The sequence below is a fragment of the Marivita sp. genome (assembly GCF_965656765.1).
GTDB lineage: Bacteria > Pseudomonadota > Alphaproteobacteria > Rhodobacterales > Rhodobacteraceae > Marivita.
Genome location: NZ_CBFHLV010000001.1, coordinates 1 through 56,615, shown reverse-complemented (window position 1 = coordinate 56,615; position 56,615 = coordinate 1). Strand labels below are relative to the sequence as shown.

Sequence of the window (56,615 nt, the reverse complement as noted above, 5' to 3'; positions counted from 1 at the left end):
CGGATGCACGACGAAGCACTGACCTATTCCCGCTTCATAAACGGCCTGAACCTGGCCGGGATTGAAGTGGACCGCAAAGTGCTGGCCGATCTGGCCGTTCACGAACCCGAAGCTTTCGGTGCCATCGTGGATCAAGCCAAAGGCGCGCTGGCCGCGTAAGCGACCCAATTTGCGAAATTAGGAAAGCCTCGCTGGATCAGCGGGGCTTTTTTCGTTGGCGATGGGGTAAAAAACGCTGATCGCGCAACACGACCAAAGTTTCCCTGGCGTCACAGGATCACTGTTGGCACTCTCAGATCACAAAAGCACAAAAATTCTGGGAGGAAATTATGCTCGACTCGACACTGTCCGACACAACGCAGGCGTTTCTCGATGAATTCGGGAAGGCGCTGGAAGACGGCGACATCGCCCGCGCCCGCGAGATGTTCGCGGATGATTGTTACTGGCGGGACCTTGTGACCTTTACATGGAATATCAAAACAGTCGAAGGCAAGGATCAGGTTGAGGATATGCTGAAGCATCAGCTTACCACGACCAAACCGCACAACTGGGCCCTCTCCGAGGGTGACGTTGTGACCGAGGACGGTGGCGTCGTCACCGCTTGGATTACGTTCGAGACCGATGTGGCTCGAGGCTATGGTTTGCTCCGTTTGCGGGATGGTAAGATCTGGACGTTGCTCACAACGATGGTCGAACTTAAGGGCTTTGAGGAACCAAAAGGGTTTGATCGTCCACTGGGTGCCAAGCACGGCGCGGGCAAGAATCGCGAAACCTGGGCCGAAGAGCGTGAGCGAGAGGCCAAGGAGCTTGGCTACACGACCCAGCCTTACACGCTTATCATTGGTGGCGGGCAAGGCGGCATCGCGCTTGGGGCGCGTCTGCGCCAATTGGGAGTGCCGACCATCATCGTCGAACGCAACGACCGGCCTGGCGACAGCTGGCGCAAGCGCTACAAGTCGCTTTGCCTGCATGACCCGGTTTGGTACGACCATCTACCTTACATCAAATTCCCGGAAAACTGGCCCGTCTTTGCGCCGAAGGACAAGATCGGTGACTGGCTTGAGATGTATACCAAGGTGATGGAGCTCAATTATTGGACCCGTACCACCGCCAAATCAGCGACTTATGACGAGGCGAAGCAGGAATGGACCGTCGTGGTCGACCGCGACGGAGAGGAAGTCACCTTGCGGCCTAAGCAGTTGGTTATGGCGACGGGCATGTCCGGAAAAGCGCGTATGCCCGATTTCCCGGGAATGGACACGTTCAAAGGCGATATCCATCACTCCTCACAACACTCTGGCCCCGACAAGTACAAAGGTAAGAAATGTGTTGTCGTGGGGTCGAACAATTCGGCCCACGATATCTGCGCCGCACTTTGGGAGCATGAAGCCGATGTGACGATGGTGCAGCGGTCCTCGACCCATATCGTGCGGTCTGACACGTTGATGGAGATCGGTTTGGGCGATCTGTATTCAGAGCGTGCGGTTAATGCCGGTGTGACCACCGAAAAGGCCGACCTGATCTTCGCCTCATTGCCCTATGCGATCCTGCACGAGTTCCAGATCCCGGCCTATGCAGCGATGAAAGAACAAGACAAAGAGTTCTACGATGGTCTGGAGAAGGCAGGCTTCTGGTTGGATTGGGGTGATGACGAGTCCGGTCTCTTTATGAAGTATCTTCGGCGCGGCTCTGGCTATTACATTGATGTAGGCGCAAGCCAGCTCATCATTGACGGTGAGGTCAAACTGAAACGCGGGCAGGTAACCGAGATCGTCGAAGATGGGGTGATCCTTGATAATGGCGAAAAGCTCGAAGCGGACTTGATCGTCTTTGCCACCGGGTACAACTCCATGAATGGTTGGGTCGCGGACCTGATGGGCCAAGAGATGGCTGATAAGGTTGGAAAGGTTTGGGGCCTTGGCTCTGATACCACCAAAGACCCGGGCCCTTGGGAAGGCGAGCAGCGCAATATGTGGAAACCCACGCAGCAGGATAACCTGTGGTTCCACGGCGGCAACCTGCACCAGTCCCGGCACTATTCGCAGTTCCTAGCGTTGCAGCTTAAAGCCCGGATGGAGGGCATTCCGACGCCGATTTATGCGCTGCAAGAGGTGCATCACCTGTCGTAAGGAGTCTTGGAAGCGGGCATAGCTGCCCGCTTTCTGCACGTAGACGTGAACCTCATCCGCTGGACGTGGAGTGCAAAGGTTTTACACCTTGTGACATGACCAGTCGTAGAACTTTTATTTGCACCGCCGCTTCTGCGCTGTGCTTGCCCTATATCAGCAGTGCTCAGACAGATGATCTGCAAAGCGCGATTGATGCGCTGCCGCAATTGCATTCACTTCAGATCAGCCGGGGCAATGACACGCTCTTCGCCCAAGCACCGCGAGGGCCGGGTCTGGACCGTCTTGCCAACATCAAATCCTGCTCCAAAAGCCTTGTGGCGCTTTTGCTTGGTGCTGCGATTGACCGGGGTGATGTGGAGTCTGTGAACGCGCCGCTGTCTGAGGTGGCGCCGAACATCCTGCCTTCGAACGCCACCACCGGTGCTGGCGATATCACGCTGGAAGATCTTGTCACCTTGCGCGCCGGTCTCGAACGCACTTCGGGCCCGAACTATGGTGCTTGGGTGAATTCCGGGAACTGGCTGGCCAACGCCCTGTCCCGTCCGATGGTGGCCGAACCCGGAGGGCGCATGCTGTATTCCACCGGATCGACTCACATCCTTGGCGCGGCCTTGTCCGAGGCAACAGGAAAAAGTCTCTTGGCTCAGGCGCGCGAACGGCTGGGTGACCCCCTCGGGATAGAGATGCCGCCGTGGACGCGCGACCCGCAGGGGTATTACATGGGCGGCAACAACATGGCCCTGCGCCCGACCGCGATGCTAAAGATCGCCAAGCTGATGCGCGATCATGGACAATACGAAGGTGAGCAGGTCATCGCGCAAAGTTGGATCGCGGCTTCGACGGTGCCATATGCCCGGTCCCCGTGGTCAGGACTGGGATATGGGTATGGCTGGTTCTTGTCATCCTCTGGCTACACCTTGGCCCGAGGTTATGGTGGCCAGATCATCGCGTCGCACCAAGCACGCAACCTTGCTGTTGCCATCACCTCGGACCCGAACCAACCGGCGCGGTCCGGTGGTTATTTCGGCGATTTGATGCGGCTGCTTGAAGGGCCGGTTCTGGCTTTGGCCTAGCGTTAAGGTCTCTTGCCTTCGCGGCCTGCACACGCAAGATGGGTGCAACAACCACGTTGCGAGGCACATATGCCCATAGCGCCACTTTGGCTGCTTGTTGCTCTTCAAGCCACCGTTTCTGCCGCCTCTATGGTTGTCGAGATTGTCGCTGGGCGGATGCTTGCGCCCTATGTCGGCATGTCGCTTTATACGTGGACATCCGTGATCGCTGTGGTGCTGGCCGGGTTTTCAGCTGGGCATTGGTGGGGCGGGCGTCTGGCGGATCGTCCGGGCATTAACCCCATGTCGGCAACGGGGTGGGCATTGGCTGCCGCGGCTGCAACTACAGCCCTGGCGGGGGTGGCCTTGCGGGTGTCCGCAGGTCCGGTTTTGACAGCTTTTCCGCAACCGGTTTGGGGTATCACCGGTCTGACTTTGGCCGCGTTCTTCCTGCCGTCCCTGTTTGCTGGCATCCCGGCACCGCTGCTGACACAAGTGTCGCTGGCTGGCCCTTCGCGACAGGGGCAGGCATTGGGCGCGATGTTCGCGTCGGGCGCGATTGGCGCAATCCTAGGAACGCTGTTGGCCGGGTTTGTGTTCATCTCGTGGCTTGGCAGCGTCTGGACATTGGCCATTGTAACACTTGCCTACATCGCGGGTGCGACGCTGTGTTTCTGGCTCGCGAAACAACTTCGAGCGATGCAGAGCGTGACGCTTTTGGGGCTGGCGGCGCTTGCGATTGCCACAAGCCTATCGCCGGGGCCATGCACTGTTGAAAGCCGCTATTTCTGTTTGCAGTCAGTGGATGTTTCGGCTGACACATCGCGGCCGACCCGGGCAATGGTGATTGATCATCTTGTTCATGGCATATCCGCAGAGGATGCGCCCGAGGTGATGTTCACTGATCATACCGCGATGTTGGATGCTTTGACACAATTGCGAACCCAAACAGCTGATCCGTCCAGCTTTCTGATTGGGGGTGGGAATTATGCTCTGCCGCGGGCCTTTGCCGAACGGGGGATCACCAAGACCACCGTGGCAGAGATTGATCCTGCTGTGACAGCTCTTGCCGCGCGCGATTTCTGGTTTGACCCAGAAACAGCGCATATTCTGCACCAAGACGCTCGGCGGGCGCTGCTTGGGGATCAAACTCGGTATGACGTGATTATTGGCGATGCCTTTACAGATACCGCGGTCCCTCAGCATTTGGTGACCCGCGAATTCTTTGATCTGGTGCAAAGCCGCCTGTTGCCGGATGGCAGCTACCTTATGAACGTAGTCGACTACGCTGATCGGATGCAGGCAGTTGGCAGCCTTGTTCGGACCTTGCGCGAGGTCTTTCCCGTGGTCGAAGTTTGGACCGAAGCGCGCCGCCCTGAACCGGGCGAACGGGTCGTCATGGTGATCGCGGCTGGAACTGCGGAAACGCGTCGAAACAGCTTTACCGTGCCTGCGCCGGAACGGACGACATTCGCAGTGCTTGGGGCAGGCTTTGTCGATCAGATCGCTGCGGCAGGTGTTTACCTAACTGACGATTATGCGCCAATTGATCGCTTGGTCGGGCCGCGCGATTGACGCGACCCGACCAAGCTCATGCCAGCGCCCCCCGCCGGAGAGGCGCTGGATATTTGTATTACGCCGCCTTGAGCAGCATTTGCGGTGTGGTCACCGCCATGCCGAGCGCCTGCCCGACCGCGTCATAGGTCAATTTGCCCGCGTGCACATTTAACCCGGCCATCAAGTGCGGATCATCCGCGCAAGCTTGCTGCCAGCCTTTGTCAGCCAAGGCCAGCATGAAGGGCATTGTGGCGTTGCCCAAAGCGATGGTCGAGGTGCGTGCCACGGCGCCCGGCATGTTCGCGACGCAATAGTGCTGGATGCCGTCTACGTCGTAGATCGGATGTTCATGTGTGGTGGCTTTCGAGGTTTCAAAACATCCACCCTGGTCAATTGCCACGTCCACTAGCACCGAACCCGGCTTCATAGTCGCAAGATCAGCCCGACTGACCAGCTTTGGTGCAGCGGCACCGGGGATCAGAACGGCGCCGACAACCATATCTGCTTGTGTAATCATTTCGGCAATATTGGCCTTGCTGGCATAGCGTGTGTGGAAGGTGCCACCAAAGACATCATCCAGATAGCGCATGCGGGGTAGCGAGCGGTCGAGCACGGTCACATCTGCACCCATGCCAGCGGCCACACGGGCCGCGTGCGTGCCGACGACGCCGCCGCCGATCACGACGACTTGCGCAGGCCCGACGCCGGGTACGCCGCCCATCAGAACGCCGCGGCCGCCATTGGCTTTTTGCAGTGTCCACGCACCCATTTGAGGCGCGAGCTTGCCTGCCACCTCGGACATCGGGGCAAGTAGCGGAAGGCCGCCGCTGCGATCTGTCACGGTTTCATAGGCGATGGCGGTGCAGCCCGACGCAAGCAGGTCTTTGGTCTGTTCCGGATCTGGCGCGAGGTGCAGATACGTGAATAGCAGCTGGCCTTCACGTAGCATCTTGCGTTCTACCGCCTGCGGTTCCTTAACCTTGACGATCATGTCGGCCGTCGCGAACACCTCTTCTGCAGTGTCGATGATTTGCGCACCGGCGGCTGAATAATCCGCATCCTCAAAGCCAGCGCCGATACCAGCACCCTTCTGCACCAGAACGGTGTGACCATGAGCAACGGCTTCTTGCGCAGCACTGGGCGTGACGCCGACGCGAAATTCCTGTGGTTTGATTTCTTTAGGGCAACCGATCTTCATGACTGTCTCCTCCGATTCTGACTGTTCGTAAGATGTGCCCAATTTCGTGCAATTGTGTGTGGATCTTTGGCAGCTATATGGGCATCTTGCGAAGACCCTTCGAATAAAAGGGTATGTTTCGGAAGAAAGTGAGCGTCATGGCTTTGGATGATACGGATCGCCGGATTCTACGTGTGTTGCAGCGTAAAGGGCGTATCTCTAACGCTGAACTGGCCGAGGCCGTAAACCTGTCAGCGTCGGCCTGTCACCGCAGGGTACAGCGGTTAGAGGCGGATGGCTTTATTCGGGATTACGTCGCACTTTTGAATGCGCGCAAGCTAGGGATGCCGACCACTGTTTTTGTTGAGATCAAGCTCAGCAGCCAGGCCGATGACCTACTTGAGGCGTTCGAAAAAGCAGTGTCTCGGGTTCCGGACGTTCTTGAATGTCACCTGATGGCGGGGACGGCAGATTACATCCTCAAGGTGGTGGCCGAGGATACCGAGGATTTTGCCCGCATCCACCGACAATATCTGACGCGGCTGCCCGGGGTTGCGCAGATGCAGAGTTCATTTGCCCTCCGGACGGTCTTCAAGACCACGGCTCTTCCTGTCTGACTCAGCGTGCGCTCTGCTGCTGACTGGCCCTATGCCGCCATGCCAAGATCAAATGTCGCTTGAGGGTTGATTTGTGTCTTTGGGCATCCCTTGATAAACTTGGCACACGCGATGGAGCACCCGCCAGAGATGCGGCCTCCCACACTCATCCCCCCATATACGGAGCATTCATGACTCAGGTAAAAACGGGCGATACCGTTTCCATTCACTACACCGGCACATTGACTGACGGTTCGACATTCGACAGCTCTGCCGGACGTGACCCGTTGGAGTTCACCGTTGGCGCGGGGCAGATCATTCCCGGCCTCGATCAGGCGATCCCCGGTATGGCCGTTGGCGATACAAAAAAGGTCGATGTGCCTGCCGATCAGGCCTATGGACAGCGCGACCCGAATGCACAACAAGCCGTGCCCCGCGCAGATATTCCTGCTGATATCCCGCTCGAGCCGGGCACACAGCTTCAGATGCAGACACCGACCGGACAAGTTGTTCCGGTGATGGTCGCCGAGGTCAACGAGACCGAAGTCACGCTGGATGCAAACCATCCGCTGGCCGGTCAAGACCTGACCTTCGACGTCGAATTGGTCGATATCAAAGCAGCCTGATTCGGGCTTTGGGCTAAGCTGCGACGCGCAGCTTGGCCCTACATGCGCAGATGATCGCGGTCATTCTGTCATTAGAATGGAAACGATTTGGTCGATCGCGGCACGGATTGGCGGATCGTGTCGTGCGTCCTGATGTACAACCAGCCAAGAATCGTGCTGCAGGTCGGCAATAGCCTCTGATTGACGTGCTAAAGTGTTCAAGCCGTCTCCAACGAATGTCGGTAAAACAATCTGTCCATGCCCAGCTTCGGCCAGATCAAGGCATAGCCTGGGGTCGCTAGCTGACGCCTTGATGGCGTCACCGTAATTTGCATGCAGCCAGCGCTGCGACGGCACATCAGGTAGGGACGCCACAAAGCCGCGTATTCCAGGAATTCCGTAAATCGCAAATTGAATAGGCGCGAGCTGCTGTCGTGCCAGCCATGCATGATCTGGCGGTGCATTGCGTATCCCGATATCGGCCTCGCGGCGGGCCACGTCGAGCATGGCATTCGCGGGGACAAACCTTGGTTGCCAGGCGCGGTCAGGATCGGGCGGCAAAGCGCGGGCGATTTGGCGGGAGGTCCAAAACCCGGCCGTGATCCGAACCGGTGTGCTGTCGTCACCGGCTGCAAGCCACCGCTCAAGTTTGCGACGTGTGTCGGACAGACCGGTCAATTCCGCCGACAGGGTCCGCCCATCTGCAGTTAGCGCATAGCCTTTCGGTCCGCGTTGAAACAGCGTGCGCCCCAAGCTGCGTTCCAGCGCGGCCATGCGGCGGGACAATGTGGGCAGCGGAATGCCGGTTGAGCGGCTCGCGGCGCTAAGTGATCCAGCCTGAGCTACAGATGCAAAAAGGACAAGGTCATCTAATGAAGGTTGGGTTTCATTCATGAAACTCATGTTGCGCAGATCATGGCGTCACGAGCAAGCTTTTGTGGCCTAAATCAATGTCACCCTTTCAGGAGTGATACCAATGGGCCTTTACAACAGCTATGCCTGCCGCGCTTCGCATCCAGTAACTGAACGAGACCTCATCATGGCGCGTGTGCGCAGCCATCGTAAATGGGCGCGCCGCCGGTTTTGGCTCCGATTGCGCGCGACCGTTTTTGGCAGGCGTCAGGTGCGAACCCCGGCAAAATGTTCTTGCCAGCCTGCACGTTCATCATCGCTGATCTTGCGAAACGTCACCTCGGGCACGGCAAAGCTATGACCAACCGGCATCGCTGTAATCGCCGTGGCGACATCCTTTGGCCATGTGGCGTCTTCGGCGTTCATCGCGGTCAAGAGCTGTGCCGAGGCGTCTGGAATGAACGGGCTTGAGATGACCGCGTAGAATCGGATCAGGTTTAAGGCAATGCGGATCTGCATCGCAGCAGCGTCCGGGTCTTCCTTAAAGGTTGTCCACGGTGCCACGTCTTGCAGGTATTCGTTGCCCAGTGCCCAAAGGCCGCGCAAGGCTGCTGCGGATTTTCGGACTTCAATAGCGTCCATATGTGCTTCGTATTCGCGCAAGCCCTTTTCCAAGTCAGCAATCAGCTTGTCTTCGCGATCACCGGGGTTGCCGTTTGATGGCACCGCTTCGCTGAATTTGGAGCGACAGAACTTGGTCACGCGACTCGCGAAATTGCCCAGCACATCGGCAAGGTCTTTGTTGACCGAACCTTGGAAATTCTCCCATGTGAATTCACTGTCTGAGCTTTCGGGTGCATGGCTCAGAAGCCACCAACGCCAATAGTCGGCGGGAAGGATTTCAAGCGCCTGATCCATGAAGACGCCGCGCCCTTGTGACGTGCTGAACTGGCCGCCATCGTAATTCAAATAGTTGAATGATTTGATGTAATCGACCAGCTTCCATGGCTCGCCGGACCCGAGGATGGTCGTTGGGAAGCTAAGCGTATGGAAAGGTACATTGTCCTTGCCCATGAACTGAGTGTAGCGCACGTCGTCCGCGCCCTTGTCGGTGCGCCACCAGCGCTCCCAATCCGCATCGGTTTTGCTGTGCGCCTCGGCCCATTCGCCGGCGCAGGCGATGTATTCGATGGGTGCGTCGAACCAGACGTAGAAAACCTTACCTTCCATCCCAGGCCAGTCCTCTTGGCCCTTCTTGACCGGTATACCCCAGTCCAGATCGCGCGTAATGCCCCGATCCTGGAGGCCGTCACCATCATTCAGCCACTTCTTAGCGATGGAAGTCGTCAGCACGGGCCAATCGGTCTTGCTGTCGATCCACTCCTGCAGCTTGCCGCGCATGTCGGATTGGCGCAGGTACAGGTGCTTGGTTTCGCGGACTTCAAGGTCCGTCGACCCAGAGATCGCCGAGCGTGGCTCAATCAGATCAGTGGGGTCCAGCTGTTTGGTACAATTTTCACACTGGTCGCCACGCGCCTTGTCGTAGCCGCAGTTGGGACAGGTGCCTTCGATATAGCGATCGGGCAGGTAGCGTTTGTCAGCGTTGGAATAAACCTGTTTTTCGCTCACCTCCCGGATGAGCCCTGCATCGGCAAGGCGGCCAGCGAAGTGCTGCGTCAACCGGTGGTTCTGCTTGCTCGACGACCTGCCAAAATGGTCGAATGACAAGCGAAACCCTTTCGCGATTTCAGCCTGAATAGCCCACATTTCGGCACAGTATTCAGCGACCGGCTTGCCAGCCTTGGCAGCAGCCAGTTCAGCTGGCGTGCCGTGTTCGTCAGTGGCGCAGAGGAACATCACCTCGTGTCCGCGTGCGCGCAGATAGCGGGCATAGAGGTCGGCGGGCAATTGGCTGCCCACAAGGTTTCCAAGGTGTTTGATCCCATTGATATAGGGGATTGCCGACGTGATCAGATGCCGTGCCATGTGGTGTGCGCCCGCGTGTTTGTCTGAGGTTTGCGCCGCTTTACCGGATCACAGACACAAGTGCCAGAGGATCAGTCTTTTTCCCGACTGGATCGCATCAGGCGGCCAATCAGGAAAGACGTGCGCGGGGCATAGACATACGGTGTCTTGGGTTGACTTGGGCGGGCGCGCATGCGGATCAGGCCAAAGATCACCAGTCCGGCATGTCCGACCGCGATCATTGCAAAAAGTGCTGGCGGGCCAAAGCGCCCCATCAGAACAGAAGCCAGAAATGGCGCGGCGATGGCACCGGTTGCGTACCAAAACATCAGCGCTGCTGATAGTTCGACCCGTTCGTTAGAGGTTGCAAAATCATGCGCGTGGGCGGCTGCGACCGAATAGATCGGAAATGTGGTCAATCCAAAGATCATTGCCGTGATGAAGACGCCTGATGTGGGCAAACCGGTCAGGCTTGCTGTCATCACGCAAGACAGGATGGCCGCCACTGACAGCCAGATCAAAACCCAGCGCCGGTCATATTTGTCAGCGAGCCAACCCACCGGGTATTGTGCCAGCGCTCCGCCTGCGACGAAAGCTGCCATGAAGAGCGCAATCTGATCGAGGGCGAGGCCAACGCCCTGGCCATAGACCGGTCCAACCATTCGGAATGACGCAGAAGACAGGGCAGCGACGACGACACCTGCGGCGGCGAGTGGCGACCGTGTGACGGCGAGCATTGGGCGCAGGCGCGGTGCGTCCGGCGTTTCCGGCTGGGGACGTCGGGTTAGCGCCATTGGAAGAAGGGCCGCACAGCACAGGATGGCGAGCAGGTTGTAGCTGACATAAGCCGCCGGGGTTAGCACACCGATCAAAAGTTGCGCGACCAGCGACGCTCCCATGTCGGCAATTCGGTACACTCCCATCGCACGGCCGCGTGTTGCGTTGGTGACCTCGGCCTGTAACCACGCTTCGATCACCGTGTAACAACCCGCGACGCAAACGCCTGTAGCAATCCGCATCACCGTCCATGCTTTGGGGTCGGGCAGCATCATGTGGCCGATTAGCCCAATCGCACCCAATACGGTGAAGGCGGAAAACGCACGTGCGTGCCCAACTGTGCCCATAAGGCGCGGGGCCCACCAGCAGCCGATAAAGAAACCCACGAAATGCGCCGACCCCAGCAAGCCGATTTCGGATGTCGAAAAACCCAGCGTGATGCCTGAAATGGCGTCTAGCGGGCCGACGCCGCCGGAGGAGAGTTGTAGGAGCACAACAGACAAAAAGAGGGCGGCAAAGGACAGGGGCAGTCGCATGTCCCAGCGATACCGCATCCCTAGAGACCTGAGTGCATTTATTCGACGCCGCGTGTCGTTTCTTTGGCTATTGTTAAGGTTTTTCCCAGAATTTTATGGAGAGGCTTAGAAATTTCGTACGAAATTTCTTGGCCTGCCGTATCAGGGTGTGCTTGGCACAAGGCCGCTATACGTGCGCGTCATCAGCCAATCCCGCGGGGGCGCCATGCGGGCGCGCAGTCGGCTCAGCGCCCAGTGGCCTCTGCCTGTGTGATGGGCAGGTTCAAGCGACCAGCGGGTTTCAATCCCCGGCGCGCCCCCCTGACCCGGTGTCAAAAGCAGGGCCAAGGGGCGGCAGATGCCTACGCCACATCCAGCCTCGGCAGCCAGATGTAGCCGGCGAATCGGGACCATCGCGGGTGGCGATGTCAGATCAGCAATCACCACAGGGGCATGACCGTCACGTAGCGTTTCTTCCATCGCCCACAGCAACATGTCTCGCTTTTCGGGGGCCACGAACAGAATATGACCGGGGTTGATCTGCTCTGCGATGGTGTCCGCGCAGATAATTTCGGACGTACTGTTTTGCGCGATCCAGACAACAGGTCCCCCCGTCTGAGCTGCGATTGCAAAAGCTAGCGTATGACGTGCCTGTCCGCACAGTTCATGCACACGGCCAAGACGCAACGCGATTTCAGGATCCCCAAGCGTTATTAGCGGCGCGGGACGGAGTGGACGTCGTGACAAGAGGGCGGCGGCGCTGTGCATGAGGAAATCATATATGTTCTTATTTTGTTCTCAAGAGATTCGTCGTATCTTGTGCGCAAGCCCTTGTCTTGGATCGGTGCAGTTGATCTGTTGACCCAAGATTTGCCCAGACGACAAGGACTTGCCCTTCGTGATCCAGAAACTGCGTGCCGCGCTGGTTATGATGTGCATGGCTTGTCCTGCCAAAGCTGCCGACTTAACCGTCTTCGCGGCCGCGTCCTTAGGCGACGCCATGGCCGAATTGGCGGCTGACTGGGAAGCCACAACAGGGCAGAATGTGACGCTTGTGTTGGCTGGCAGTTCAACGCTTGCCCGACAAATTGATGCCGGTGCGCCCGCACATGTCTATGTTTCGGCGAACGCGCTATGGATGGATTGGCTCGCGGATCGTGACCGGCTTGCGCCCGAAAGCCGCTTCGATATCGCATCAAACCGGCTTGTGCTAGTGGCGCATGATCCAAGCGTTGCGTCCGAAGGTGAACTAACGACACAAAGCGATCTCTTGTCTGGGCTAGGTTCGACGGGACGGCTCGCGATCGCGTTGCCCGAAGCGGTCCCTGCCGGAATATACGCCAAGACTGCGCTGATCGATCTCGGACTGTGGGACCAGTTGCAAACGCGGCTCGCCCCGACCGACAACGTGCGTTCCGCATTGGCTTTGGTTGCCTTGGGCGAGGCGCCGTTTGGGATCGTCTATGCCACCGATGCCTTGGCAGACCCACGTGTCGTCATTGCTGGTGTATTCCCCGAAAAAAGCCACCCAACGATCCGCTATCCCGCTGCCGTTGTGGCCAAAAGTGAAAGGACCGAGGCGGCGGCCATGTTCGTTGAATGGCTCGCCACTGATGTGGCTCAGGATGTCCTCGGCCGATATGGCTTTTTACCTGTTGGACCGACACCATGACCGAATGGCTGGGTCCCGAAGAATGGCAAGCGGTCGCGTTGTCGCTCAAGGTGTCGTTTTGGGCAACTTTGCTCAGCCTGCCCTTTGGTCTGCTGTGTGCACTGGCGCTGGCGCGCGGGCGATTTATCGGGCGCGATGTCCTGAACTGGTTGGTGCATCTGCCTTTGGTTTTGCCCCCGGTGGTCACGGGTTATCTGCTTCTTCTTAGCTTTGGTCGGCAAGGGCCCGTTGGCTCGGCGCTTTATGACATCTTCGGCGTTACTCTGGCTTTCCAGTGGACCGGCGCGGCGCTGGCGGCGTCGATCATGGCCTTCCCCCTGATGGTCCGGGCAATCCGGCTTGCGATTGAGGCGGTCGATCCAAAGCTGGAGGAGGCCGCTGCAACCCTGGGTGCGAGCCGGGTCACGGTCTTTGGCACTGTCACTTTGCCGCTGATCCTGCCCGGCATTATCGCTGGAACCGTTTTGGCCTTTGCCAAGGCGATGGGCGAATTCGGCGCTACGATAACCTTTGTGTCGAACATCCCGGGGGAAACTCGAACCGTCCCTTCCGCGATTTATGCATTCCTGCAAGTGCCCGGGGGTGAGACGAGCGCGATCCGGCTTGTGATGGTGGCTGTGGCGATTGCGATCAGTGCGCTGATCCTGTCGGAATGGTTGTCCCGCAAAGTGGCGCAACGGATATCGGGATCATGAGTTTGTCCGTCGAAATCCAACGGACGCTGGGTGGGTTTGACCTCCAGACGGCATTCCATGCGCCAGAGGGTGTTACCGTGCTGTTCGGGCGTTCGGGAAGCGGTAAAACCTCAATTGTGAAATCTATCGCCGGGCTTGTGACGCCCGAAAAGGGACGTATCACATTGAACGGTCGGGTTCTCTATGATGCGACTGAAAAGATCGACGTTCCGGTGCACAAACGGCGGCTGGGATATGTGTTTCAGGACAGCCGCCTTTTTCCTCATCTCAGCGTGCGAGACAATCTTTGTTACGCTGCAAAAGTCAGTCGTCGTGGCGCGCGCAATCCGGATGAGGTCGGGGCGCTTCTTGGCATTGGTCATTTGTTCGAACGGCGGACGCATTCCCTATCTGGTGGAGAAGCGCAACGTGTCGCCATAGGGCGGGCCTTGTTGTCCGAGCCGGAGATGCTTTTGATGGATGAACCGTTGGCATCACTGGATGGGCCGCGAAAGGCAGAGATTTTACCCTATCTGGAAACACTGCAACGCGAAACCGGGCTGCCGATCCTGTATGTGACCCACAACATGGCCGAAGTTGCGCGGCTTGCAACGCATATTGTTCTGATCGATGAGGGACGTGTGATCCGGTCCGGTGCGCCCGAAGAAGTTTTGACCGACCCCGATATGGTTCGCATGTTGGGCATCCGGGATGCGGGTGCAGTTCTGTCTGCGACGGTCGCGGCAGAGCCGCAGGACGGATTGAGCACATTGGATATCTCGGGCGGTCGGCTGTATCTGCCCGCTGTCGATGCGCCTTTAGGGGCAAAGCTCCGGGTCCGGATCCTGGCGCAGGACGTGATTCTGTCAACCACCCGACCCGACGGCTTGTCAGCACTTAACATCCTGCCTGTGCGTGTTTTGACGGTGCGTAGGGGCGAAGGACCGGGCGTGATCGTTCAGTTGCAAGCTGGCGAAGATCGGTTGCTGGCCCGGATCACGCGCCGCAGTGCGGACGCTTTGAATATCATCGAAGGGGCCAAGTGTTACGCTGTCATGAAATCGGTTGCCGTATCACAGACCGACATCGCTGTCGGCTTGCAGAGCGGGCTATAGCCGCTACTTTGCGCGCAACCGAATGTGATAGGAACGCGCGATGAAGATGAACCGACTGGGCAAGACCGATCTTGAGGTGTCCGAACTCTGTCTTGGGACCATGACTTTCGGCAACCAGACATCCGAGGCGGATGCTCATACACAAATGGATATGTCGCTCGATGTCGGGATCAATTTTCTCGATGCCGCCGAGATGTACCCGGTCAATCCAATCGCCAAAGAAACCATCGGTCTGACAGAAGAAATTCTTGGCAACTGGTTCAAGAAAACTGGCCGCCGAAACGCGTATGTCGTGGCGACCAAGCATTCCGGCGAAGGAATGCAATACGTGCGTGATGGAGCGCCGATCACCGCTGAATCGGTTCCGGAGGCTGTCGAAGGATCGTTGCAGCGGCTCAAGATCGACCACATCGACTTATATCAATTGCACTGGCCAAATCGTGGCTCCTACATGTTCCGCCAGAACTGGACATTCGACCCCACGTCACAAGACCGCACCGTGACCCTGCAGAATATGGCAGACGTTTTAGGCGCGCTGGGCCGCGAGATTGAAAAGGGGCGGATCCGGCATATCGGTTTGTCGAACGAAAGCACGTGGGGCACCGCCATGTGGTTGCGCGTGGCCGAGGCGATGGCCGGGCCACGTATGGAGACTATTCAGAACGAGTATTCCCTGATGTGCCGATTGGCGGACACTGATCTGGCCGAACTCTTGGTGAACGAAGAGGTGTCTTTGCTGCCTTTTTCACCTCTGGCCGCGGGGTTGCTGACCGGCAAGTACCAGAATGGCGCGATCCCCGAAGGATCGCGTATGGCGCTCAACGGCACTCTTGGCGGGCGCAAAACCGACCGCGCGTTCGAGGCGGTCGACGCCTATGCCAAGGTGGCCGATGAAGCGGGTCTTGATCTGGCTTTGATGGCGTTGGCTTGGTCTGCACGGCGTCCCTTTGTGGCCTCGTCGATCTTTGGGGCGACGACACCAGAGCAGTTGTCCTATCTGCTGAAAGCGGCGGATATGTCCTTGGGTGATGATGTTCTCGCTGCACTTGATGCGGCGCACAAGCAGCATCCGATGCCGTACTAACCCGATGGGCACGCCATTCACAGGAATTGAATTCTGCGGTAACGCTATCTTGGCCACGGCGCTTCCAGCCGCGATCCGGAACAGAGAGCAGGCCGCCGAGGCGATCTTGTCTGATTGGGCGGCTGAGGATGGTCGGCCGCTAAAAGATGCCCAATAAACCGTCAGGCCATAGAGTTACGCAACTGCGCCAAATGATCTGGGAAGGCGCGCGCAGTAATATGGGCCTCGCGGACCAGGTGATCGAAGTGGTCCGAGAAGGCCCGAACGCGCTGGGTGTCGCGAAAAGCGAGATAGTTGCTGCCGACATAGATCACCGAAAGCAACGGGCCGAACACTGTGATCGGGGCCGAGAAAAGTCTGCGTGCATCGAACAGGTAGATGCGCATTCTGGGATAAAGCGCTTTGGACAAATCAAGCCAATGGTCGATCTGCTGCCGCCGCAAATCAAGCGATAGGCCGTCGTAATACCCCGTCCCGGCGACAAAGCTGTCGAGTTCGTAAAGCGGCATGGCTATTTCGTAGTCGGAGGCCGATTGGCGCATCCAAGCAAGCCGATTTGCAGACGCGGTGATGGCCTGTGCTGCAGTGCGCCCAAGGTGTGGGCCGTACTCCCAGCCAAGAACTTCGTTGGTCTTGAGCATGTCCGGAAGGGCTGCTGGCACATGGCGAATTTTGTAACCTTCCGCCTCTCGATGCCAATCGAAGATCTGCTGATCGACGAACGCCCGAGGTGCATTGGTCAGCGTCAATGCACTGGCCAAAAGGTCAGCGGCATTTTCCGGATGTTCGGCAAGGCCGAGCAACCAATCGGCCGACACGCCCAAAGCAGTGGCGCAGGCGCCGACAACATGGGCATTCGGAAGCCGCGCAGCGTCATCGCGCAAAAGCTGCGAAATCGTGGACCGGTCGACGCCGGTACGCCGGGCAAGCACACTTTGATTGGTTCCGGCACGGGCAATGGCCGTAACAAGGCGGGTGCGAAAGAGATCGGCGCGCTGACGTTTGTCCATGCAGAGAATATACCTCTTTGGTGATAAAAATCACCATACTAGATAATTGTGCACTGTTTCCAGAATTCTACAAACGAGTTTGCGTGCCTATGGTGTCCTTCGGGAACACATGAGGTATTTCATGACAGACTTGCCTTTGCCGCGTTCGGCAGAGTTAAGACGGCTGGCTGAATGGCCGACGGTAGCGCTTTTGGTTTTGACATATGGGCTTTGGGCATCGGCCACGTTGTGGATCGCCGAGGGGTCAGTTGCGCTGGCAATCGTGCTGTGTGCCCTTGCCGGTGCGCAGCATTCTTCTCTTAGCCACGAGGCGCTGCACGGGCATCCAACTTCGAATAAGACCCTGAACGCCGCTTTGGTTTTCCCGGCGCTGACGCTGTTGGTACCCTACCTTAGGTTTCGGGACACGCATTTGGCGCATCACCAAGACGAAAACCTGACCGATCCCTATGATGACCCGGAAACCAACTACCTTGACCCTGTGGTCTGGGCTGGCTTGCCAGCATGGCGCAAGGCGCTTTATCGCCTTAACAACACGCTAGCAGGGCGATTGATCATTGGGCCGATCCTTGGGCAGATCTCATTCATGCAAACTGACTGGCGGCTGATCCGTGCGGGTGACCGCCGCGTGCTTTTGGGATGGCTCTTGCATCTTCCGGCGATTGCCGTTGTCGTTTGGTGGATGACCGCGCTTGCAACAATGCCGCTCTGGGCTTGGCTGATCTCGGTCTATCTTTCCCTATCGCTGCTCAAGTTGCGCACGTTTCTTGAGCATCAGGCGCATGATCGTACTTTAGCGCGCACTGCGATAGTCGAAGACCGTGGACTTTTTGCGCTTTTGTTCCTGCACAACAACCTGCATGTCGTTCACCATATGCATCCTGGGGTGCCGTGGTACGCTTTACCAAAGCTCTACCAAACGCACCGCGCACAGTTCTTGGAGTCAAACCAAGGCTATAGCTACAGCACCTATGCCGAGATCGCGCGCAAGTATCTGTTTCGCGCCAAGGATCCGGTTCCGCATCCACTCTATCGGGATGGACAAGACAGCTAACCTGACGCCATAGAGACGCATGGAGCTTTGGATATTCGCCAGCGTCGCCGCTGCTTTGTTTCAGACCGTGCGGTTCATGCTGCAAAAAGTGCTGAGCATTGGCGTGTTGAGCACAGCAGGATCGACCTTTGCCCGTTTTGCCTATGCTGCCCCGGCGGCGATGTTGGTGACGCTTGTCTACCTCTGGGCACAGGATGCAAACGTGCCTTCTCTGGATGGGTGGTTCTGGTTCTACGCTTGGCTTGGCGCGATCACGCAGATTCTGGCCACGGTTTGTGTTGTAGCCTTATTCCGGCAACGCAATTTCGCTGTGGGGATCACGTTCAAAAAGACCGAGGTGATCCAGACCGCGATAGTTGGTGTCGCCTTTTTTGGCGCAGAGGTTTCGATTGCCGGGTGGGGCGCGATCCTGATTGGCTTGATCGGGGTTCTGTTACTTTCGCGGACACCGGGGCTTGAGCACGGCCTTTGGAAAAGCCTGAGCAGTCGTGCCACCGTCTTGGGGCTGACGTCAGGTTTTTTCTTTGCGTTCTCTGCAACCGGCTATCGGGCTGCATCGCTTCAGATCGACAGTGATGACGCCTTGTTAAGGGCTGCAATCACGCTGACATGTGTTACGGCGTCCCAGTTTATCGCTATGGCACTGTGGTTGCGCTGGCGTGAACCAGGGCAGGTTACTGCGGTCTGGCGGGCGCGGAAGACGGCGGTCTGGGTTGGGTTGACCTCAATGGCTGGGTCACTGGGATGGTTTACGGCCTTTACCTTGCAGACGGCGGCTTATGTCCAAGCGGTTGGGCAAATCGAGCTAATCTTTTCGCTGCTCGCATCGGTCTTGTTCTTCAAGGAAACCGTGACAGTGCGGGAATCGATCGGAATCGGCTTTTTGGCGATATCGATCCTGACCTTCATCCTCGTCATCTAGTCAGGCAATGGGCGACCATAAAGGCGCAGGAACAGGCTTTCTTCATCGTCATTGCGGAAGAACGGAACCGAGGCTGGGGGCGTCGGGTCTGCGGCGCGGGCCGCCACTTCGGCAAGCACGACCTCGGTGATGAACGGAAGGTCGAATCCGCGCACCTTGTCGAGGCTGATCCATTGTAGATGCGCAAGCTCGTCAGAAGCGGCCGAGAAGTCGTCTGGGTTGCTGACGAGGTCTTCGGCATCAAGAAGGAAAAACCGTGCATCGAACCGGCGTGGCCGACCCGGTGGTGTGATCGCGCGAAACACGAATTGCAAAGGCGCTGCATTGGGCAGATGCCCTTGGGCCGCAAAATCGCGCCAATTGTCTGGTGGCGTATCCCATGCACCGGGCTGTCCAAGGATTTGACCGGTTTCTTCCCACAATTCACGGATTGCGGCTGCAGCCAATGCAGCCGCGCGCTCGGGTGGGGAATCGTCGATCAATCGGCTCGTGCAAAGCGGTGACAATGGAGCTGCAAACGGCACCGCTGCATCTTCTTGATCGACCGCGCCACCGGGAAATACGAACTTGTTTGGCATAAACGCGGCCTTTGCGCCGCGTTGGCCCATCAGCACACTTGGTTGGTGATTGCGGTTGCGGAGTACGATAACCGTGGACGCATCACGGATCGCAGTCTTGTCGATAGCTTCTGTCCCGGTCACACCCGCGTCCCTCCTTCGATTATGAAAGGGTCAGGACGGGCTGTTGGCAAACCCATGCATCTGTCGCGACCACTGAAACGCAACGATTGCCCCTTTCAATCTTGGCAGAAGGTAAAGCGTCAGGGCGACGCAGCCAACCGCGAAGATCGTAAACAGCACCAAAGGTTCCGGGCGAAAGTTAACAAACACGATGTGCAAAAGCGGCGCCATCAAATGCCCGACGATCAGAATCGTCAGATATGCCGGGCCATCATCGGCACGGTGGTGATGCAGCTCTTCCCGGCAGACCGGACAGGTATCACGCACCTTGAGGTAGCCGCGCAGCAAAGGGCCGCTGCCGCATTTCGGGCATTTCCGCCGCCAGCCTTTGCGCACAGCAGGCCAAGTCGGACGATCTTCGTCCTGATCAGTCACATGTGATGTCGTCATTTTCGCACTCCCACCTACAAAATGGCGATCAGAGCTCGGGATGAACAGTCGCCAAACTGTCCTTGCGGCTGGATGTCGCAAATCACGGACCTGTGATGCCCTACTGAGAATTTCTGCGACGGAATCTGCTGTGGCTCCCGTGAAACGCAGTGGATGCCAAGACAAGAGATCAATGTCTTGGGCCGATTTTTGAAAAGATCTGGCGCACAGGCCGGGCATGGAAAGGAAAAGACATGACTTTGAACAAGCAGGTTTCGACACTAATCATTGCGGCTCTTCTGGCCACAGGTGCAAGCACCGCATTTGCACAGGACAATTCCAACCGCGAAGATCGCCGCGCCGAGGCCTTTGCCGAACTTGATACCAACGGCGATGGCACAGTGACCGCGGAAGAGTTTGCAGCTGGCGCCAGCCGTTTTGCCCGCGCCGATACAAATGGCGATGGTCTGTTGACCGCCGAAGAAATTGCATCAGTGGGTCAGGATCGGGCGGCACAACGGGCAGAACGCATGATTGCCCGGTTTGATACAAATAACGATGGCGCATTGTCAGAGGACGAGATCAAATCCCGTCGTGATCCAGCCCGGATGTTTGAACGCCTAGATGCGAATGATGACGGTTCGGTGAGCGCCGAGGAATTCGCTGAAGCACGTATGGGCGATCATGGTGGCAAACGTGGTGGTCTTTTTGGCGGGAAGCGTCATGGCAATCGTTAAACGCATGTGACGGATTATGAGCGGTGCGGGTACATCGCTCATTTCTCCTGCTAGACTGGACCCACGTTTTCAACCGCACGGTGTCATGACCCAGAGCAATACCGATCCTGCTGCCGAAGCGGCGCTGCTAAAAGCTTATGCTGCCGGTGATACCGACGCGGCGCGCTCGCTGGCGACTGCCTATACACCATTGGTGTTTGCGCACGCGTTTCGAATGCTCAACGACCGGGCCGAAGCAGAAGATGTGGCGCAAGACGCAATGCTGCGGTTGTGGCGGCAAGCCCCTGGATGGGACGCCCAAGGCGGCGCATCGGTAAGGACATGGCTCTATCGTGTGACTGCAAATCTTTGCATTGACCGGCTGCGCAAAACGAGGCCGGACGGTTTACCGGAAGAGCTTGAGGTCGCGGATGATCGTCCGGGTGTCGAAGCGCAGATGCAGGCAAAGGCTCGACACATGGCGCTGGAAGACGCGCTGATGCAATTGCCTGATCGCCAAAGGCAGGCGGTGGTGCTGCGTCACATTGAAGGTTTGGGCAATACCGAGATTGCCCAAATCATGGACATTGGGCCACGCGCGGTTGAAAGTCTGACCGCGCGCGGCAAACGGGCTCTGTCCGCAATTTTAAGCGGCCAGCGCAGAGACTTGGGATATATAGATGACACAGTCGAAACCTCCCTTTAACGACCCGCTAGAGGCGGCATTCGCGGAAGCGCGTCAGATGACGCCGAACCTGCCCGATGGCCTGATGGCGCGGGTGGTGTCGGATGCGATGGCCGAAATGCCGAAAGCCGAACGGCAACCGCTGTGGCGGCAGCTTTTTGGCACTTTGGGTGGCTGGCCAGCAATGGCCGGACTGGCCATGACAGCTTGCGTCGGTGTCTGGGCAGGTGGTGCCTTGACCGATGACTTGATGCTGACCTTATCGCCCGTCGAAAATGCTGCGTTCGATACCGGTGCAGGTCTTGGCGCGTTCGATCTCTTGCTGGTGGATGGCTGACATGACCGAAACCTCGAAACTCAAAACCCCGCTTTGGATACGCCTGACGCTGTTCACCTCGGTGGCCTTGAACGTGTTGGTCATCGGGGCCGCAATCGGTTTTCTGATCGTTGGGGGGCCGGACCGTCCCGGAGGTCGGGATCGCAGTGACTTTGGATCGTTCTACACCCGCGCGCTTGATGATGAAGACCGCCGAGCACTGCGCCGGGACTTCATGGCAGGCTTGGAAAAACAAGGCCGCGACCGGGACGCGTTTATCGCGGACATGCGAGCGACACTCGACACGGTGCGGGCAACCCCGTTCAACCCCGACGCCTTTGTGACCGCGATGGCGGAACAATCTACCCAACGGGCGCGCCGCGAAGAGATGGGGCGACAGGTGCTGGCCAATCGGATTGCAAATATGACCGATGCAGAACGCGAGGCCTATGCGGATCGCATCGAAGATCGGTTGATGGAATTGGCCGAACGGGTCCGCCGTCATCGATGACTAAACGATTTGGCGCGTCACTTTGATTGATCGATGCACATGTTGCGCCTCGACATCGCGATGAGTTGCCACTTCGATACGGTTACGCCCGTTCGCCTTGGCCAGATAAAGCGCATTGTCAGCCGCGCGCATCAGGTCTTTCGTGGACAACCGTTCGGTGCGGCTTGCAAGAGCGACACCGATACTGATCGTTGCTCTGACATGGGTGCCGTCCTCAACAGACTTTGGATTGGCCGCTACCGCGTTGCGCAGTCTTTGTGCCACGCTGCGTGCCTGTGATGGGCCAACATTTGGCAACACGATCAGAAATTCCTCACCTCCGTAGCGTGCAATGAAATCGCCATCCCTTAGGTTGGTTTTCAGGATCGACGCGATAAGCGAAAGGATGTCATCACCTGCCGTATGGCCGTGGTTGTCGTTGATGGTCTTAAAGTGGTCTACGTCCGCAATTAGCAACGCCATAGGTCTGGGACGATTTGCCAATGCCCTGTCGATCTTAAGAAGGTATTCCTTCATCGCGGCGCGGTTGTTGAGGCCGGTCAGGTCATCTTTGTAGGCTTTTACCCCAAGCTCTGTAGTGGCTTTGCGCGCGCGGTCCGCATCATGCTTACGCCGGGCGAGGCGTCGAATGCGCAAGGCCAGTTCCGCTGGGGATACGGAAAGGGGCACTTGATCATGGGCCCCTAGATCAAGCGGCGATGCCTTTGCACTGGTGGTATCTGTGGCAAACAAAATACGGCTGTGGCGGCTGGCCGGATGTGAAAGCAACGCTCCCAAAAGATCACGGGCAACAGTCGTTGGGCCTGTCTCAAACAGTACATAGACATCGGTGTCGTGATCCTGCTGGCGATGTGTGTCTTGTGGCGAAAGTAGCCTTGTCTGGAACCCGGCGTCGTCAGATAGCCCGGCTATGCAGGTTGCTACATCGTAACTGATGTTCGATGGCACAAAGGTCACAATGGTTTGCGGTGTGAATTCTGGTGCTGCTTCGGCAAGACCGGCTGTTGCGGCGACATGGGTATCGCGGCGTGTGTCTTCGGTCGATTGCTTGGCCCGCATAAAGCTACGCAACCGCGCCCTCAGGTCTGCTGGATCAGACCTGTAATCAATCACGTCATGTGCGCCGGCGATAAGGGCGCTGACTCGTGCAGAGTGGTTTTCGTTGGACACGGCGACCACAATCGATGTCAGCTGTGTGCGCGTATGGGCGCGCAGCACTTTGCAGAAGTGCCTAAGGCGCAGACCGGGAAGGTCGTCGGCGACAATCACCACGTCTGGTGGGTTTTGGTGGATCTGGGTCAGACCATCCTGCCGCGACTCGGCCAGATCGACGGCGTATGCAGCGATGTCCAGATTTGCGCGCATTTGAATGCGGCGGTTGGACAGCGCGTCGATAATAAGGATATGACCGGACACAGACAGCTCCGCGTAACTTCAAGCGTTATGACTTTGCTCACCAATTCATTGCCGCTATTGGTTAAAAAAGAGTGTGGGAAATATCTAAAAATGACGCTTTCTAAGGATGCAGCCGAGCAGATCGCGCTGAAGGCCATAATTTGGCTGGCCGGAAATGATGATCTTTTGCCCGTGTTCATGGGGTCGACCGGTGCCGATGAGACAGCGTTTCGCGAAGGTGTTGGAAACCCTGAATTTCAGGCGTCAGTGCTTGATTTCCTAATGATGGACGACGCGTGGGTGATCGCCTTTTGCGACAATGAGGATATTCCCTATGATCGGCTGATACAGGCGCGTGCTGCGTTGCCAAGTGGTCAACAGGTGCACTGGACATGACCCGCCGCGACGTTGGGGCGATCCTGTTCGACAAGGATGGAACTCTGTTCGACTTTGACGCGACTTGGAGTGTCTGGGCGGCCAATCTGTTGGTGCGATTGGCCAATGGCGAAACGTCCCGCGCGCGCAAGTTGGGAGATCTGATCGGATTTGACGTCGAGCAGGCACGCTTTTCACCCGACAGTTTTGTGATAGCGGGCACGCCAGATGATCTAGTCGATACGTTGTCGCCAGAATTTCCCGAGCTCTCACGCACGCAATTGTTCACGCTCATCAACAATGAGGCCGAATCTGCCCCGATGGCTGAAGCGGTGCCGTTGGCTCCTTTGCTGGACCACTTTCTTGCCCACGACTTATGTCTTGGCGTGGCTACAAATGATGCCGAGAGACCTGCATTGTCCCATCTGGAAGAGGCGGGAATTCGGGATCGATTTGCCTTTGTTGCCGGGTCTGACAGCGGTTTTGGCGCGAAACCCGCACCCGGGCAACTGCTGGCTTTTTGTGACGCGATTGGTGTGCATCCGCACCGCGCCGTCATGGTCGGGGACAGCACACACGACCTGATTGCCGGACGCACAGCTGGGATGTTGACCGTGGCTGTTTTGACCGGCTTGGCCGAAGCACCGGTGCTTGCCCCACATGCCGATGTGGTTTTGCCAGACATTGGGCATTTGCCGGCTTGGATCGGCCTGGACGAACTTGGTGCGAGACCCAAAAGCGACGGAAATCGTCGTGTTCCGACAGGATAAGCTCTCTCTGTGAGGCCTAGCTAAAGGGGCAACGCAGGAGGTTTTCCATGACCGAAACCATCACACGCAAACGCCGTAGCGGGGGCCGTTCCGGTCACGCTGTGCGCCGCGGAACTTCGGTGATCGAACAATTGCCTTGGACCCTGCCGGTCAATATTGACCGCCCAACCGAGCCATTGAACGAAGATGGCGTGCAACGTATCCACGACACGGCGATGACGATCCTCGAGGAGTTGGGAATCGAGTTTCTGAACCCCAAGGCAGTTCAAATCCTGCGCGATGCCGGTTGTACCGTGACTGGTGAAAACGTTCGGATGGACCGCGACTTTGTCATGGAATGGGTGCGTAAGGCACCGGATTCGTTCACGATTACTCCGCGCAACCCGGATCGACGGATCACTGTTGGCGATGGTCATATCCTGTTTGGCAACGTGTCGTCCCCACCGAACTATTGGGATATGGATGTTGGCCGCAAGGTACCCGGCACCCGCGAGATGTGCCGCAATTTTCTTAAACTCTCGCAATATTTTAACTGCATCCACTTCGTTGGTGGCTATCCGGTTGAACCAGTAGACGTGCATGCCAGTGTCCGGCATTTGGATGTTCTGTACGACAAGCTGACGCTGACCGACAAAGTCGCGCACGCCTATTCGCTTGGCAAAGAACGGGTCGAAGACGTGATGGAGATGGTGCGGATCGCCGGTGGCCTGACACATGAGGAATTCGACGCCAGCCCGCGCATGTATACCAACATCAATTCGACATCACCGTTGAAGCATGACTATCCCATGATGGACGGTTGGATGAGATGTGCTGCACGCGGGCAGGGCTGTATCGTCACGCCGTTTACTTTGGCCGGCGCGATGGCTCCGGTGACAATGGCGGGTGCCGTGGCTCAATCGCTGGCCGAAGGTCTGAGCGCGATTGTGCTTGCCCAAATAGTCCGCCCTGGGACGCCCTGTGCTATTGGGACATTTACTTCGAACGTTGACATGAAATCTGGCGCGCCAGCGTTTGGGACACCCGAATACATGCGCGCGACCCAGATGACGGGTCAAATGGCGCGGTTTTATGGCCTGCCGTTGCGGTCTTCGGGTGTCTGCGCAGCAAATGTCCCGGATGGTCAGGCAATGTGGGAGACCGAACATAGTCTTTGGGCCGCGATTCAGTCGGGCACCAACATGGTTTATCACGCGGCAGGCTGGCTCGAGGGTGGGTTGATCGCGAGCCCAGAGAAATTCGTCATGGATTGCGAGATCATCCAGCAAATGATCCGCTATCTGGACCCTGCGATTTGCGACGTCAGTGATGACGGTTTGGGTTTGGAGGCGATCCGCGAGGTTGGCAGCAATGGCCATTTCTTTGGGACGAAACACACCCAAGAACGCTATACAACTGCGTTTTATCAACCTTTCCTGTCTGACTGGAAAAACTACGAAGCCTGGGAAGCCGCTGGAAGCGTCTGGACTGCGGAACGCGCCCACGTGACCTACAAGGCGATTCTTGAGGAATACCAGCCACCTCCAATGGATGTCGCCATTCACGAGGAATTGGCAGCCTTTGTAGAACGTCGAAAAGCCGAAGGCGGCGCGCCGACCGATTTCTAAATACTTATAGGTTTGCTGATTGTTAAGATCGTCATGGCAGGCTGCGTCCCAAGTCAAAGGCGTAGCTTATGCATGGATTGATCTTTCGTACGGTTGAAGCGTTCGTTTCGGACGGGTTCGGGCAAGACGCTTGGGCAAAAGCCATTGCTCTGTCCGAATTGGAAATCACCTCGTTCGAGGCGATGCTCCAATACGACGCCAGCTATTTTCCCAAACTCCTGCATGGGTGCGAACTTGCGTTGGACAGGCCAGAAGCGGTTATCCTCGAAGACATCGGCGCTTACCTGATAACCCATCAAAATCATGCCTCGATCCGGCGGTTAATGCGGTTTGGGGGCGATACGTTTTCCGAACTGCTTCATAGCCTCAATGATTTGCCGGGGCGGACGCGATTGGCTGTTTCGGGCCTCGAATTGCCCAAGATCCACGTACAAGAGCCGATTCCAGAACACTTCAGCATAACATGTCAGGGGCATCCAATGGGCTTTGGGCATGTCCTAGTCGGGTTGCTGCGTGCGATGTCGGACGACTACGGCACTTTGGCAGTGTTAGAGCATTGCGGCACGCGTGATACTGCCGAAGTGATTGAGGTGAATGTGATCGAAGCTGCCTTTGCTGATGATCGCGGCTTCACCCTTGCCAGCGCTGCCGAGACGGCAACGATATGATATCAGCGTTTGATCTTTTGGCGCAGCTGCGCCCGTTTCACATTTGTGTTGGCAAGACCGGGCATGTCACGCAAGTGGGATCCAGTATTGCAAAATTTGGGGTGGGCGACCTTCTGGGTGTTCGATTTCTTGAAGGGTTTGAAATCATTGGATCAAACCGACCTTCTGGTATGGCTGAGCTCCGGGGATACAGTGGTCAGGTTTTGCGCCTTGCGCTGCGATCAGAGCCTCAAATCCAATTCAGGGCTTTGGTTTTGGATGATCACGCCAAGGGTCTTATTCTTGATCTCTCATTTGGGATTGCCGTCGTCGATGCGGTGCAGCGTTTTGGCTTGACGGCACAAGACTTTGCGTCAAGCGATCTGGTGATGGAATTGCTGTTCCTGCAAGAGGCCAAATCAGGCGCGATGGCTGCGTCCTTTAGTCTAAATTCGAGGCTGAACGGCGCACGCCTCGCGGCAGAAACCGAGGCGATGACCGATGGTCTGACAGGCCTGCACAACCGCCGAGCGCTAAATGCTGCCTTGGACCGATTGGGACAATCCGATACTGAATACGCTGTTTTGCAAATGGATTTGGACCGTTTCAAACAGGTGAACGACACGATGGGTCATTCGGTTGGTGACGCCGTTCTCAAACGCGTGGCGTCAATTATGCGTGGCTTAACCCGGAAGGACGATCTTTTGGTCCGACTTGGCGGCGATGAGTTCGTGGTCATCTGTCCAGGGCTGACGGATCAAATGCGCTTGAATGATCTGTCTTTGTCAATCATCCGGCAAGTTTCTGAACCAATGGAAGTCGAGGGCCAAACTGCGATGATCGGCGCCAGTATTGGTATCGCTGTGCCGCTTGCAAATGTGCGTGTCGACCCGGAAACATTGATGGACTACGCGGATGTGGCCCTTTATGCCGCCAAACGGTCTGGACGCGGGCAGCATATGTTATGGTCCTCAAAGATGGGGCATAATCTTGCCAGCCTGGACATGCCAGAATCCGGTGTGTTTGCCCAAGGTTAAGTCACGGCACTTGAAACACGCCAACCTGTCGCGCAATGTCGACGTCATGCTCCTGTTTTTTCGCCTGGTTTTCGTCCTGAGTATGTCAGCTCTGTTCCTCACGGGCAGTTGGCTGGCGGCGCAGACCAGTGATCAGCCCACCGGGACGATTACCGTAAATGACAGTGCCGGTCAGGACGCTGCCATCGCCAGACGCATTCGCGAAATTCTGACTGAATTGGATGGATACGAAGATGTCACCGTCACGGTGAATTCCGGCATCGTCATGTTGCGGGGCACTGCTTTGGATGGTCCTGCCGTGACGCGATTGAATGAAATTGCAGGCCGCGTCGAAGGTGTGGTGACAATTGAAAACCGGGTGCAGGAAACCACCGATGTGGTTCGGCGCCTTGACCCTGCGCTTGAGAGATTCCGCGCCCGATCAGAACAGTTTATCAACTACCTGCCTCTTGCCGGTATTGCGATTGCCGCCTTTGCCCTAGTGGTAATGGTTGGGTTCCTAATCGCGCGCATGCGGCGTCCGTGGGACAGGCTGGCCCCAAACGCGTTCATCGCCGATATCTACCGTCAGGTGATCCGTATCGCCTTTATCTTGGGCGGGTTGGTGATCGCGCTGGATATTTTGGGCGCGGCGGCTCTCTTGTCCACGATTTTAGGTGCAGCGGGGATCATCGGCCTCGCCATCGGTTTCGCTGTGCGCGACACCGTGGAAAACTTTATCGCATCCATTATGCTGTCGATCCGCCAGCCGTTTCGCCCAAACGATCAGGTCGAGATTGAGGGCGATATCGGCAAGGTCATCCGCTTGACCAGTCGCGCCACCATTTTGCTGAGCTTTGATGGGAATCACATTCGCATTCCCAATGCGACCGTGTTCAAAAGCCGCATCGTGAACTATACGCGGAACGACGAACGCCGCTTTGTAATCAGTCTTGGTGTTGCATATGATACTGATCTCGCACGCGCTCAGGATCTGGCGCTTCAGACGGTGTCATCTTTGCCCTTTGTGATCCGTGAACCCGCACCTGCGGTCTGGATCGAAGACTTGGGCGACAGTGCGGTGATCCTCCAAGTTGCTGGTTGGATCAGGCAACACGAAACCAGTTTCCTCAAGGCCCGGAGCGAGGCATGGCGCCTGTGCATGGGCGCGTTTGATCACGCGGGTATCATCATGCCTGAGACCACGTTGCGCGTTGTGGGCATTGGTGACGAATCCACCGTGCCTCTCAATCCCCCCATGCCTACTGCCACCAGTACAAATCGTCAGTCAGATGCGGCTGTGGTGGCCGCTGCAACCGCAAACATTGGGGATGTCGAAGCGGCTATGGACAAGGAATTAGAGCGCATCGTTGCCACGGAACGCGCGGAAAAACAGGATGAAGATCTGCTCAAGAAAGACGCGCAGGAAGAGTAAGTGAATTTTCGGTTTTTGGGGTCTTGATCCCGCCACCGTAGCGGCGTAAATACGCCCGCACGGTTGGGGTGTAGCCAAGTGGTAAGGCAACAGTTTTTGGTACTGCGTACCGTAGGTTCGAATCCTACCACCCCAGCCAGTTTCCCTCGATCCTGTTTGGTATCGACCTCTCATCCACCCGCGATACCCTTGGTCAGAAAATGCCCCAGTTTAGTGCCCCAGCGCTAGCAACGGGAGCCATCGGGCGCAAAAAAGCTACCTGTTCGTGGGATCACAGACCGGCGGTCGCGCTGCCGCCATTGCATACACCCTGATCGAAACAGCCAAGCTGAATGGCGTCGACCCGTAAACATGGCCCACCGACACGCTGGCCCGCATCCCAGACTACAAAATCAACCGTGTCGATGATCTGCTGCCGTGGAACGCAACATCATAGGAAGAGCGGTCAGGCCGGACTTTTCCGAAGTATTTGATGCTTTGGGATTATGTTAAGTGTATAGATGTGAAATAGAGACCGGCTAGGTTTTGTGCCTAAGGGGGACTTATGGCAGATTCGGTTTTCACAAATGATACAATTGGCACAGCAACAGATTTAAACACATTGGCATTTTCGGGAAGCGGGTATCCCGGCCCGTTCTCTTCCAACTTTTTCCGGTTCGATTCTGTAGGGCTTCCGGCAAGTGAGGCCCCGGATGAGGGTGTATTTTCCACCGACATCAGCGACTTTTTCACCTTCGATCCATATGAGTTGCAGACGGTTCGGGTGAATTTCAACGGCGATACCGTCGGTGAATTCAACAACTATGTCTTTTTCATTCCGGTCAGCGGGGTGTCCAAGGTTGAGGGCGCCTTGGTCGGACTATGGGGCGGGGGCGAATACGCCAATATTTTTCAGGACTTAAACAATACACCCGTGGGTGGAGTTTTTGATGATGATGACGATCTCATCCCAATCGACCCAGGCCTGGATTTGGAGGACGCTGTTTACTCCGTTAACAAATTCTCCGGTGCGGAAGCGGTTTGGACCCTGACGGGAGGTCCCGTTGTCGTGCAGGTGTTGGGGATACATGTCGAATACATCGATTCTGATGATGATGACGATGAAGCTTACAGGGATGTAGACTACCGTTTTTCGATCAACCCTCAAAGCAGTGTGGTCCCTGATCCTGTACCGGTTCCAGATCCCGTACCGCAGCCCGATCCGCAACCGGATCCTGTGCCCAATCCGACGGGCATGACCTTTTCCAACGATGTGCCGAATTCGCAGACATTGACTGGCGGTCCGGGCCTCGATGTTTTTGATGCAAAAGGCCCTTTGAACGGGTTTATCATTGAAGTCTTTGACGATGGCCGGATCACCTTTCAAGAACAGTATCGCCCGGAAAGGATCGATACGCTGATTAACATTGAGCGGGTCGACTTGATCGGTGGGTGGCTTGCCTTTGACACTGACGGCAACGCCGGGCAGGCATATCGTCTGTATCAAGCCGCGTTTGACAGAACACCTGACGCAGAGGGGCTTGGCTTTTGGATCGGCAACTTTGATGCTGGCAACGTTGATCTGGTGACGATGGCCGAATACTTCATGCAGTCCGAGGAATTTGCGACGCAATACGGCGATCCTACTACGCTCTCTGACCTCGCATTCCTGACCTTGCTTTACGAGAATGTGTTGGACAGAGTGCCGGATCAGGCTGGCTTTGATTTCTGGAGTAATCAGCAAGACGCCGGGCTGAGCCGGGCTGAGATGTTGCAGTATTTCTCTGAGAGTACGGAAAATTATCAAAATGTCGCCGGGGAAATCGCAGACGGGATTTGGTATGTCTAAATTTGGGATTGGCGCAATAGACAATCAACCGACCAAGGACAGCGAGAAGGTCGAACAAACTATCTCGAAGGCTGTAAGTTCGTAGTACGTCCGCAAGGAAGCAAGTACCACGCGGTTGACCGTCGGAACTTAAAACTATCGATGGATGACGTACAACGAACGTGCGTCTTTCGCATTAAAGAAGAGTTCGGTGGATTACAGCCGACTCGGGAAACTTAATACTTGGAAAGACCCCATCTATCGCAGTCTCAACGGCATCGAACCCAGCTTCGGCGTAGCGGGAGAAGGTCAGGATCTCTGTGGATCAGAGGCGACACAGGCAGCAGAGTGCATGATCGACATTGTCGAGCCCGCTGGCGCGGACACCTTTGCGGTGATGCAGCTGGGCGGGAAACACATCACGGCGCTTTTGCATTCCGAAACGACCGCCGGTCCCCGAGAGCAAAAGCGGCTGTCTTTCGACCTTGGCAAGGTGTCGTATTTTGCGCCCGAAACCGGTCTTCGGTTGCACTAAGCAAACCAGGTGGTCAGTCGTTGACCGACCACCCGGACTTGCGAACCAGTTCTGTGTGCGCACCAAGCGAAGGTGCGGTGCGGTCAAGCGCAAGCTCTGACGCGCTGAACGTGATTGGTGTCCGAACCCCGGGGACACCTTCGGGTGTGATTTTCATATTGCGATGCACGATCTGAGGATCGTCGAACACTTCCCCAACTGTATTGATCGGCGAAGACGCGACCTGCTTGGATTTGAGCGCTTCCAAAAGCTCGGCTTTGGTCTGTTTCGCGGTCTCGGCCTTGAGCATCGCGATCAATTCGTCGCGATGTTTCACCCGCCCCGCGTTTGTTCGGTATTCGGGGTTTTCGGCAATGTCGCTGCGTCCGACAACTTCGCACAGGCCCTGAAACTGACGGTCGTTGCCCGACGCGATGATGATGTCACCGTCTGACGCGGGGAAGACTTCGTATGGCACGATGTTCGGGTGCTGGTTGCCCATGCGGTTCGGCGATTGCCCCGTCGCAAGGAAATTCATCGCCTGATTGACAAGACATCCTGTGCCTGCGTCGAACAGGCTCATGTCGATATGCTGGCCGTATCCGTTGGCGTCCCGCTCTCTAAGTGCAGCTTGAATGCCAATCACGGCGTAAAGGCCGGTATAGATGTCCGTCACCGCGACGCCCACTTTCTGCGGTTCACCGCTTGGGTCGCCAGTGATCGACATGAGGCCGGACATGCCTTGGACAAGATAATCGTACCCGGCACGTTCGGCATAAGGGCCAGTTTGGCCAAAGCCAGTAATGGAACAATACACCAGACCGGGGTTGACCGCAGACAGGCTGGCATAATCCAGCCCGTATTTGGCAAGCCCACCAACCTTGAAGTTCTCGATGAGTACGTCCGCTTCGCGTGCCAAATCCAGTACAAAGGCGCGGCCTTCGTCGGTCGCCAGGTCCGCCGTGACCGAGTATTTGCCCCGGTTGCAGCTGTAGAAATAGGCGGCTGACGGCGTGTCCTCGTCCTCGCGGTTAATGAACGGGGGCCCCCATGTGCGGGTGTCATCCCCCTTGGGGCTTTCCACCTTGATGACGGTTGCGCCAAGATCGGCCAGTGTCTGACCGACAATTGGCCCGGCAAGGATGCGGGCCAATTCAAGAACTTTCAAACCTTCCAGCGGTGCTGACATCAGAAGAACGCCTGCAGCCCAGTCTGCGCGCGGCCAAGGATCAGGGCGTGCACATCATGCGTCCCTTCGTAAGTGTTGACCGTCTCAAGGTTCTGCGCGTGACGCATGACGTGGTATTCGGCCATGATCCCGTTGCCGCCATGCATGTCACGGGCGTGCCGCGCGATCTCCAAGGCCTTACCGCAATTATTGCGCTTGATCAGGCTGATCGCCTCGGGCGCTGCGGTGCCTGCGTCAAGCATCCGGCCCACTTGCAATGCCGCGTGCAGGCCCAAAGTGATCTCGGTCTGCATGTCGGCCAGTTTCTTCTGGAAAAGCTGAGTTTGCGCCAGCGGCTTTCCAAATTGCGTCCGGTCCAATCCATACTGGCGTGCGCGGTGCCAGCTGTCTTCTGCTGCCCCCATAACGCCCCAAGCGATGCCATAGCGCGCGCGGTTCAGACAGCCGAACGGTCCCTTGAGGCCCTCGACACCCGGCAGCAGAGCGTCTTCACCGATCTCGACATCCTTCATCACGATCTCACCGGTGATGGACGCGCGCAGGGACAGCTTGCCGTTGATCTTGGGCGCGGACAGACCTTTCATGCCTTTTTCAAGCACAAAGCCCTTGATCTTTCCCCCATGCGCTTCGGACTTGGCCCAAACGACGAACACATCAGCGATCGGGCTGTTCGAGATCCACATCTTTGCGCCGTTGATGACATAGCCACCATCGGTTTTCTTGGCGACGGTCTTCATGCCCGCAGGGTCCGACCCGGCATCGGGTTCGGTCAGGCCAAAGCAGCCGATCAACGTGCCAGCAGCCAGACCGGGAAGGTATTTCTTGCGTTGCTCATCGGTGCCATAGGCGTGGATCGGGTACATGACCAAAGAGCTTTGAACACTCATCATCGACCGATAGCCGCTGTCCACACGCTCCACTTCGCGGGCGACAAGGCCATAGCTCACGTAATTCGCGCCCAGCCCGCCAAACTCTTCGGGAATAGTGACGCCAAGCAAACCCATCTCGCCCATCTCGGCGAAGATCTCTGGCGCGACACCTTCATTCAGATACATGTCCGACACGCGCGGCAACAGTTTGTCAGCTGCATAGGCCGCTGCACTGTCTGCGATCATGCGCTCTTCTTCGGCAAGTGACGCGCGCAGACCGAGGGGGTCTTCCCAGTCGAATTTGGCGAGTGAGGGTCCGTGACCCGCGTGTGACGCATCAAGCATGTCCATGCTCCTCTTTCATGTCATTGGCGGCAGTCGATCCTGCTATGTACCCAAGGACCGTCGCTGCCAGAAGTCCGTTTCCAGACAGATAACCGCTATCGCCGGAACCTGAAACACCCACCGCGGCCCCGCCGGCCGCAAAGAGGTTGGGAAAGACGTTTCCAGCTTTGCGGACCACACGAGCGTTCTGGTCGATCTTCAACCCGCCTTGCGTGTGAAACAAGGCCCCGGTCACTTTTACTGCACAATAAGGTGGTTTCAGTGGTTCGCCAAGGAAGCTGCGTCCAAAGGCATCAGGTCTGCCCGTTGGAATATCATAAAGCGTCTGCGTCAGGTTGGTCCCGGGCAGGCCAGTAATCTCGGCCAGTTCGGCTACCGAGTCGGCAATGCGTATCGCGCCAATGGCCTCGGCATCCTTGAAATCTTGAAACTGACGCGCAACATCCGCGATGCGACTGTCGAAGATCGTCCAGGCCACGCCGTCCGGTTGCGCAAGTACCGCGCGGGCGGCTTCCGAATAGCCCTGACTTTCGTCCCAGAACCGGTCTCCGTTCAGGTTTACCTGCACACCGCCTTGGGTGATTACGGCCCAAGTGATTAGAATCCCTTGCGGATGCGCGACATTGCCATGGCCCTGATACGCGCCCAGATGCAGGGTCTCAGCGCCAAGCGCCTCGCCCCATGTTACCGCGTCGCCCTGATTGTAGTCGTGCCCGAACCAGACCGCGTTTTCGATCTCGGGCATGAACTGCCGAACCATGGCACGGTTGCCGCCGTAGCCGTTGCAGGCAAGGATCAGAGCGCCGCAGCCGACGTCTTCCGTACCGTTCGGCCCCTCCAACCGTACGCCGCGCACGTGATCCCCTTCGACAAAAAGCGATGTCGCGCGGCGATTGCATATAATGTCCATGCCTTGCGCCTCGCAGGCGGTGCGCAGCCGGTCAATCAACTCTCGCCCCGCGCGGGTTGGCAGGCCATGCATGCGGCGGCGGGAATGGCCGGGGTAATCGAAATCGGAGACGACCGAAAAGGGCAGATCGAACCTGTCTGCCAACCACTCAATCACTTTGCCCGATTGGTTTGCCAGCAGGTCAACGAGATTTTGAGGGTTCTCGCCCTTGGCCTTCTTCTGAATGTCCTGCGCGAACAGATCAGCATTGTCCTCGATCCCCGCTTCTTGCTGAAACCGCGTACACGCAGCCGGGATCAGCCCTGCGGAGAGTGCGGTGGAGCCGGATGGCGCGGCATCGGCCTCGGCCACCAGAACCTCGCCCCCGGCATCGTTGGCGGCCAGCGCTGCCACCAAACCACAGCCGCCTGCGCCAATAATCAGGATCGGCACGTCCAGATCGAAACCGGTGTCAGGCGGCGGCAAGATCGACATGGCTCAGTCGTGCCCACCTGACTCGTAGCGTTTGCCAAGAGCCAGCATTTCGTCCGTGCCCAGTCGCTCGTTCAGCCCGCCAAAATCGAACATGTTATCCGCAAAGGCGCGGTTGCTGCCGGTGGACATGAGGCTTTGGTAATAGGCTTCAGCCGTATGCGCCAAGGCGCGGACGATGCCGCCCGGAAAGATCACGATGGAAAACCCGAGATCGTTCAGAAAGGACGCGTTCTGGATCGGTGTCGCCCCGCCTTCGACCATGTTCACCAGCAGTGGCACACGGCCCTTGAACCGTTCCGTCACCGTTTTCATCTCGTCTACCGACCGCAACGCCTCGATAAACAGGGCATCGGCGCCAGCCTCAACATAGGCCTCGGCCCGGTCAGTGGCGGCGTTGAATCCATCAACAGCCACGGCATCGGTGCGGGCGATGATCAAGGTCTCGTCGCTGGCCCGCGCATCTGCCATCGCGGCGATCTTGCCGACCATTTCCTGCGTTGAAATGATCGATTTCTCGGCCAGATGCCCACAGCGTTTGGGATAGGTCTGATCCTCGACCTGCAAGGCATTGGCCCCAGCACGTTCGTAGAGCCGCATAGTGCGCTGTGCGTTCAGCGCGTTGCCGAAACCCGTATCGGCATCGATGATCACCGGCAGGTCTACGCGGTCACGGATCAAGGCCATTGTATCAGCCATCTCGCTGACCGAAGTAAGTCCGATATCCGGGCGACCCAGCCGTGTATAGGCCACCGCCGCACCGCTCAGGTACAGAGCTTCGAACCCGGCTTGCGCCGCAAGCGCCGCCGTCAGGGCGTCATACACACCCGGAGCGACAAGGATCTCGTCAGAGGCAAGGCGGGTTTTCAGGCTCATGTCAGGCTTTCCAGCATCTCGGCGCAGGTCATATTCGGGCAGACCGACGCAAGGGACAGCAGCGTGGCGTCATGCACCTCTTGTTTGAATGCGGCACAACCATCGGACAGCAGGATGGTGTGCAGGTTCCGCAGATGCGCGTCCCTCACCGTGCTGGCCACACCGCCATTTGTCACGATCCCACCGATGATCAACGTGTCGATATCCAGCGCACGCAGGATGTATTCCAGCCGCGTCTGGTACAGCGCGGAATAGGCGACCTTTTCGATGGTGTAGTCCGCGGGGGCAAGTGCATCGACCAAACCGTGGCCGAATTTTCCGGGGGCAAAGTCGCCTTTGCCAAGGAAGGGGCGCAGTTCTTTCAAATGCGGCGCGATCAGAGGTTCGTCATTCGGCCCTGGCACCAGCGTAAACTGAGCGCTGATATAAGTGCCGCCCTTGGCGCGGAGGGCATCTGCGACGGGTTTGATCCGGGCGGGCAGGGCGGTGATCGCTTCTGCTGTTTGGCCTGCACGGCCATAGGCGCCATCGGGGTGCAGAAAGTCGTTCTGCAGATCAATGGTCAGAAGGGCCGTGCGCCTTGGATCAATGGTGTGGGCCATGTCTCAGTCCTCGTCCCGTGTGATGATGGTGTTGCCGCAGGTATCGATCTGTGCTGTCAGGCCGGGATCGACCAGCACGGTCGTGTCCGGCTGCACAAGGATCGCTGGGCCTTTGATTTCCGCACCTACCGGCAAGGCTAGACGGTTGTAGATGGTGGTTTCGAACCAAGTATCGCCAAAATGCACCTTGCGGCTGCCGGTGTGCGCGTCCTCCACCGAGCCACCTTTGGGGGCGAGCGTGGTTAGGTCGAACTTGGGGCGGCGTCCGATCACGGCAGTGCGCAGGTTCATCACCCTGCGTGTGCCGTTTTTGAGCAGGCGTCCGTATGTGGTTTGGTAGGCTGCGTCGAAGGCTGCTTCGACCTCGGCCACGGTCGGCGCTGTGACACTGGAGCCTTCGACTGTGATCGGCAACGGCACAGCCACGGTGTGGGTTTGCCCGACATACGCCATGTCCAACTCGACCACGATATCGCGCGCCTCGAACCGCGATTGCGCAGCATCGAGCAGGGCCATACCATCGTCGATATGTTTTTGCATGACGTCACGCAGCGCACCGGTGTCCAAAGTCGCGGTCAGTGTGTTGATCGTTTGCACGAAATCCTGCCGCATGTCGGCGATCACACAGCCCATTGCGCTGGTCACACCGGGATAGCGGGGAACAATCGCGCTGCCGATGCCGACCTCTTTCAAGATCGCTCCGGTGTGCAATGCACCGCCTCCACCGAAGGGCATGAAGGCAAAGCGCTTGGGGTCGAACCCGCGTTCGATGCTGACTAGTCGGATCGCGCCCGCCATGCGCGAATTGGCGACGCGGAGGATCGCTTCGGCGGCCTCAACAGTGGTCAGGCCAAGTTTCTGGCCCACATGCAGGTTGATCGCGCGTCCAGCTGCGTTGACATCCAGCCGATCCAGCTTGCCCCCGATGGGATTGTCCGGGTCGATCCGACCCAGCACGACATTGGCATCGGTCACCGTTGGGCGATCATTCCCCTGACCGTAGGCCACCGGGCCGGGTGTCGATCCGGCGCTTTCGGGGCCGATGTTGAGCAAACCACCCTTGTCGACCCATGCGATAGAGCCGCCCCCGGCACCGATCGTCGTGATTTCGATCATCGGGTTGCGCACCACCATGCCGAAATCGATGGAGGTCTGTGGCGACAACATCGACTGCCCCTTGGCGATCAGAGCCACGTCAAAGCTTGTTCCACCCATGTCACCCGTGATGACGTTCTCAAAACCAGCCGTTGTGGCGATGTGCCCTGCGGCGATCACGCCAGCAGCGGGACCAGAGAGCGCGGTGCGGATTGGTAGGCGGCAGGCCGTGTCGGTGCCCATGACGCCGCCATTCGATTGAACGATCATGAACTCGCCACCGAACCCGCCTTTGGTCAGGGCTTGGTCAAGGCGGTTGATGTAACCCGACACTTCGGGTTGCAGGTAAGCGTTCAGAGCGGTGGTTGAGAAGCGTTCGAATTCGCGGATCTCCGGCAGGATCTCCGACGAACAGCTCACATGGTCGTTGGGCCACATGCCGCGTACGGTCGCGACGGCTTTGGCCTCGTTCTCGGCATTGGCATAGGCGTTGGCGAATAGGATCGCGACGGCCAGACAGCCTTCGTCGATCAACTGTTGGGCGGCAGCTCTGACCGCGTCCAGATCAACGGGCGTGCGGATCGTGCCATCGGCAAGCGTACGTTCCGGCACCTCCAACCGTAGGTTTCGCGGGACAACTGGCTCGAAGTCGCCGCGCAGACCCCATGTGCGGGGCCTGTCGCGGCGGCGCATTTCAAGAACGTCGCGGAGTCCGTGAGTGGTGATCACGCCGATCTTTGCGCCTTTGCGCTCGAGCAGAGCATTGGTTCCGGCGGTCGTGCCATGCACAACAGCCGCCACGGTAGAAAGGTCATCGACCTGCTGGCCGATCCCATCAAGAAAGCCGCCCGACTGGTCGGGCCGGGTGGTGGGCACCTTGGCCACCTGCGCCGTTCCAGTGGTCTCGTCCAGCACGAACACATCGGTAAAGGTGCCACCGACATCGACGCCGATCATCTTGGTCATGCTGCGACCTCTTTCCATGCGGGGCCGTACAGATCGGTCGCTTTGTCCGGCGTCAAGTATCCAAGCGCCACATCGCGGGCGACCGCTGTCGCATCGCGGTTTGCTGCCGCGCCGTAGCCGCCACCACCGGGGGTGTCGAGGCGCACGGCCTGTCCCTTGGTCAGCTTGATCCCAAGCATCTTTGACGCAAGCGGCGGGGTCTTCCACCCATCCGCCTGTTCATAGTGAAATACGTTCATCGCCCCAGTGTCGCCGCCTTGCACACCCTGCGGCGCAAACCGGCCGCGTTCGCCAAAAAGGAACGCCTCTGCGTTTTCTTCAAGCACCTCAACCTCATAGGTCGCGCCCAGCCCACCACGATGCGCACCTGCGCCAGCGCTGTCGGGGCGCAGAGCCCATTGACGGAACATGACCGGGTAGGCTGCCTCGAGGATCTCCATCGGTGGAATGGTCGCTGTGGAAATCGGCGCATTGCCGTGGTTGAGGCCGTCTGACTCAATGCTTCCCCCATGCCCGCCGCCGTAGAAGCTGAACATCACCCAACGTTGGCCGTTCGCACGCTTCCCCGCGATGGAAAGCGCGTTGATCGTGCCATAGGCGTTGGCGACAACCCGTTCGGGGGCTGCTTGGGATGCGGCGCTAAAGATCACGTCGATCATGCGCAGGATGGTCTCGGTGTATCCGCCCACAGGTGCCGGGAATTCGGCAGAGAGCAGTGATCCGTCCGGAACACGCACATCAATCGGGCGCATGACTCCGGCATTGGCAGGCAGGTCGGGAAAGATGTGTTTGATTGCAACATAGGCGGTTGCCACCGCCGTCGGGTAGGCGATGTTCACCGGACCAGCGGTGACCGGTGCGGTGCCTTCAAAGTCGAGCACCATAGTGTCGCCCGTGATCTCGAGCGCGACCTTGATCGGCAGGGCCACATCTGTGATCCCGTCGTTGTCGAGGTAATCCACCGCTTCCCAGCGCCCATCTGGCAGACTGGACAGTTCAGATCGCATCAGCGTCTCGGCCCGGTCGCCCAAGGCGTTCAAAGCCGCAGACACGGTCTCGGCTCCGTATTCATCCAGCAACTCATCCAGCCGCTTCACGCCCAAGTCCAAAGCGCCCAACTGCCCGTTCAGATCGCCCATCGCCGATTGTGGCAGGCGGGTGTTGCGCAAGAGGATGTCGATGATGTCCTGCTGAATAACACCCCCACGGGCGAGTTTGACAGGCGGCAGGATAAATGCCTCCTGAAACGCCTCGGTCGCCGAGGGGTTGTAATTTCCGGGAACCGCGCCGCCCACATCGTGCCAATGGCCGACACTGGCGAGGTAGCAGAACAGCTTCCCGTCGCGGTAATACGGGCGCACCAGCCGCATGTCAGACAGGTGCGTTCCACCCATATGGGCGTCGTTAAAGATGTAGATGTCACCGTCGGCCAGATCACCAGCTTCGGCGGCCTTGTCGATCACCGCTTTCACGGCAAAGGCCATCACGCCGACAAAAATCGGCAAGCCGGATTTCCCCTGCACAAGCGTGTCGCCGGTGTTCGCGTGGTAGAACCCGTGCGACGCATCATGCGCCTCGGCGATAATCGGGTTGAAGGCCGCGTGGAACAGGGTCGCGTCCATCTCGTCTGCGATTTGTTCCATCCGACCGGCGAGTACGGCCAGCGTGATCGGGTCGATGGCAGCTTTCATTGCGCGCGTGCCTCGGCCATGTCGTTCCAGACGTCCTGACGGACGATCTTGCCTCCGCTGATTTCGAAACGGTCGATAAAGCGGATGCCCTCAAAGGGTGTTCCATCCATCCATTCGCCATAGAGCGTGCCACGTGCGTAGACGACGGCAACGCTGCCGCTATGCATCGCGTCGAACCCGTCATACGTCTTTTTGACAAACCTGTAGCGACCCTTGGACCATTCGATCAGTTCCGATAGCTGCGTCATCGGTTGCGTCGCGGGGAATACCATCTGAAAACCCTCGCCCAGCATGGCCTGTGCCGCGTCCAGATCGCGGGCTTCCATCGCCGCAAGGTAATCGCGCACGATTTGCGAAGGGTCAGGCAGAGCCGGTGCCGGTTTGCGGTGCTGTCCGCCGCGCGCATAGGCCTCGGACGGGTATTCGTGCAGCATCACAGTGATGGCCTCATCCGGCGCCGGTACGACAAATCGAATCGCGTCTGTCAGGGCCGAAGTGAGGCGGGATTTCTCTGTGGGGCTGTATCCTTCAAGGATGTGCGCTTCTACGATTGGCATATGACCCTCCCCAAAATCTGCACTTTTCATATAACAGGTTTTGGTATATTGAAAGACCAACAAACGAAGAATCTTCGGTGGATCGTTCAACTGGCCACGGGGATCAGCAACCAACAGGGGCCGCGCTGTCGTGACGATAAACGCGCATTCCGGACTTCCAGAAGGCGGTAAAGCCCGCAGGGTTTACCTGTTGCTGCGCGACGAAATATCAAATGGGGTGTTCAAGGACGGTACGCGTTTGCCGGGCGAGCACAGACTTGCCGAGCAGTTTGACGTATCGCGCATCACCATCCGTCGCGCGCTTGAGGCTTTGGCTGCTGATGGCTGGATCAAGAAAAAAACAGGAGCCGGATCGGTAGTGCGGGCGCGGGAGCAGGCTGATCAAAGGCTCTCAGCCGATTTCGCGACGCTGATCCCGCATCTGGTCGAGATGGATCGCAAGACAACCGCGCGGCTGTTGTCTTTCTCGTATGACAGCGCCCCTGCAGCGGTGGCCGAGGCACTGGGCATACCTGAAGGGGCTGATGTGCAAAAGGCCGTGCGCGTGCGATCCTCTGACGGTCAGCCCTTTTCGCACCTCACCACTTATGTGCCCAAAGACATCGCGGTCAGCTATGATGAGGCCGACCTTGCCACGCAGCCGCTCTTTCGTCTTTTGGAGCGCAGTGGCGTGAGTGTGGAAAGTGCGCATCAGACCGTGACAGCAGCTTTGGCGACGCCCGATGTGGCCGATGCCTTGGAGGTGTCAGTGGGATCACCGCTTTTGTTCGTGCAGCGCATCGTGCGCGATGCAAGCGGGCAAGGTGTGGAACACCTGTCGGCATTGTATCGGCCCGATCTGTTTCGGCTTGAGATGAGCCTTGCCCGCGTCGGAGATGGGGAAGCACGGCATTGGGAACCCGTGATTGGGGGCATGTCGTCATGACCGCGCGCCGTCTTCTCGACAAGCTTTGGGATGCACATGAAATCCTGCGCCGCGAAGATGGGACCAGCCTTCTTTGGGTCGATCGGCATCTTGTTCACGAGGGCTCGCATCATGCCTTTGCTAAGCTTGCAGATCGCAGACTACCTGTGTCTGAACCAAGTCTGACTTTTGGGGTCGCGGATCACTACGCCCCTACGCGTGGTAAGCCCGCGACTGATGCCATTGCACGGATGATCGAAACGCTTGAAGCGAACACCAAGGCGCATGGCATCACGTGTTTCGGACTTGATGACCCACGACAAGGCATTGTGCACGTGATTGGGCCGGAACAGGGCCTGACACTGCCGGGATTGCTGATCAATTGCGGGGATAGCCACACGTCGACGCACGGTGCGTTTGGAGCGTTGGCCTTTGGCATCGGCGCGACCGAGGTGGCGCATGTGTTGGCAACGCAAACCGTTTGGCAAAAGAAACCCAAGGCTATGCAAATTGACGTGACCGGGCGGCTTGGGCCCGGTGTCGGGGCCAAGGATTTGGCATTGGCGTGGATTGCGAAACTGGGTGCCGACGGCGCACGCGGGCATGCCATCGAATACACCGGGCCTGCCGTGCGTGCTCTGTCGATGGAAGGGCGTATGACTCTTTGCAACCTTTCCATCGAAGGTGGCGCGCGATTTGGCATGGTGGCACCGGACGAGACCACGTTTGCCTATGTCAAAGGGCGGCATTTCGCACCGAGCGGCGCTGATTGGGATCGTGCCATCGAATACTGGTCAACGTTGTCATCTGATGCGGACGCCGATTTTGAAACGGCTGACACCCTCGACGCGTCCGAAATCGCGCCCATTGTTACTTGGGGCACGACCCCCGAAGACGCTTTGCCGGTGACTGCAACGATCCCTGATCCGTCCCGCATGCAAGGCAATGCTGCGGAACGGGCACGGAATGCGCTGGAGTATATGGGTCTCGCAGCGGGACGTGCGTTGGCTGACATCGCCGTTGATCAAGTGTTCATCGGTTCCTGCACCAACGCCCGCATCGAAGATTTGCGCGCGGCGGCGGCGGTTCTGGCCGGACGACAGGCTAGGGTGCCGGGAATCGTGTCGCCCGGATCGCGTTATGTCAAAGCGCAGGCCGAGGCCGAAGGGTTGGATCGTATCTTCATTGACGCAGGCCTTGATTGGGTCGGGTCAGGCTGTTCGATGTGCGTCGCGATGAACGGTGATCATGTGGAACCGGGCAAACGCTGCGCGTCGACCACCAATCGCAATTTCCGGGGCCGTCAGGGCCGCGGGGCACGGACTCATCTGATGTCGCCCGCGATGGTGGCGGCGGCTGCGGTAACAGGCCATCTGACCGACGTGCGCGATTTGCTGAAAGAGCGGGAGGTCGCATGAGCGGATGGAGCACATATACCGGGCTTGCCGTGGCGCTGGACCGCGAGAACGTGGACACCGACCAGCTGATTCCAGCGCGGTTCATGTCGACGCCACGGTCCGAAGGGTACGGCGATTTCCTGTTGCATGACATGCGCACGGACAGCAATGGCAAGGCTGTACCCGACTTTCCGTTGAACGCAGAGACCAACGCCAGTGTCCTGATCTCGCGCCGGAATTTCGGCAGTGGATCGTCGCGTGAGGCAGCGGTTTATGCGCTGGTCGATTTCGGCATCCGCGTCGTGATCGCGCCTAGCTTCGGTGACATCTTTGCCAGCAATTCGGTGAACAACGGCCTTCTGCCCGCACGCGTGTCCGAGGCAGAGGTGGATGCGGCCATCGCAAAACTTGCCGACGGCGCACAAGAGGTGACCGTCGACCTGTCCAACCGGGCAATACGGTTTGGCGACACCACGCTGGACTTCACGCTTGACGACGTCTGGCAGCAGAAACTTATCAATGGTTGGGATGACATCGACCTGACCCAAAACCACCAACAGGCCATTTCGGCATTCCGTGCGCAACATGTGCAGGACATGCCGTGGGCCATACCAGTCCAACAGACCAATTTCAGGAGCGCGGGGCGGGACACCGTTTCGCAGTAGCAAAGGCCATCACAGGCCGAAGGGTGTAGGAGGAACTATCTATGAATATCAATCTTTTGAAAGGCTGCGTGGCGGGTGGCGTCATGCTTGGGACAGTCGCCCAAGCGCAAGAGACCATCACAGCCGTGCACGCGTTTCCCGAAACGCTGATTTATACGCAAAGCTTTTTGTCCTTCGTCGATAAGGTGAACGAAGCGGGCGAAGGTGTGATCCAGATCGAAGTGCGCGGCGGCCCCGAGGCTATCGGCATGTTCCAGCAGCCGGACGCGGTGCGCGACGGGATCGTGGACATGGTTTACACGCCCGGATCGTTCTACGGCGGTGCGCTGCCAGAAAAAGACGCGCTTGTGGCGTCGAACCTGACGGCGGTTGAGACCCGTGAAAACGGCGGGATCGAAATGATCGATCAGATCCACCAGGAGCGCATGGGCCTCAAATACCTTGGCTGGTTCGATAGTGGTGTGTGCTACAACCTTTGGACGCGTGATGAGCCGTCGTTTGACGACGCAGGAAACCTCGAAGTGGACGGCCTGCGCCTGCGCGGTAACGCCGTGTATAACGCGTTCTTCACCAACTATCTCGAAGCACAGGTGATCGACCTGCCAACCGGCGAAGTTTATTCCGCGCTTCAGAACGGTGTTGTGGATGCAACGGGCTGGACGCAGATCGGCCTGATCGACCTCAAGTGGAACGAGTTCCTGAACTACCGGATCGAACCCTGCTTTTTCTCGACTGACCTGGGCGTGATTGTAAATCTCGACACTTGGGAAGGTCTGAGCGACGAGGCCAAGACGATCCTGCAGGACACTGCGATCCAGCACGAGATTGACAGCGTAAATGCGCTACGCAGCAAGCGCGACGAGGATTTCGCCGCATTGGACGCAGCTGGCATGAAGGTCGTCGAACTTGAGGGTGATGCCAAAGCGAATTACCTTTCAGCCGCACGCGAAACCACATGGGCGCGGATGAAAGAGCTTATGGAAGCAGAGCCGACTTCGGTGGCCGGGTATGATGACTTGATCGGCAAATTCTACGATCCCGCAGCGGACAACTAAGAACATCGGGCCGGGGGCGTACCCCGGCCCATTTCATATTGAATGGAATCCCTCATGCGCGCCGCGATCCGCGTCTATGACGTTTTGCTCCACACTATGGCTTTCATCGCTGCTGTGACCTTGGTCTGGCTAATGGTGTCTGTTGTGGTGTCAGTACTGATGCGCAATCTTGGACTTCAGCCATTTGCATGGCTGTTCACGTCTGCCGAATACGGCATTCTTTATATGACTATGCTTGGTGCGCCGTGGCTGGTGCGTGAAAAAGGGCATGTGCATATCGAATTGGTGACAGCCGCTTTGCCATCGTCGCTGCGCCGTGTGGTAAGCCGGTTTGTCGCGCTGTCTTGCGTGGTCGTGTGTCTGATCCTGGCATGGTACGGCTTGCAGCTTTTCCTGACGAATATCGAACGCAACAACTATGATGTGCGCGCCTACTACTATCCCCGGTGGCTGCTGACGATCACCTTCCCCATCGCGTTTTCCGTGATGGCAATCGAATTTGCCCGCTTTGTCTTTGGGGCGGAACTCATGCACTCCGGCGAAGCAGGGATCCACGAATAATGGAATGGTTCGAAGCGCTCGGGCTGCTGGTTGGCAGCATCATGTTCCTGATGGCGCTGGGCATGCCCGTCGCGCTTGCGTTCTTGGCGGCGAACATCATCGGTGCATGGGTGTTCATGGGTGGTGACCGTGGAGTTGTGGCGCTGCTCAACAATGGTTGGGGTGCGTTGACAATTTTTGCGCTGGTGCCGATCCCGCTATTTCTGCTGATGGGTGAGATCTTCTTCCAGACGGGGTTGGGCAGCCGAATGTTCTCGGCCATCGACAAATTGCTCGGGCGGCTTCCCGGGCGTTTGAGCTATGTCACTGTTTTGGGCGGCACCGGGTTTTCCACACTTTCTGGATCTTCAATGGGCTCGACCGCTCTTTTGGGATCATTGATGGTGCCCGAAATGAACCGGCGCGGCTACAAGAGCCATATGTCCATTGGGCCGATCCTCGGCACTGGAGGCTTGGCCATCATCATCCCGCCGTCCGCGCTTGCCGTGCTGCTGGCCACCTTGGCCAAGATTGATGTCGGCGCGTTGCTCATTGCAGGCGTGATACCGGGGTTGATCCTCGCCACGTTCTACATTGCGACGATCTATGTTCAGACACGTATCGACCCTAATGCGGCCCCGGCATACGATGTGGAACCCATGACCACAGCGGAAAAGCTGGGTATCCTCATGCGCGACGTGGTGCCGATGATTGGTCTCATGGTTGCTATCGTGATCATGATGATCAACGGCATTGTCACCCCGTCCGAGGCCGCCGCATTCGGCGCGTTGGGCGTGTTGATCCTTGCCGCCTTTTATCGCTGTCTGACTTGGGAGTCGGTCAAGAAATCGGTGCGGGGCGCGCTGCGGGTGACCCTTATGGCCTATCTCATTGTGTTCGGGTCCGCGACGTTCAGCCAGCTGCTGGCATTTTCTGGCGCATCGCGGGGCTTGATCAACTGGGCCACCGGGTTCGATCTGGACCCGACGCTGATGCTTTTGGTGATGTTTGGTGTGCTGCTGGTGCTTGGCATGTTCATGGAGCAAATCTCGATCATGCTCTTGACCGTTCCAATCTTCTTTCCACTGGCTGCGACGCTGGGCTTTGATCCGATCTGGTTTGGCTTGATCATGCTTCTCGCGCTTGAAATCAGCTTTACGACGCCGCCTTTCGGATTGCTGTTGTTCGTGATGAAAGGCGTCGCCCCGCCAGAAACCACCATGCGCGAGATTTACCGGGCGGCGATCCCGTTTATCCTGTGTTCTTTGATGGTTGTGGCGTTGCTGATCCTGTTCCCGTTCCTCGCAACTTGGTTGCCGGGTATCGGTTAAGAGACTGCGGGACACTTGCCCGCTCTACCGTTCGGGGTGCGGTTGCAAGGGCATCAGTATTTTGGGTGAGGTCAAAGGCTTGAAGTTTCGCCTTAAAAGTGGGCGTTTTGCAATTTTTTTAGGCGTTAAGCTTCTGTTAACTCTTCTTCGGCTTGCGTGTCTCCCGGTGTTGCGCAACCGTATCTTATGTCTGATGAGTGTATCTTCGATGAGATGTGGGGCCGTGATGAGCGTATTCGCGCGCCATATCAGAAATATTTCGATTGGTTTGATCAGGAAGATCCCAAGCGATTAAGGGCCAAGAATCGCGAAGCAGAAGATCTGTTTCGCCTCACGGGCATCACCTTTAATGTCTATGGCCGGTCCGAGGCCGAGGAACGTCTGATCCCGTTCGATATCATTCCCCGGATCATCTCGGCTTCGGAATGGGCCAAGCTGTCACGTGGCATTGAGCAGCGCGTGCGCGCGATCAATGCGTTTTTGCATGACATTTATCACACCCAAGAGATCATCAAGGCAGGCCGCATTCCTCGTGAAATGATCGCCCAGAACGAAGCTTTCCTGCCTAAGATGATCGGGGTTGATGTGCCTGGTGGCGTCTATACGCACATTGTTGGTATCGATCTTGTCTGTACCGGGCCGGGTGAATTTTACGTGTTGGAAGACAACGCCCGAACGCCATCTGGCGTGAGCTATATGCTCGAAAATCGGGAAACTATGTTGCAAATGTTCCCCGAACTTTTCTCGAAGAACCGGGTCCAACCGGTTCAACAATACCCGATCGATCTGCGCCGGTCGCTTGCGGCTTGTTCGCCCAACATGGCGCAATCTGATCCGACGGTCGCGGTTCTGACGCCAGGTATCTACAACTCCGCCTATTTCGAACACGCGTTTCTTGCCGACCAGATGGGCGTTGAACTTGTTGAGGGGCACGACCTGCGGGTGATTGATGGGCGTGTCGCGATGCGCACGACACACGGATACAAACCCATCGATGTGCTTTATCGCCGTGTCGATGATGATTTCCTTGATCCGTTGAACTTCAACCCAGACAGCCAATTGGGTGTGCCGGGCATCATGGATGTCTACCGCGCCGGTGGCATTACCATCGCCAACGCGCCTGGGACCGGCATCTCAGACGACAAAGCAATCTATTCTTACATGCCGGAGATTGTGGAGTTTTACACTGGCGAACGGCCTTTGCTTCAGAACGTGCCAACTTGGCGCTGTTCGGAACCAGACTCTTTGGCATATGTGCTCGACAACCTTGAAGATCTTGTGGTGAAAGAGGTCCACGGATCCGGTGGATACGGCATGTTGATTGGCCCAACGGCCACCAAGAAAGACATTGCCGCCTTCCGCCGAAAGCTCAAAGCGCGGCCCAAGAATTATATCGCGCAGCCGACACTTAGCCTGTCCACGGTTCCGATCTTTGCCAAGTCTGGACTGACTCCGCGCCATGTCGATCTAAGACCGTATGTCCTTGTCAGTCCGGATGGCATCAAGATCACACCCGGTGGTCTGACGCGGGTCGCTCTTAAGAAAGGCTCGTTGGTCGTGAACTCGTCGCAAGGTGGTGGCACGAAAGACACCTGGGTGCTGGAGGAATAGCGACGTGCTGGGAAAAACCGCAAATGGCCTCTTCTGGATGTATCGCTACATGGAGAGGGCCGAAAACACCGCCCGATTGATTGAAACAGGACAGCGCATCGCGTTGACGAGGCTGAACCAAACTGACGAGGAATGGCTGTCGGTGTTGAAATCCGCTGATTGTCTTGAGGGGTTCAAAGCCACACATGACGAAGTATCGCGCGATTTTGCTGTCGACTGGATGCTGCGCAGCAAAGACAATCCATCCTCTGTGGTGTCCAGCGTCAACGCTGCCCGCCAAAACGCCCGTCTGGTGCGCACGGCGATCACCGGCGATGTCTGGGAGGCCGTGAATTCAGCATATATGGCATTGAAAAAAGCGCTGTCTCGCAAGGTGTCAGAACGTGATCTGCCCGGCGTGCTCCGCCTGATCCGGCACCATGCGGCATTGGTGCGCGGCGTGACCCACGGCACGATGCTGCGCAACGATATCTATGATTTCGCGCGGTTGGGTACGTTTATGGAACGTGCCGACAACACAGCGCGTATTCTTGATGTGAAATACTACGTGCTCCTCCCATCGGCCCGGGCCGTCGGGACGTCATTGGACAATGTGCAATGGGAATCGATCCTACGCTCTGTGTCGGCCCGTGGTGGGTTTCGCATGGAATACGGTGCCGGCGGTGGTCCCCGGCAAATCGCGGACTTTCTGATCCTCGACAAACGTATGCCCCGGTCACTGGCGTTTTGTGCAAGCAAACTTTGCGACAATCTTGGCTATCTTGCCAATGGCGACGATGTTGGGGCTGGTGCACGTGAAAAGGTAGGCGCATTGGAAAACGGGCTATTGTCGCAAAACATTGACGATATCTTTGAATTTGGCCTGCATGAATTTTTGCAGAAGACACTAAAAGAGCTCAGCGGAATATCCCGCCAGATCGAACAGGATTTCAGGTTTTATGCATAGGTTTAAACATGATCGCCCGGCATGCGCCTGAAGATCGAACACACCACGGTTTACCGCTTTGAAGAGCCGGTCATCTATGGCCTGCAGCAGCTGCGTAAGACACCGAAATCATCTTATAATCAATCGGTTGTGTCTTGGGAGACGCGCATTGAAGGTGGCCGCAAAGAGGTTGCGTTCGAAGATCAGCATCACAACACAACTGAACTGATCAGCTTTGATCCAAACACGACCGAGCTTTCGGTCACGAGTGAGGGCGAGGTTGATATCGTGGACAATGCAGGCGTTTTGGGGCCGCATCACGGCATCGCGCCCTTGTGGCTCTATGACCTGACCACCCCGCGAACAGAACCAGGGCCGGGCACGCGCGCTTTGATAAAAGGTATGGAAGCATTGCCGGGCATTCCCGAACTACATGCCTTGTCAGACCGTATTCGAGACGCGGTGGCCTATACGCTGGGTGCGTCCGAGCCCTTTTGGACGGCTGAGGATGCAATAACAGCGGGCAAGGGTGTCTGTCAGGATCATTCCCAGATTTTCATCACCTGCGCACGGGCGCTCGGGATGCCGGCGCGATATGTCAGCGGCTATCTGATGCTGAATGAAACAACGACGCAGGACGCGATGCACGCCTGGGCCGAAGTTCATGTCAAAGGGCTGGGCTGGGTCGGTTTCGACGTGTCGAACGGTGTCTCGCCGGATACACGTTACGTCCGTGTTGCAACAGGGCTGGACTATTCCGACGCAGCACCGATATCTGGTACCCGTATCGGAGGTGCAAACGAAGAGTTGCACGTTCGCATAAACGTGGTTCAGCAATAAAGGCGTCTCAGTGACATATTGCGTTGGAATGATGCTGCGCGACGGGTTGGTCTTCATGTCGGACACCCGCACCAATGCCGGTTTGGACAATATCTCGACATTCAAAAAGATGACGATCTGGGAAGAACCCGGTGATCGGGTGATGACGCTCATGTCGGCTGGCAATCTTGCAACGACCCAGGCTGTGGTCAGCCTTTTGGACGAACGCAGCAAACTGCCCGAAGAACGGACGTCTTCGCTGATGAAAGCCCCGTCAATGTTTCAGGCGGCGTGTATGGTCGGTGACACATTACGTGAGGTGATCAAGGACCTCAAAGAAGGAGGGCAACGCGCCGATAGTGGGTTTGACGCGACCCTCATGCTTGGAGGCCAGATCGCTGGCAGCCCACCGCGCCTTTTTCTGATCTACCCCGAGGGCAATTTCATCGAAGCCGGTGATGACACGCCGTTCTTTCAGATCGGTGAGATCAAATATGGTCGCCCGATCCTTGTGCGCGCCTACGATCCAAAGCTTAACTTTGCCGACGCACTCAAGTTGTTGCTGGTCAGTTTCGACTCTACACTCAAGGCGAATTTGTCAGTTGGCGCGCCACTTGATTACTTCTGCTACCATACCGACAGTTTGGAAAAGAAATATGTCGGACGCGTCGAAGCCGACAATGCTGAGTTTCAGTCGATCTCGACTCAGTGGGGCAATGCCCTTAAGCAAGCGCTGGACACGTTGCCGAACGTGAATTTGAACACGAACTGACCACAAAAACCGAAAGTCCCGTTATGCCAGCAAGCCCCGTTATCTGCGTCGGCGGTGAGAATCTTATTGATCATGTCACCCGCGACGGAAAAGTGTCAGCCCTTGCCGGCGGGTCACCGTTCAATGTGGCGATGGCTTTGGGGCGTCAGACAGCCGATGTGCGATACCTCACTCCCATTTCCACCGACAGTTGGGGTGATATTCTGGCCGAAACATTGGTGACATCTGGTGTGACGCTGAGTGGCGGACGTGTTGATGCACCAACCACCATCGCTCGCGTGACAGTCACCGACGGTATCCCATCCTACGTGTTCGAACGTGACGGCACCGCCGAACGTGCTGTGACAGCCCAATCCCTAGCCGCCGCAATGCCGTCTGATACCGCCGCGCTACACACCGGTTCGCTGGCTCTCACCGATGGCGAGGATGCGGACGTGTGGGAATCCACCTGCAACGGCGCCTATGACGCAGGCATTTTGGTGTCATTGGACCCAAATGTGCGCTTGTCCGTGATCACCGATATCGAAACTTACCGCGCGCGTATCTTTCGCATGATGCAAGCGACCCATGTTCTCAAACTCAGCGATGAGGATCTGGAGGGATTGTGTCCCGACATGCCTCAAATTGAAGCACTTGATCTGGTTCGCAAAAAGACATCTGCAGCGCTTGTCGTGATGACCAAGGGACCAGATGGTGCAAGCGCTTGGTGTGGTGATCTTGAGATCAACATCCCTGCACCACCCGTACCTGGATTGATCGACACCGTTGGGGCCGGGGATACGTTTATGGCCACGCTTTTGTCCGGCCTTTCCCGGATCGACGCACTGTCCCCGGATGCTTTAATTGCGCTCAATGCGGCCAAACTCGAGACCCTGATACGCCGCGCGGGGCTGGCCGCCGCCATCAATTGCAGCCGTGCAGGATGCAACCCGCCAACTCTTCAAGAACTCGACACAGCGATGTCTGCTGCCATTTGATCTGATGGATCTCTACCTCGACACTGCAGAGGATGCCGCGTGGCAAGACCTGATGCCAACGGGTCTATTCAAAGGTATCACGACGAACCCTTTACTCGCCCACCGCGCCGGGCTGACCTATCCTGACATTGACTGGACGACGAAGGCCAGACAGGCGCGTGATCTTGGCGCACATGAATTGCACGCACAGGTGTTTGGCCCGGTCGAAAGTTATGTGGATTGGGCTGATAAACTCTATGAGGCGGGGTCAAAGGCTGGTCTGCGCACAGTCGTCAAAATTCCCATGACGCCCGAGGGCATCCGTTCAGTCCCTGTGATCAAGTCACTGGATGGTCCGATCCTGATGACAGCGATCTATCACCCAAAACAGATCTTCGTGGCCAAAGCGCTCAACGCCGACTTTGCCGCCCCCTATTTCGGGCGCATGGACGAAGCGGGTTTGCCTGCCTTGGACATGCTCGAACAGATGAATGTAATCGCAGATGGGCATCCGCGAATTCTTGTCGCGTCGCTGCGCAGTGCCGACCAGATGCTCGCGCTCGCGACCCGAGGTCTCGATTGTTTTACGCTGTCACCCGACATTGCGCGCAGTCTGCTGTCAGATCCCCTGACCCAAGAGGCCGCCGCAGCGTTTGAAGCTGCGGCAAGCAACACAGGCTTATAGCGACAACCGCCGTTCTTTAGCGCCTCCGCGCCGCCGGGGTGCGGGCAATGCCAGATCCAACGGTGTCAGCGGTGCATCCAGCGACGCCTTCAACAACGCGCAAAACTCCGCCACCGCCGGATCGGTATCTCGAAAGGGGGTTGCGGCCATATACGCACACGTTGCTTCGGTCAGATAGCACGCCCGCGCAGGAAGCCCGCCCAGCCATTGCATATACCCCAACTGCCCAATTTCGCGCACCCGCTCTGGCGTGCTGGGATTGACCTGAAGCTGGGTCAAGGTTCGTTCAATAGACATAATGCGCCCTCCGCGCTGGGGCGGGTCGCATAGAGGCCGTGCTCATGAATTGTGCTAAGGGGCACAAGGCAGATCGACCTCCGGTGCACCCCGCCCGGGTTCAGTTCTTTGGCGATGGCAGGTCTCCTGACTCGCGGCTCAACGTGCGGTTCGCACCTTCCCAGGCAGTTTGGCCCAGTGGTTTTGCGCGAAGCACTTACCGCTCACAGTTGCGGGGGCAGTCACGGAATTTCACCGCATTCCCTATTCGGCTGACGCGTGACACGCCAACCACCATCACCAAAGCTGTCTCAGAAGCGGCGATTCCAATCAATTGAATTTACGGAAATAGGTCCAATTCGACGCATCTTATGGGGTGAAGAGTGTTTGTTAAGATCTCGGTGCCAAAACGGGGCGGTCTTTGGGCGCGTTGGCCCAGATTGCTAGAAAAGGCGCCTCGGTCCGATGTGCACAGCCCTGACGATTCTACAGCTCTTTTACTTTCTTTTGCGGAAGGCGCGTATCTCTGCCCTCCGCAGGACTGTGCCGATTGGGATGTCACAGTTCAAAGGGCGTGTCGGACATACCGACAATCTGCATCAAGAATCCATCGTCCCTCCCATCCATAATATCCGCATAAAACGCATCGCTCTGCGCCATGCCAGCTGCAAGGCTCGGCGCAGACCCGTCAAATCCTTGCATTACACTGTTGGCGTTTTGCAAATCAGACATGCCCAATGTCACGGAAAAATGCCCACCCAAGGCAACCTTGCTGGCCAGATAGGCGGCATCCGCAGGGTCGCCCGTCGCCGCTTTTGCCCCCGCCAGAATGGCCTGAATAAAATTCGACGGTGGCATAGCAGTGCCGTCACCCAGAACGTCGAGCCAATAGTCTATACCGGCAGGATCCGGCGCGCGTCCCAATACATTCTGATAGACTGCGGTCACAAAGGACGGCATGTCGTCCAAATCGCTATAGAGCGCGCGGGTTTCAGGCTGATCAAAGAAATAAGCAGCGATTTCATCAAGTTTCAGCCCGCTCGCCATTTGATCTCCCCAGAAAAACAACCCGATCGCATCCGGGGCGCGGTTGAAATAGGCAATGTAAAGTTCGGTCAACGCCATCATCGACGCAGCGTCCAGATCACGCATCCCATCGAACATGCCAATCGACAGGCCCGTCGTGTCGAACGGCTGCACTTCCCGGCCAAAATCGATCTGTTCGACGTTCGACAATCGCAAAACCTCCGCGTCGGTCGCGTGGTTCTTGATCAGCGTCGCGTTATCCGTGAACCGCAACGAAAAGGACGCTTGGTCGCCATGTATGACCAACGTGTCGAACCCCGCACCACCATTGATCGATCCGCTGACGGCGTCGACTTCAATACGATCGTCGCCCTGCGTTGCTCCCGTAGTGTCGGTGAACGCCTGCCGATCACTGGACGACTCGCCCCCGTACTGCCCGTCGCCGGCAGGGTCGGACCTTTCAGAGAACGGATTGATCAACGGGGCAGGCAGCTCGAGATTGGCCTCCCTGGCGATCCACTGTGTGATTTGAGTGTAGTTTTGAGCGACGTCTTTGTGGACGGAGCTTGGGATTGTGATGTTTTGCGGGGCTTGGGAGCCGTAGAGTGTTGTGTAGTGGATGGTTGCGGCGAGGAAGTTGAGAGTGGGTGTGCCGTGGCCGTTATCGTCGAGGAAGAGGTCTTGTGCGGTCAGGTCACCAAGGCCGAGGGCGGGTGTGTCGAGCATCTCGGCCACCTGTGTGCCGACGCTGATCAGGCGCACGTCCAGATCGGGGCGGGCCTGTTGGATCATGTCTGACAGGGACACCCACCAGTCATGCCAGTCGGTGGTCATGAAGTTGGTCCAGGCGGCGAACTGTGCCTGCGTCGGTGGGAAGCTGTCGATAAAGCCGCCCATGTCGGGCCATGTTTCGAAGATGTTGATCGCGGCTCCGGGCGCGCGGGCCTGGGTCCAATCGATGATCTGCAGCGCGGCCGCGAGCGGCGAGGTGCCGGGTTCGTGCCAGTATGGGCTGTCGGGAGATTGGTCCTGCACAAAGTTCACAGCCGAGATCGTGATCTGGTTGAACCCGGCATCGGCAAAGCTTTGGCCGGTATCGGGGTCCCAGGCCTCATCGACACCATCGACCAACAGATGCGGGTTTGGCGGCAGGTCATCATGCCGGGTCAGCATGCCGGTCTGGATCGATGTGGCATAGCTGGTGCCGGCGGCATCAGCGAGGCTGTCTACCCAATGGGCCACCGACAGTTCGGGGTCCCCGACACCCCAGGCAAAGAGATCGTTGCCGAACACGTATTCGCGCACCGCATCGGTCACTGCCGGGGCCGGTGTCGGCGTGGGCGTTGGGGCCGGTGTCGGCGTTGGTGTCGGTTCCGGCTGGGTCTCTGGCTCGGGCTCTGGGGCCGGTGTCGGCACAGGAGTGGGTGTGGGGGCCGGCGCATTCTCTGCCGCGTCGTCCTCCTCATTGGGTGCAGGCTCCGGAGCGGGGCCAACATCAAACGATGCATTGCCCTCGATCCCATCCTTCATCGACGCAGGCGCGGGATGGCTTTCCATGAACGTCACCACGGCGTCGTGACGCGCGGTGCTGTCCTCCAGATGGCGCAGCGATCCCCAGCTGCCCCATTGGCTGGACCCTGCGACATCGACGAAGGCATTGAAGAGCGTGCCGCCTGCGGCCTCCCACCCCTCGAGCAGCTCGGTATAAAGCTGCCCCATCCCGTCGGAATAGTTGAGATGGGCAAAAAACTCGGTGAGCACCTCATTGCTGACCCACTGGCCAATGCCGACCACATGGGTGCCGCCCTCGTACATCACCAGGTCAAGCCCATGCGCATCGGCCACCGACTTGTGATAGGCGAAGAGATCGAACAGACCCTGCAGGCTGTCCCCGGCATTGCCGGTGACCGAGCCATCGCGCAGTTCGCGCACCGCAAGGTCTTCGGCCAGATCAAACCGATGTTCGGCGAAATAGGCATTGGCCGCGGCCCCGCTGAGCCCTTGTGCCGCCGCGTCCTGACGGGCCTGGGCCTCACTGCGGGCGATCCATTCCAGAACCGCGGGGGCCTTTTCGTCGGTGCCCAGGCTGTTGCCGAAATAGCCGGTGATCGCATAGGTGTCGAAGGACAGGTAGGGCGCGTCATTCGCCGGGCTCAGGGCCTGCCAGGCCGGGGCCTCGAGCGCGGGTTCTTCCAGACCGGGCCAGTAGGTGTGGGTCGCGATGACCTTGACCAACCGGTCTTCGGCCCCGGCATAAACGCTGTCGAGCACCTGTGCCATCTCGGCCGAACGTGCGCCGTATTCCTGCATCCAGCCGTCACCCAGATCCTGTCCAAACCGCTCTTGCGCGGAGTCAGCGGCATCGCGGGCCTGGCCGAACATCCAGTTCCAGACCTCGTTGGACATCTCGATATGGGCGCGCA

54 protein-coding genes, 1 tRNA gene, 2 pseudogenes and 1 riboswitch (1 of these 58 running past the window's edge) are annotated in these 56,615 nt (G+C 57.7%); of the genes and pseudogenes, 38 read left to right on the top strand and 19 right to left on the bottom strand.

The window, feature by feature from the left end; genetic code table 11:
• The 4 genes from rplT to ACTG4M_RS00270 form a co-directional block, all read left to right on the top strand.
• Positions 1-159, top strand: partial view of a 50S ribosomal protein L20 gene (rplT, locus tag ACTG4M_RS00285; RefSeq protein WP_439121626.1) — the 3' end only. 207 nt of this gene lie to the left of the window's left edge; 159 of the gene's 366 nt are visible here — the last part of the coding sequence; the start codon falls outside the window, past its left edge; its stop codon occupies positions 157-159.
• Between the two features lie 170 nt (positions 160-329).
• Complete coding sequence (locus tag ACTG4M_RS00280; protein ID WP_439121625.1) at positions 330-2,129, top strand: NAD(P)-binding domain-containing protein; 1,800 nt, start codon at positions 330-332, stop codon at positions 2,127-2,129.
• 95 nt (positions 2,130-2,224) lie between these two features.
• A complete protein-coding gene (locus ACTG4M_RS00275) occupies positions 2,225-3,202 on the top strand; it encodes a serine hydrolase domain-containing protein (RefSeq protein ID WP_439121624.1) in 978 nt (325 codons plus the stop codon).
• A gap of 69 nt (positions 3,203-3,271) precedes the next feature.
• Positions 3,272-4,756 carry a fused MFS/spermidine synthase gene (locus ACTG4M_RS00270; protein WP_439121623.1) on the top strand — a complete coding sequence of 495 codons (1,485 nt, stop codon included), beginning with the start codon at positions 3,272-3,274 and terminating at the stop codon, positions 4,754-4,756.
• A gap of 58 nt (positions 4,757-4,814) precedes the next feature.
• On the opposite strand, the gene ald is transcribed toward ACTG4M_RS00270, so the two are convergent.
• Positions 4,815-5,936: an alanine dehydrogenase gene (gene ald, locus ACTG4M_RS00265; protein ID WP_439121622.1), complete on the bottom strand. Its 1,122-nt coding sequence runs from the start codon at positions 5,934-5,936 to the stop codon at positions 4,815-4,817.
• A 137-nt stretch (positions 5,937-6,073) separates the two neighbouring features.
• On the opposite strand from ald, the gene ACTG4M_RS00260 reads away from it, so the two are divergent.
• Both ACTG4M_RS00260 and ACTG4M_RS00255 read left to right on the top strand, forming a co-directional pair.
• Positions 6,074-6,532, top strand: coding sequence for an Lrp/AsnC family transcriptional regulator (locus tag ACTG4M_RS00260; RefSeq protein WP_439121751.1), 459 nt, complete (start codon positions 6,074-6,076; stop codon positions 6,530-6,532).
• A gap of 170 nt (positions 6,533-6,702) precedes the next feature.
• Positions 6,703-7,137 carry an FKBP-type peptidyl-prolyl cis-trans isomerase gene (locus tag ACTG4M_RS00255; RefSeq protein WP_439121621.1) on the top strand — a complete coding sequence of 145 codons (435 nt, stop codon included), beginning with the start codon at positions 6,703-6,705 and terminating at the stop codon, positions 7,135-7,137.
• A 60-nt stretch (positions 7,138-7,197) separates the two neighbouring features.
• Here the strand turns inward: ACTG4M_RS00255 and ACTG4M_RS00250 are convergent, their stop codons facing one another.
• From ACTG4M_RS00250 to ACTG4M_RS00235, 4 genes are all read right to left on the bottom strand, one after another.
• The gene (locus ACTG4M_RS00250) at positions 7,198-8,019 is read right to left on the bottom strand and encodes a LysR family transcriptional regulator (protein ID WP_439121620.1); all 822 of its coding nucleotides are present in this window, start codon (positions 8,017-8,019) and stop codon (positions 7,198-7,200) included.
• Between the two features lie 216 nt (positions 8,020-8,235).
• Positions 8,236-9,954 carry a methionine--tRNA ligase gene (metG, locus tag ACTG4M_RS00245; protein ID WP_439121619.1) on the bottom strand — a complete coding sequence of 573 codons (1,719 nt, stop codon included), beginning with the start codon at positions 9,952-9,954 and terminating at the stop codon, positions 8,236-8,238.
• A 71-nt stretch (positions 9,955-10,025) separates the two neighbouring features.
• Positions 10,026-11,246 (bottom strand): MFS transporter, encoded by a 1,221-nt coding sequence (locus tag ACTG4M_RS00240; RefSeq protein ID WP_439121750.1) that lies wholly within the window; start codon positions 11,244-11,246, stop codon positions 10,026-10,028.
• 141 nt (positions 11,247-11,387) lie between these two features.
• Entirely contained in the window at positions 11,388-11,993 is a 606-nt protein-coding gene (locus ACTG4M_RS00235; protein ID WP_439121618.1) for an ImuA family protein, read from the bottom strand.
• Between the two features lie 130 nt (positions 11,994-12,123).
• Here ACTG4M_RS00235 and modA point away from each other — a divergent pair, with 130 nt between their 5' ends.
• The 4 genes from modA to ACTG4M_RS00215 are packed head-to-tail and all read left to right on the top strand — an operon-like array spanning position 12,124 to position 15,770.
• The gene (modA, locus tag ACTG4M_RS00230; RefSeq protein WP_439121617.1) at positions 12,124-12,897 is read left to right on the top strand and encodes a molybdate ABC transporter substrate-binding protein; all 774 of its coding nucleotides are present in this window, start codon (positions 12,124-12,126) and stop codon (positions 12,895-12,897) included.
• Positions 12,894-13,592: a molybdate ABC transporter permease subunit gene (gene modB / locus ACTG4M_RS00225; protein WP_439121616.1), complete on the top strand. Its 699-nt coding sequence runs from the start codon at positions 12,894-12,896 to the stop codon at positions 13,590-13,592. The genes modA and modB overlap by 4 nt, the downstream gene beginning before the upstream one ends.
• Positions 13,589-14,686: a molybdenum ABC transporter ATP-binding protein gene (gene modC, locus ACTG4M_RS00220; protein ID WP_439121615.1), complete on the top strand. Its 1,098-nt coding sequence runs from the start codon at positions 13,589-13,591 to the stop codon at positions 14,684-14,686. The genes modB and modC overlap by 4 nt, the downstream gene beginning before the upstream one ends.
• Positions 14,687-14,726: 40 nt before the next feature.
• On the top strand, positions 14,727-15,770 hold the full coding sequence (locus ACTG4M_RS00215; RefSeq protein ID WP_439121614.1) for an aldo/keto reductase: 1,044 nt from the start codon (positions 14,727-14,729) through the stop codon (positions 15,768-15,770).
• Positions 15,771-15,931: 161 nt separating this feature from the next.
• Here the strand turns inward: ACTG4M_RS00215 and ACTG4M_RS00210 are convergent, their stop codons facing one another.
• Complete coding sequence (locus tag ACTG4M_RS00210; RefSeq protein ID WP_439121613.1) at positions 15,932-16,780, bottom strand: helix-turn-helix domain-containing protein; 849 nt, start codon at positions 16,778-16,780, stop codon at positions 15,932-15,934.
• 121 nt (positions 16,781-16,901) lie between these two features.
• Between ACTG4M_RS00210 and ACTG4M_RS00205 the strand changes: the two genes are divergently transcribed.
• Both ACTG4M_RS00205 and ACTG4M_RS00200 read left to right on the top strand, forming a co-directional pair.
• The gene (locus tag ACTG4M_RS00205) at positions 16,902-17,834 is read left to right on the top strand and encodes a fatty acid desaturase (RefSeq protein ID WP_439121612.1); all 933 of its coding nucleotides are present in this window, start codon (positions 16,902-16,904) and stop codon (positions 17,832-17,834) included.
• A gap of 19 nt (positions 17,835-17,853) precedes the next feature.
• Entirely contained in the window at positions 17,854-18,756 is a 903-nt protein-coding gene (locus tag ACTG4M_RS00200; RefSeq protein ID WP_439121611.1) for an EamA family transporter, read from the top strand.
• Here the strand turns inward: ACTG4M_RS00200 and ACTG4M_RS00195 are convergent.
• Together ACTG4M_RS00195 and ACTG4M_RS00190 are read right to left on the bottom strand one after the other, a co-directional pair.
• Entirely contained in the window at positions 18,753-19,457 is a 705-nt protein-coding gene (locus tag ACTG4M_RS00195) for an NUDIX hydrolase (protein ID WP_439121610.1), read from the bottom strand. The genes ACTG4M_RS00200 and ACTG4M_RS00195 overlap by 4 nt on opposite strands.
• 30 nt (positions 19,458-19,487) lie before the next feature.
• On the bottom strand, positions 19,488-19,886 hold the full coding sequence (locus ACTG4M_RS00190) for a DUF983 domain-containing protein (protein ID WP_439121609.1): 399 nt from the start codon (positions 19,884-19,886) through the stop codon (positions 19,488-19,490).
• A gap of 233 nt (positions 19,887-20,119) precedes the next feature.
• Between ACTG4M_RS00190 and ACTG4M_RS00185 the strand changes: the two genes are divergently transcribed.
• From ACTG4M_RS00185 to ACTG4M_RS00170, 4 genes are all read left to right on the top strand, one after another.
• On the top strand, positions 20,120-20,602 hold the full coding sequence (locus ACTG4M_RS00185) for an EF-hand domain-containing protein (RefSeq protein WP_439121608.1): 483 nt from the start codon (positions 20,120-20,122) through the stop codon (positions 20,600-20,602).
• 85 nt (positions 20,603-20,687) lie between these two features.
• Positions 20,688-21,287: a sigma-70 family RNA polymerase sigma factor gene (locus ACTG4M_RS00180; RefSeq protein WP_439121607.1), complete on the top strand. Its 600-nt coding sequence runs from the start codon at positions 20,688-20,690 to the stop codon at positions 21,285-21,287.
• Positions 21,262-21,603, top strand: coding sequence for a hypothetical protein (locus ACTG4M_RS00175; RefSeq protein ID WP_439121606.1), 342 nt, complete (start codon positions 21,262-21,264; stop codon positions 21,601-21,603). Before ACTG4M_RS00180 ends, ACTG4M_RS00175 begins: the two co-directional genes overlap by 26 nt.
• A 1-nt stretch (position 21,604) precedes the next feature.
• The gene (locus tag ACTG4M_RS00170) at positions 21,605-22,093 is read left to right on the top strand and encodes a periplasmic heavy metal sensor (RefSeq protein WP_439121605.1); all 489 of its coding nucleotides are present in this window, start codon (positions 21,605-21,607) and stop codon (positions 22,091-22,093) included.
• Here ACTG4M_RS00170 and ACTG4M_RS00165 read toward each other — a convergent pair whose 3' ends face one another.
• A complete protein-coding gene (locus tag ACTG4M_RS00165; RefSeq protein WP_439121604.1) occupies positions 22,094-23,509 on the bottom strand; it encodes a diguanylate cyclase in 1,416 nt (471 codons plus the stop codon). It abuts the gene before it with no gap.
• A gap of 90 nt (positions 23,510-23,599) precedes the next feature.
• Here ACTG4M_RS00165 and ACTG4M_RS00160 point away from each other — a divergent pair, with 90 nt between their 5' ends.
• From ACTG4M_RS00160 to ACTG4M_RS00115, 10 genes and pseudogenes are all read left to right on the top strand, one after another.
• The gene (locus ACTG4M_RS00160) at positions 23,600-23,884 is read left to right on the top strand and encodes a DUF3572 domain-containing protein (protein WP_439121603.1); all 285 of its coding nucleotides are present in this window, start codon (positions 23,600-23,602) and stop codon (positions 23,882-23,884) included.
• Positions 23,881-24,633: an HAD family hydrolase gene (locus tag ACTG4M_RS00155; protein WP_439121602.1), complete on the top strand. Its 753-nt coding sequence runs from the start codon at positions 23,881-23,883 to the stop codon at positions 24,631-24,633. Before ACTG4M_RS00160 ends, ACTG4M_RS00155 begins: the two co-directional genes overlap by 4 nt.
• 47 nt (positions 24,634-24,680) lie before the next feature.
• Positions 24,681-26,240: a trimethylamine methyltransferase family protein gene (locus tag ACTG4M_RS00150; protein ID WP_439121601.1), complete on the top strand. Its 1,560-nt coding sequence runs from the start codon at positions 24,681-24,683 to the stop codon at positions 26,238-26,240.
• A 68-nt stretch (positions 26,241-26,308) separates the two neighbouring features.
• Positions 26,309-26,908 carry a heme NO-binding domain-containing protein gene (locus ACTG4M_RS00145; protein ID WP_439121600.1) on the top strand — a complete coding sequence of 200 codons (600 nt, stop codon included), beginning with the start codon at positions 26,309-26,311 and terminating at the stop codon, positions 26,906-26,908.
• 170 nt (positions 26,909-27,078) lie between these two features.
• Positions 27,079-27,924 (top strand): GGDEF domain-containing protein, encoded by an 846-nt coding sequence (locus ACTG4M_RS00140; protein WP_439121599.1) that lies wholly within the window; start codon positions 27,079-27,081, stop codon positions 27,922-27,924.
• Between the two features lie 46 nt (positions 27,925-27,970).
• Positions 27,971-29,338, top strand: coding sequence for a mechanosensitive ion channel domain-containing protein (locus tag ACTG4M_RS00135; RefSeq protein ID WP_439121598.1), 1,368 nt, complete (start codon positions 27,971-27,973; stop codon positions 29,336-29,338).
• A 64-nt stretch (positions 29,339-29,402) separates the two neighbouring features.
• Positions 29,403-29,477 (top strand) — tRNA-Gln (locus tag ACTG4M_RS00130).
• Positions 29,478-29,559: 82 nt separating this feature from the next.
• A pseudogene (locus ACTG4M_RS00125) lies at positions 29,560-29,774 on the top strand (transposase domain-containing protein); the annotation flags it as partial.
• A 108-nt stretch (positions 29,775-29,882) separates the two neighbouring features.
• Entirely contained in the window at positions 29,883-31,166 is a 1,284-nt protein-coding gene (locus ACTG4M_RS00120) for a DUF4214 domain-containing protein (protein WP_439121597.1), read from the top strand.
• A gap of 313 nt (positions 31,167-31,479) precedes the next feature.
• Positions 31,480-31,680, top strand: a pseudogene (locus tag ACTG4M_RS00115) (ABC transporter ATP-binding protein); the annotation flags it as partial.
• Positions 31,681-31,693: 13 nt separating this feature from the next.
• Here ACTG4M_RS00115 and ACTG4M_RS00110 read toward each other — a convergent pair.
• Genes ACTG4M_RS00110 through ACTG4M_RS00075 form a run of 8 tightly spaced genes read right to left on the bottom strand, consistent with a single transcriptional unit; the run spans position 31,694 to position 41,230 of the window.
• Positions 31,694-32,848, bottom strand: a complete 1,155-nt coding sequence (locus ACTG4M_RS00110) for a CaiB/BaiF CoA transferase family protein (protein ID WP_439121596.1) — start codon at positions 32,846-32,848, stop codon at positions 31,694-31,696.
• Positions 32,848-34,062: an acyl-CoA dehydrogenase gene (locus ACTG4M_RS00105; RefSeq protein ID WP_439121595.1), complete on the bottom strand. Its 1,215-nt coding sequence runs from the start codon at positions 34,060-34,062 to the stop codon at positions 32,848-32,850. The genes ACTG4M_RS00110 and ACTG4M_RS00105 overlap by 1 nt, the downstream gene beginning before the upstream one ends.
• Positions 34,055-35,446, bottom strand: coding sequence for an FAD-dependent oxidoreductase (locus tag ACTG4M_RS00100; protein WP_439121594.1), 1,392 nt, complete (start codon positions 35,444-35,446; stop codon positions 34,055-34,057). The genes ACTG4M_RS00105 and ACTG4M_RS00100 overlap by 8 nt, the downstream gene beginning before the upstream one ends.
• A 3-nt stretch (positions 35,447-35,449) precedes the next feature.
• Positions 35,450-36,319, bottom strand: coding sequence for an isocitrate lyase/PEP mutase family protein (locus tag ACTG4M_RS00095; RefSeq protein ID WP_439121593.1), 870 nt, complete (start codon positions 36,317-36,319; stop codon positions 35,450-35,452).
• Positions 36,316-36,921 carry a cysteine hydrolase family protein gene (locus tag ACTG4M_RS00090; RefSeq protein ID WP_439121592.1) on the bottom strand — a complete coding sequence of 202 codons (606 nt, stop codon included), beginning with the start codon at positions 36,919-36,921 and terminating at the stop codon, positions 36,316-36,318. Before ACTG4M_RS00090 ends, ACTG4M_RS00095 begins: the two co-directional genes overlap by 4 nt.
• Positions 36,922-36,924: 3 nt before the next feature.
• Positions 36,925-38,982 carry a hydantoinase/oxoprolinase family protein gene (locus ACTG4M_RS00085; protein ID WP_439121591.1) on the bottom strand — a complete coding sequence of 686 codons (2,058 nt, stop codon included), beginning with the start codon at positions 38,980-38,982 and terminating at the stop codon, positions 36,925-36,927.
• Positions 38,979-40,673 carry a hydantoinase B/oxoprolinase family protein gene (locus ACTG4M_RS00080; protein WP_439121590.1) on the bottom strand — a complete coding sequence of 565 codons (1,695 nt, stop codon included), beginning with the start codon at positions 40,671-40,673 and terminating at the stop codon, positions 38,979-38,981. Before ACTG4M_RS00080 ends, ACTG4M_RS00085 begins: the two co-directional genes overlap by 4 nt.
• Positions 40,670-41,230 carry a nuclear transport factor 2 family protein gene (locus ACTG4M_RS00075; RefSeq protein ID WP_439121589.1) on the bottom strand — a complete coding sequence of 187 codons (561 nt, stop codon included), beginning with the start codon at positions 41,228-41,230 and terminating at the stop codon, positions 40,670-40,672. The genes ACTG4M_RS00080 and ACTG4M_RS00075 overlap by 4 nt, the downstream gene beginning before the upstream one ends.
• Before the next feature lie 130 nt (positions 41,231-41,360).
• On the opposite strand from ACTG4M_RS00075, the gene ACTG4M_RS00070 reads away from it, so the two are divergent.
• The 12 genes from ACTG4M_RS00070 (at position 41,361) to ACTG4M_RS00015 (ending at position 52,890) form a co-directional block, all read left to right on the top strand.
• Entirely contained in the window at positions 41,361-42,155 is a 795-nt protein-coding gene (locus ACTG4M_RS00070) for a GntR family transcriptional regulator (RefSeq protein WP_439121588.1), read from the top strand.
• A complete protein-coding gene (leuC, locus tag ACTG4M_RS00065) occupies positions 42,152-43,552 on the top strand; it encodes a 3-isopropylmalate dehydratase large subunit (protein ID WP_439121587.1) in 1,401 nt (466 codons plus the stop codon). The genes ACTG4M_RS00070 and leuC overlap by 4 nt, the downstream gene beginning before the upstream one ends.
• Entirely contained in the window at positions 43,549-44,196 is a 648-nt protein-coding gene (gene leuD, locus ACTG4M_RS00060) for a 3-isopropylmalate dehydratase small subunit (RefSeq protein WP_439121586.1), read from the top strand. The genes leuC and leuD overlap by 4 nt, the downstream gene beginning before the upstream one ends.
• Before the next feature lie 41 nt (positions 44,197-44,237).
• Positions 44,238-45,251: a TRAP transporter substrate-binding protein DctP gene (gene dctP, locus ACTG4M_RS00055; protein ID WP_439121585.1), complete on the top strand. Its 1,014-nt coding sequence runs from the start codon at positions 44,238-44,240 to the stop codon at positions 45,249-45,251.
• A 54-nt stretch (positions 45,252-45,305) separates the two neighbouring features.
• A complete protein-coding gene (locus ACTG4M_RS00050; protein WP_439121749.1) occupies positions 45,306-45,812 on the top strand; it encodes a TRAP transporter small permease in 507 nt (168 codons plus the stop codon).
• On the top strand, positions 45,812-47,122 hold the full coding sequence (locus ACTG4M_RS00045; protein WP_439121584.1) for a TRAP transporter large permease: 1,311 nt from the start codon (positions 45,812-45,814) through the stop codon (positions 47,120-47,122). Before ACTG4M_RS00050 ends, ACTG4M_RS00045 begins: the two co-directional genes overlap by 1 nt.
• A 186-nt stretch (positions 47,123-47,308) precedes the next feature.
• The gene (locus tag ACTG4M_RS00040; RefSeq protein ID WP_439121583.1) at positions 47,309-48,733 is read left to right on the top strand and encodes a circularly permuted type 2 ATP-grasp protein; all 1,425 of its coding nucleotides are present in this window, start codon (positions 47,309-47,311) and stop codon (positions 48,731-48,733) included.
• A 4-nt stretch (positions 48,734-48,737) separates the two neighbouring features.
• Positions 48,738-49,679 (top strand): alpha-E domain-containing protein, encoded by a 942-nt coding sequence (locus ACTG4M_RS00035; protein ID WP_439121582.1) that lies wholly within the window; start codon positions 48,738-48,740, stop codon positions 49,677-49,679.
• 21 nt (positions 49,680-49,700) lie between these two features.
• Positions 49,701-50,498, top strand: coding sequence for a transglutaminase family protein (locus ACTG4M_RS00030; RefSeq protein WP_439121581.1), 798 nt, complete (start codon positions 49,701-49,703; stop codon positions 50,496-50,498).
• A gap of 10 nt (positions 50,499-50,508) precedes the next feature.
• Complete coding sequence (locus ACTG4M_RS00025) at positions 50,509-51,249, top strand: peptidase (RefSeq protein WP_439121580.1); 741 nt, start codon at positions 50,509-50,511, stop codon at positions 51,247-51,249.
• 23 nt (positions 51,250-51,272) lie between these two features.
• Positions 51,273-52,226 carry a carbohydrate kinase family protein gene (locus tag ACTG4M_RS00020; protein WP_439121579.1) on the top strand — a complete coding sequence of 318 codons (954 nt, stop codon included), beginning with the start codon at positions 51,273-51,275 and terminating at the stop codon, positions 52,224-52,226.
• 4 nt (positions 52,227-52,230) lie between these two features.
• Complete coding sequence (locus ACTG4M_RS00015; protein ID WP_439121578.1) at positions 52,231-52,890, top strand: transaldolase family protein; 660 nt, start codon at positions 52,231-52,233, stop codon at positions 52,888-52,890.
• Here ACTG4M_RS00015 and ACTG4M_RS00010 read toward each other — a convergent pair.
• Together ACTG4M_RS00010 and ACTG4M_RS00005 are read right to left on the bottom strand one after the other, a co-directional pair.
• Positions 52,885-53,187: a hypothetical protein gene (locus tag ACTG4M_RS00010; protein ID WP_439121577.1), complete on the bottom strand. Its 303-nt coding sequence runs from the start codon at positions 53,185-53,187 to the stop codon at positions 52,885-52,887. The two genes, ACTG4M_RS00015 and ACTG4M_RS00010, sit on opposite strands and share 6 nt — an antisense overlap.
• 99 nt (positions 53,188-53,286) lie before the next feature.
• Positions 53,287-53,480: riboswitch (cobalamin riboswitch) on the bottom strand.
• 244 nt (positions 53,481-53,724) lie between these two features.
• The coding region (locus ACTG4M_RS00005; protein WP_439121576.1) for a DUF4214 domain-containing protein at positions 53,725-56,615 on the bottom strand (2,891 nt) is incomplete at its 5' end.

Excerpts from the sequence above, each read along its gene's own strand:
- ACTG4M_RS00180 (WP_439121607.1), top strand. The coding sequence starts at position 20,688 with ATGACCCAGAGCAATACCGATCCTGCTGCCGAAGCGGCGCTGCTAAAA.
- ACTG4M_RS00110 (WP_439121596.1), bottom strand. The coding sequence starts at position 32,848 with ATGTCAGCACCGCTGGAAGGTTTGAAAGTTCTTGAATTGGCCCGCATC.
- ACTG4M_RS00260 (WP_439121751.1), top strand. The coding sequence starts at position 6,074 with ATGGCTTTGGATGATACGGATCGCCGGATTCTACGTGTGTTGCAGCGT.
- ACTG4M_RS00275 (WP_439121624.1), top strand. The coding sequence starts at position 2,225 with ATGACCAGTCGTAGAACTTTTATTTGCACCGCCGCTTCTGCGCTGTGC.
- ACTG4M_RS00100 (WP_439121594.1), bottom strand. The coding sequence starts at position 35,446 with ATGTCGATCTTGCCGCCGCCTGACACCGGTTTCGATCTGGACGTGCCG.
- ACTG4M_RS00145 (WP_439121600.1), top strand. The coding sequence starts at position 26,309 with ATGCATGGATTGATCTTTCGTACGGTTGAAGCGTTCGTTTCGGACGGG.
- ACTG4M_RS00090 (WP_439121592.1), bottom strand. The coding sequence starts at position 36,921 with ATGGCCCACACCATTGATCCAAGGCGCACGGCCCTTCTGACCATTGAT.
- ACTG4M_RS00015 (WP_439121578.1), top strand. The coding sequence starts at position 52,231 with ATGGATCTCTACCTCGACACTGCAGAGGATGCCGCGTGGCAAGACCTG.
- ACTG4M_RS00235 (WP_439121618.1), bottom strand. The coding sequence starts at position 11,993 with ATGCACAGCGCCGCCGCCCTCTTGTCACGACGTCCACTCCGTCCCGCG.
- ACTG4M_RS00120 (WP_439121597.1), top strand. The coding sequence starts at position 29,883 with ATGGCAGATTCGGTTTTCACAAATGATACAATTGGCACAGCAACAGAT.
- ACTG4M_RS00040 (WP_439121583.1), top strand. The coding sequence starts at position 47,309 with ATGTCTGATGAGTGTATCTTCGATGAGATGTGGGGCCGTGATGAGCGT.
- ACTG4M_RS00010 (WP_439121577.1), bottom strand. The coding sequence starts at position 53,187 with ATGTCTATTGAACGAACCTTGACCCAGCTTCAGGTCAATCCCAGCACG.
- ACTG4M_RS00200 (WP_439121611.1), top strand. The coding sequence starts at position 17,854 with ATGGAGCTTTGGATATTCGCCAGCGTCGCCGCTGCTTTGTTTCAGACC.
- modC (WP_439121615.1), top strand. The coding sequence starts at position 13,589 with ATGAGTTTGTCCGTCGAAATCCAACGGACGCTGGGTGGGTTTGACCTC.
- ACTG4M_RS00250 (WP_439121620.1), bottom strand. The coding sequence starts at position 8,019 with ATGAGTTTCATGAATGAAACCCAACCTTCATTAGATGACCTTGTCCTT.
- ACTG4M_RS00160 (WP_439121603.1), top strand. The coding sequence starts at position 23,600 with ATGACGCTTTCTAAGGATGCAGCCGAGCAGATCGCGCTGAAGGCCATA.
- ACTG4M_RS00080 (WP_439121590.1), bottom strand. The coding sequence starts at position 40,673 with ATGAAAGCTGCCATCGACCCGATCACGCTGGCCGTACTCGCCGGTCGG.
- ACTG4M_RS00135 (WP_439121598.1), top strand. The coding sequence starts at position 27,971 with ATGCTCCTGTTTTTTCGCCTGGTTTTCGTCCTGAGTATGTCAGCTCTG.
- ACTG4M_RS00030 (WP_439121581.1), top strand. The coding sequence starts at position 49,701 with ATGCGCCTGAAGATCGAACACACCACGGTTTACCGCTTTGAAGAGCCG.
- ACTG4M_RS00175 (WP_439121606.1), top strand. The coding sequence starts at position 21,262 with ATGACACAGTCGAAACCTCCCTTTAACGACCCGCTAGAGGCGGCATTC.
- ACTG4M_RS00185 (WP_439121608.1), top strand. The coding sequence starts at position 20,120 with ATGACTTTGAACAAGCAGGTTTCGACACTAATCATTGCGGCTCTTCTG.
- leuD (WP_439121586.1), top strand. The coding sequence starts at position 43,549 with ATGAGCGGATGGAGCACATATACCGGGCTTGCCGTGGCGCTGGACCGC.
- ACTG4M_RS00280 (WP_439121625.1), top strand. The coding sequence starts at position 330 with ATGCTCGACTCGACACTGTCCGACACAACGCAGGCGTTTCTCGATGAA.
- ACTG4M_RS00095 (WP_439121593.1), bottom strand. The coding sequence starts at position 36,319 with ATGAGCCTGAAAACCCGCCTTGCCTCTGACGAGATCCTTGTCGCTCCG.
- ACTG4M_RS00240 (WP_439121750.1), bottom strand. The coding sequence starts at position 11,246 with ATGCGACTGCCCCTGTCCTTTGCCGCCCTCTTTTTGTCTGTTGTGCTC.
- ACTG4M_RS00085 (WP_439121591.1), bottom strand. The coding sequence starts at position 38,982 with ATGACCAAGATGATCGGCGTCGATGTCGGTGGCACCTTTACCGATGTG.
- leuC (WP_439121587.1), top strand. The coding sequence starts at position 42,152 with ATGACCGCGCGCCGTCTTCTCGACAAGCTTTGGGATGCACATGAAATC.
- ACTG4M_RS00190 (WP_439121609.1), bottom strand. The coding sequence starts at position 19,886 with ATGACGACATCACATGTGACTGATCAGGACGAAGATCGTCCGACTTGG.
- ACTG4M_RS00255 (WP_439121621.1), top strand. The coding sequence starts at position 6,703 with ATGACTCAGGTAAAAACGGGCGATACCGTTTCCATTCACTACACCGGC.
- ACTG4M_RS00140 (WP_439121599.1), top strand. The coding sequence starts at position 27,079 with ATGGCTGAGCTCCGGGGATACAGTGGTCAGGTTTTGCGCCTTGCGCTG.
- ACTG4M_RS00075 (WP_439121589.1), bottom strand. The coding sequence starts at position 41,230 with ATGCCAATCGTAGAAGCGCACATCCTTGAAGGATACAGCCCCACAGAG.
- ACTG4M_RS00050 (WP_439121749.1), top strand. The coding sequence starts at position 45,306 with ATGCGCGCCGCGATCCGCGTCTATGACGTTTTGCTCCACACTATGGCT.
- ACTG4M_RS00105 (WP_439121595.1), bottom strand. The coding sequence starts at position 34,062 with ATGCTTGATGCGTCACACGCGGGTCACGGACCCTCACTCGCCAAATTC.
- dctP (WP_439121585.1), top strand. The coding sequence starts at position 44,238 with ATGAATATCAATCTTTTGAAAGGCTGCGTGGCGGGTGGCGTCATGCTT.
- ACTG4M_RS00205 (WP_439121612.1), top strand. The coding sequence starts at position 16,902 with ATGACAGACTTGCCTTTGCCGCGTTCGGCAGAGTTAAGACGGCTGGCT.
- modB (WP_439121616.1), top strand. The coding sequence starts at position 12,894 with ATGACCGAATGGCTGGGTCCCGAAGAATGGCAAGCGGTCGCGTTGTCG.
- ald (WP_439121622.1), bottom strand. The coding sequence starts at position 5,936 with ATGAAGATCGGTTGCCCTAAAGAAATCAAACCACAGGAATTTCGCGTC.
- ACTG4M_RS00150 (WP_439121601.1), top strand. The coding sequence starts at position 24,681 with ATGACCGAAACCATCACACGCAAACGCCGTAGCGGGGGCCGTTCCGGT.
- ACTG4M_RS00020 (WP_439121579.1), top strand. The coding sequence starts at position 51,273 with ATGCCAGCAAGCCCCGTTATCTGCGTCGGCGGTGAGAATCTTATTGAT.
- metG (WP_439121619.1), bottom strand. The coding sequence starts at position 9,954 with ATGGCACGGCATCTGATCACGTCGGCAATCCCCTATATCAATGGGATC.
- ACTG4M_RS00215 (WP_439121614.1), top strand. The coding sequence starts at position 14,727 with ATGAAGATGAACCGACTGGGCAAGACCGATCTTGAGGTGTCCGAACTC.
- ACTG4M_RS00045 (WP_439121584.1), top strand. The coding sequence starts at position 45,812 with ATGGAATGGTTCGAAGCGCTCGGGCTGCTGGTTGGCAGCATCATGTTC.
- ACTG4M_RS00155 (WP_439121602.1), top strand. The coding sequence starts at position 23,881 with ATGACCCGCCGCGACGTTGGGGCGATCCTGTTCGACAAGGATGGAACT.
- ACTG4M_RS00210 (WP_439121613.1), bottom strand. The coding sequence starts at position 16,780 with ATGGACAAACGTCAGCGCGCCGATCTCTTTCGCACCCGCCTTGTTACG.
- ACTG4M_RS00270 (WP_439121623.1), top strand. The coding sequence starts at position 3,272 with ATGCCCATAGCGCCACTTTGGCTGCTTGTTGCTCTTCAAGCCACCGTT.
- ACTG4M_RS00170 (WP_439121605.1), top strand. The coding sequence starts at position 21,605 with ATGACCGAAACCTCGAAACTCAAAACCCCGCTTTGGATACGCCTGACG.